Annotated in this window: 47 protein-coding genes (1 of these 47 running past the window's edge); 10 read left to right on the top strand and 37 right to left on the bottom strand. The window is 40.1% G+C overall.

The window, feature by feature from the left end:
• On the bottom strand, positions 1–307 hold the beginning of the coding sequence (gene pgm, locus CWC04_RS13495) for a phosphoglucomutase (alpha-D-glucose-1,6-bisphosphate-dependent) (RefSeq protein ID WP_138685660.1). Its footprint begins 1331 nt before the window's first position; only the first 307 of its 1638 coding nucleotides appear in the window; it begins with the start codon at positions 305–307; the stop codon falls past the left edge of the window.
• Between the two features lie 10 nt (positions 308–317).
• Positions 318–893 carry a replication initiation negative regulator SeqA gene (seqA, locus tag CWC04_RS13490; protein ID WP_138685659.1) on the bottom strand — a complete coding sequence of 192 codons (576 nt, stop codon included), beginning with the start codon at positions 891–893 and terminating at the stop codon, positions 318–320.
• Positions 894–1237: 344 nt separating this feature from the next.
• On the opposite strand from seqA, the gene CWC04_RS13485 reads away from it, so the two are divergent.
• The 5 genes from CWC04_RS13485 to fur all read left to right on the top strand — a co-directional run bounded on the left by CWC04_RS13485 (position 1238) and on the right by fur (position 3777).
• A complete protein-coding gene (locus tag CWC04_RS13485; protein WP_138685658.1) occupies positions 1238–2005 on the top strand; it encodes an alpha/beta fold hydrolase in 768 nt (255 codons plus the stop codon).
• Positions 2006–2100: 95 nt separating this feature from the next.
• Entirely contained in the window at positions 2101–2322 is a 222-nt protein-coding gene (locus tag CWC04_RS13480) for a DUF2788 domain-containing protein (RefSeq protein WP_004586672.1), read from the top strand.
• Between the two features lie 2 nt (positions 2323–2324).
• Positions 2325–2603, top strand: a complete 279-nt coding sequence (gene ybfE, locus CWC04_RS13475) for a LexA regulated protein (RefSeq protein WP_004586673.1) — start codon at positions 2325–2327, stop codon at positions 2601–2603.
• A gap of 14 nt (positions 2604–2617) precedes the next feature.
• The gene (gene fldA / locus CWC04_RS13470) at positions 2618–3145 is read left to right on the top strand and encodes a flavodoxin FldA (RefSeq protein ID WP_004586674.1); all 528 of its coding nucleotides are present in this window, start codon (positions 2618–2620) and stop codon (positions 3143–3145) included.
• Positions 3146–3333: 188 nt separating this feature from the next.
• Positions 3334–3777 (top strand): ferric iron uptake transcriptional regulator, encoded by a 444-nt coding sequence (fur, locus tag CWC04_RS13465; RefSeq protein ID WP_004586675.1) that lies wholly within the window; start codon positions 3334–3336, stop codon positions 3775–3777.
• Between the two features lie 128 nt (positions 3778–3905).
• Here the strand turns inward: fur and glnS are convergent, their stop codons facing one another.
• On the bottom strand, positions 3906–5570 hold the full coding sequence (gene glnS, locus CWC04_RS13460) for a glutamine--tRNA ligase (protein ID WP_054982561.1): 1665 nt from the start codon (positions 5568–5570) through the stop codon (positions 3906–3908).
• Positions 5571–5778: 208 nt separating this feature from the next.
• Between glnS and CWC04_RS13455 the strand changes: the two genes are divergently transcribed.
• The gene (locus CWC04_RS13455) at positions 5779–6849 is read left to right on the top strand and encodes a DUF3083 family protein (RefSeq protein ID WP_138685657.1); all 1071 of its coding nucleotides are present in this window, start codon (positions 5779–5781) and stop codon (positions 6847–6849) included.
• Between the two features lie 62 nt (positions 6850–6911).
• On the opposite strand, the gene sucD is transcribed toward CWC04_RS13455, so the two are convergent.
• The 8 genes from sucD to sdhC all read right to left on the bottom strand — a co-directional run bounded on the left by sucD (position 6912) and on the right by sdhC (position 16779).
• Entirely contained in the window at positions 6912–7784 is an 873-nt protein-coding gene (gene sucD, locus CWC04_RS13450; protein ID WP_004586678.1) for a succinate--CoA ligase subunit alpha, read from the bottom strand.
• Positions 7784–8950, bottom strand: coding sequence for an ADP-forming succinate--CoA ligase subunit beta (gene sucC / locus CWC04_RS13445; RefSeq protein ID WP_004586679.1), 1167 nt, complete (start codon positions 8948–8950; stop codon positions 7784–7786). The genes sucD and sucC overlap by 1 nt, the downstream gene beginning before the upstream one ends.
• 177 nt (positions 8951–9127) lie before the next feature.
• Positions 9128–10651, bottom strand: a complete 1524-nt coding sequence (gene odhB, locus CWC04_RS13440) for a 2-oxoglutarate dehydrogenase complex dihydrolipoyllysine-residue succinyltransferase (protein WP_024033546.1) — start codon at positions 10649–10651, stop codon at positions 9128–9130.
• Positions 10652–10654: 3 nt separating this feature from the next.
• Positions 10655–13474 (bottom strand): 2-oxoglutarate dehydrogenase E1 component, encoded by a 2820-nt coding sequence (locus CWC04_RS13435; RefSeq protein ID WP_138685656.1) that lies wholly within the window; start codon positions 13472–13474, stop codon positions 10655–10657.
• A gap of 89 nt (positions 13475–13563) precedes the next feature.
• Positions 13564–14280 (bottom strand): succinate dehydrogenase iron-sulfur subunit, encoded by a 717-nt coding sequence (locus CWC04_RS13430; RefSeq protein WP_004586682.1) that lies wholly within the window; start codon positions 14278–14280, stop codon positions 13564–13566.
• Positions 14281–14290: 10 nt separating this feature from the next.
• Positions 14291–16063 carry a succinate dehydrogenase flavoprotein subunit gene (gene sdhA / locus CWC04_RS13425; protein ID WP_004586683.1) on the bottom strand — a complete coding sequence of 591 codons (1773 nt, stop codon included), beginning with the start codon at positions 16061–16063 and terminating at the stop codon, positions 14291–14293.
• Positions 16064–16411 (bottom strand): succinate dehydrogenase, hydrophobic membrane anchor protein, encoded by a 348-nt coding sequence (gene sdhD / locus CWC04_RS13420; RefSeq protein WP_004586684.1) that lies wholly within the window; start codon positions 16409–16411, stop codon positions 16064–16066.
• Entirely contained in the window at positions 16402–16779 is a 378-nt protein-coding gene (gene sdhC / locus CWC04_RS13415; RefSeq protein WP_084554498.1) for a succinate dehydrogenase, cytochrome b556 subunit, read from the bottom strand. The genes sdhD and sdhC overlap by 10 nt, the downstream gene beginning before the upstream one ends.
• Positions 16780–17195: 416 nt before the next feature.
• Between sdhC and CWC04_RS13410 the strand changes: the two genes are divergently transcribed.
• The 3 genes from CWC04_RS13410 (at position 17196) to CWC04_RS13400 (ending at position 20249) form a co-directional block, all read left to right on the top strand.
• Positions 17196–18482, top strand: a complete 1287-nt coding sequence (locus CWC04_RS13410; RefSeq protein WP_126007169.1) for a citrate synthase — start codon at positions 17196–17198, stop codon at positions 18480–18482.
• 110 nt (positions 18483–18592) lie between these two features.
• Entirely contained in the window at positions 18593–19819 is a 1227-nt protein-coding gene (locus tag CWC04_RS13405) for an aminotransferase class V-fold PLP-dependent enzyme (RefSeq protein WP_138685655.1), read from the top strand.
• Positions 19820–19832: 13 nt separating this feature from the next.
• Positions 19833–20249 (top strand): SufE family protein, encoded by a 417-nt coding sequence (locus CWC04_RS13400; RefSeq protein WP_004586688.1) that lies wholly within the window; start codon positions 19833–19835, stop codon positions 20247–20249.
• Between the two features lies 1 nt (position 20250).
• Here CWC04_RS13400 and tcdA read toward each other — a convergent pair whose 3' ends face one another.
• Genes tcdA through CWC04_RS13365 form a run of 7 tightly spaced genes read right to left on the bottom strand, consistent with a single transcriptional unit; the run spans position 20251 to position 27711 of the window.
• Positions 20251–21054: a tRNA cyclic N6-threonylcarbamoyladenosine(37) synthase TcdA gene (tcdA, locus tag CWC04_RS13395; protein WP_138685654.1), complete on the bottom strand. Its 804-nt coding sequence runs from the start codon at positions 21052–21054 to the stop codon at positions 20251–20253.
• The gene (locus tag CWC04_RS13390; protein ID WP_138685653.1) at positions 21054–21725 is read right to left on the bottom strand and encodes a TIGR01621 family pseudouridine synthase; all 672 of its coding nucleotides are present in this window, start codon (positions 21723–21725) and stop codon (positions 21054–21056) included. The genes tcdA and CWC04_RS13390 overlap by 1 nt, the downstream gene beginning before the upstream one ends.
• A gap of 2 nt (positions 21726–21727) precedes the next feature.
• A complete protein-coding gene (gene kdsB / locus CWC04_RS13385) occupies positions 21728–22489 on the bottom strand; it encodes a 3-deoxy-manno-octulosonate cytidylyltransferase (RefSeq protein WP_138685652.1) in 762 nt (253 codons plus the stop codon).
• Positions 22477–22674 carry a Trm112 family protein gene (locus tag CWC04_RS13380; RefSeq protein ID WP_004586692.1) on the bottom strand — a complete coding sequence of 66 codons (198 nt, stop codon included), beginning with the start codon at positions 22672–22674 and terminating at the stop codon, positions 22477–22479. Before CWC04_RS13380 ends, kdsB begins: the two co-directional genes overlap by 13 nt.
• Complete coding sequence (lpxK, locus tag CWC04_RS13375; RefSeq protein ID WP_138685651.1) at positions 22664–23644, bottom strand: tetraacyldisaccharide 4'-kinase; 981 nt, start codon at positions 23642–23644, stop codon at positions 22664–22666. The genes CWC04_RS13380 and lpxK overlap by 11 nt, the downstream gene beginning before the upstream one ends.
• The gene (msbA, locus tag CWC04_RS13370) at positions 23641–25386 is read right to left on the bottom strand and encodes a lipid A export permease/ATP-binding protein MsbA (RefSeq protein WP_004586694.1); all 1746 of its coding nucleotides are present in this window, start codon (positions 25384–25386) and stop codon (positions 23641–23643) included. Before msbA ends, lpxK begins: the two co-directional genes overlap by 4 nt.
• A 60-nt stretch (positions 25387–25446) precedes the next feature.
• Entirely contained in the window at positions 25447–27711 is a 2265-nt protein-coding gene (locus CWC04_RS13365; protein WP_138685650.1) for a DNA internalization-related competence protein ComEC/Rec2, read from the bottom strand.
• Between CWC04_RS13365 and CWC04_RS13360 the strand changes: the two genes are divergently transcribed.
• Complete coding sequence (locus CWC04_RS13360) at positions 27691–28203, top strand: DUF2062 domain-containing protein (protein ID WP_024033538.1); 513 nt, start codon at positions 27691–27693, stop codon at positions 28201–28203. The genes CWC04_RS13365 and CWC04_RS13360 overlap by 21 nt on opposite strands.
• Before the next feature lie 139 nt (positions 28204–28342).
• Here the strand turns inward: CWC04_RS13360 and CWC04_RS13355 are convergent, their stop codons facing one another.
• The 19 genes from CWC04_RS13355 to CWC04_RS13265 all read right to left on the bottom strand — a co-directional run bounded on the left by CWC04_RS13355 (position 28343) and on the right by CWC04_RS13265 (position 56912).
• Positions 28343–30079: a DUF3466 family protein gene (locus CWC04_RS13355; RefSeq protein ID WP_004586697.1), complete on the bottom strand. Its 1737-nt coding sequence runs from the start codon at positions 30077–30079 to the stop codon at positions 28343–28345.
• Between the two features lie 11 nt (positions 30080–30090).
• A complete protein-coding gene (gene uup / locus CWC04_RS13350; protein ID WP_138685649.1) occupies positions 30091–32001 on the bottom strand; it encodes an ATP-binding cassette ATPase Uup in 1911 nt (636 codons plus the stop codon).
• A 13-nt stretch (positions 32002–32014) separates the two neighbouring features.
• Complete coding sequence (locus CWC04_RS13345) at positions 32015–32251, bottom strand: glutaredoxin family protein (RefSeq protein WP_138685648.1); 237 nt, start codon at positions 32249–32251, stop codon at positions 32015–32017.
• Positions 32244–34361: a bifunctional 23S rRNA (guanine(2069)-N(7))-methyltransferase RlmK/23S rRNA (guanine(2445)-N(2))-methyltransferase RlmL gene (gene rlmKL / locus CWC04_RS13340; protein WP_138685647.1), complete on the bottom strand. Its 2118-nt coding sequence runs from the start codon at positions 34359–34361 to the stop codon at positions 32244–32246. Before rlmKL ends, CWC04_RS13345 begins: the two co-directional genes overlap by 8 nt.
• Positions 34362–34450: 89 nt before the next feature.
• The gene (locus tag CWC04_RS13335) at positions 34451–34981 is read right to left on the bottom strand and encodes a cell division protein ZapC (protein ID WP_024033533.1); all 531 of its coding nucleotides are present in this window, start codon (positions 34979–34981) and stop codon (positions 34451–34453) included.
• A 130-nt stretch (positions 34982–35111) separates the two neighbouring features.
• Positions 35112–36122, bottom strand: a complete 1011-nt coding sequence (gene pyrD, locus CWC04_RS13330) for a quinone-dependent dihydroorotate dehydrogenase (protein WP_138685646.1) — start codon at positions 36120–36122, stop codon at positions 35112–35114.
• Between the two features lie 117 nt (positions 36123–36239).
• Positions 36240–41081 carry an NAD-glutamate dehydrogenase gene (locus CWC04_RS13325; protein WP_138685645.1) on the bottom strand — a complete coding sequence of 1614 codons (4842 nt, stop codon included), beginning with the start codon at positions 41079–41081 and terminating at the stop codon, positions 36240–36242.
• 213 nt (positions 41082–41294) lie between these two features.
• Entirely contained in the window at positions 41295–43616 is a 2322-nt protein-coding gene (locus CWC04_RS13320; RefSeq protein ID WP_096041646.1) for an efflux RND transporter permease subunit, read from the bottom strand.
• Positions 43616–44611 carry a WD40/YVTN/BNR-like repeat-containing protein gene (locus CWC04_RS13315; protein ID WP_138685644.1) on the bottom strand — a complete coding sequence of 332 codons (996 nt, stop codon included), beginning with the start codon at positions 44609–44611 and terminating at the stop codon, positions 43616–43618. Before CWC04_RS13315 ends, CWC04_RS13320 begins: the two co-directional genes overlap by 1 nt.
• A gap of 127 nt (positions 44612–44738) precedes the next feature.
• Complete coding sequence (locus tag CWC04_RS13310; protein ID WP_138685643.1) at positions 44739–46103, bottom strand: DUF1329 domain-containing protein; 1365 nt, start codon at positions 46101–46103, stop codon at positions 44739–44741.
• 13 nt (positions 46104–46116) lie between these two features.
• Complete coding sequence (locus tag CWC04_RS13305) at positions 46117–48210, bottom strand: DUF1302 domain-containing protein (RefSeq protein WP_138685642.1); 2094 nt, start codon at positions 48208–48210, stop codon at positions 46117–46119.
• 250 nt (positions 48211–48460) lie between these two features.
• Complete coding sequence (locus CWC04_RS13300; protein WP_004586708.1) at positions 48461–48682, bottom strand: DUF2835 domain-containing protein; 222 nt, start codon at positions 48680–48682, stop codon at positions 48461–48463.
• Entirely contained in the window at positions 48683–51277 is a 2595-nt protein-coding gene (gene pepN / locus CWC04_RS13295) for an aminopeptidase N (RefSeq protein WP_138685641.1), read from the bottom strand. It lies immediately after the preceding gene.
• A gap of 42 nt (positions 51278–51319) precedes the next feature.
• Positions 51320–52780: a Na+/H+ antiporter NhaC gene (gene nhaC / locus CWC04_RS13290; RefSeq protein ID WP_171036153.1), complete on the bottom strand. Its 1461-nt coding sequence runs from the start codon at positions 52778–52780 to the stop codon at positions 51320–51322.
• A 181-nt stretch (positions 52781–52961) separates the two neighbouring features.
• Positions 52962–54986 carry a carboxy terminal-processing peptidase gene (gene prc / locus CWC04_RS13285; RefSeq protein ID WP_126007209.1) on the bottom strand — a complete coding sequence of 675 codons (2025 nt, stop codon included), beginning with the start codon at positions 54984–54986 and terminating at the stop codon, positions 52962–52964.
• Between the two features lie 26 nt (positions 54987–55012).
• Entirely contained in the window at positions 55013–55651 is a 639-nt protein-coding gene (gene proQ / locus CWC04_RS13280; protein WP_004586712.1) for an RNA chaperone ProQ, read from the bottom strand.
• A 15-nt stretch (positions 55652–55666) separates the two neighbouring features.
• A complete protein-coding gene (locus tag CWC04_RS13275) occupies positions 55667–55945 on the bottom strand; it encodes a hypothetical protein (RefSeq protein ID WP_004586713.1) in 279 nt (92 codons plus the stop codon).
• Complete coding sequence (gene msrC / locus CWC04_RS13270; RefSeq protein WP_004586714.1) at positions 55945–56403, bottom strand: free L-methionine (R)-S-oxide reductase MsrC; 459 nt, start codon at positions 56401–56403, stop codon at positions 55945–55947. Before msrC ends, CWC04_RS13275 begins: the two co-directional genes overlap by 1 nt.
• Positions 56404–56531: 128 nt before the next feature.
• Positions 56532–56912 (bottom strand): hypothetical protein, encoded by a 381-nt coding sequence (locus CWC04_RS13265; RefSeq protein ID WP_024033524.1) that lies wholly within the window; start codon positions 56910–56912, stop codon positions 56532–56534.
• Positions 56913–57671: the final 759 nt, after the last annotated feature.

Raw genomic sequence — 57671 nt, 5'->3', positions numbered from 1 at the left:
ATACTTCTATGGCAGAGTTAAAAGCAGCTTCACTTAATGCATGGGTATCTTTACCTAAAAAAAGCGGACCAAAAATGTCGTTTTGCTTTCTGTAGTCACAAATAGCTTGTGTAATGGCTAAAATATGAGATTCGTTAAACTTAACATCGTAAGAGCAACCACGGTGACCCGACGTACCAAAAGCAACACAATGCTCTGGGTTTTGCTCTAAGTCTGGCTCATTTAAGTAATAAGCCGATACCAGTTTTGGTACGTTAACTAAAGTTGAATGTGGCGCAGTTTTCCCAGCACCTGAATGAATAGCCATGTTTATTTCCTTACAAGTAATCGCGAATTTCTTCTGCTTGCTCTGCTGAATAACCTAAGCACAGCGCAACCTCGTGTAGCATCATTTTTTTACGTGTCGTGTTTGAATTTGTCATTACCCAGTACTCACTGTCGGTAATGTTTTTAGGGTTCATACTACTGCCGCTATTAACTAAGTCTTCTTTGCTGGTTGCAAAGTAAACGCGGTCGCGCCCTTTTATATCAAGCACAGCACTAAACTCTTTTTTATGCGTTCTATAAAAAGCACTTAAAATAAATAAAAACCTGCCTACCACCCCTTTTTGCATTGCTAGTTCTTCTTTATTTAGAATATTAAATACATTAGCGTTTGTTTGCTTCACGGGTGTGACAGCCTCTTGCTCTTGGCTGTCTTTAGTAGCTGGCGTGTCGTCAAGTGAGGCTAGAGTAGCTGTTTGGTTGTTTTGATTGTTCTTAGCAACGGGAGTGTTGTCATCACCGTTTAGATTTAATAAACGACGTAAAATAGTGGATGCGCTTTCGCCAATACTTTGTGTATTGCTAGCAATATACTGATATAACTCGTCGTCTATGTCGATTTGTTTCATGTTGTTCCTGTCATTACGGGCCACATTTTTTCTTTCCCCGTGATTATACCCAAACCAAATATAAATGCGAGTTACAACAAGCACTCGCACAAACATAACCTATAAACGCGCTAATAAAGGTGTGTTGATTATTTGCTTATAAACCCAATGTAGTAATTAACAGCTTTTAAAAATACTACCCATATTTTTATCTCCATTAGGCTGGTAACACCAAATAGCCCATAACTGGCGTAAAAATAAACGGTGTTACCCCATAAAAGGCGCGTGCAGAGCAGTTAACCGTTATATCTTTTGCTTTTTAGGGGAATGCTCGGCAAACTAAGCCAAAATTTTAGGAGGCGGTCATGCTATTAAACTATAAACAATATGGTGAAGGTCCGGATGTAGTGATCATTCATGGTTTATTTGGCTCTTTAGAAAACCTAAATGTTATTGCAAAACCATTGAGCGAGCACTTTAGGGTAACTAATGTAGATTTGCGTAACCATGGCGCTTCACCGCACAGTAATGAAATGAACTACCCTGCAATGGCCGCAGATATTGTTGAGCTAATGAACGCGTTAAATATTAACAATGCGCACCTTATTGGCCATTCAATGGGCGGTAAAGTGGCGATGGAAGTGGCGCTAATGCATAGCCAAAAAGTAAATAAGCTGGTGGTACTTGATATTGCCCCAGTGAGTTACCCTGCCCGCCACACACAAATTATTAATGCACTAAAAAAAGTGGCAACTAGCCAGGTTACTGATAGAAAACAAGCCGATGCTATTATGAGCGAGTACATTAATGAGCTAGGTGTTAGGCAGTTTTTACTAAAAAGCTTAGCTAAAAATGACGATGGACAGTACAAATGGCGATTTAATTTAGATGTACTTGATGAAAAATATTCGACAATCACCGCCAATGTTAATGAAAACAATTCTTGTTTGTGCGATACTTTGTTTATCAAAGGCAACGATTCTGATTACATACTGCCAGAATACCGCGATGAAATAACAAAGCGCTTTAAAAATACACGAGCAAAAATTATACACGGTGCAGGACATTGGCTTCATGCACAAAAACCCGCTGCAGTTAATAAAGCAATAAATGACTTTTTAACAGAGCTTTAATGCAATTTTAATCATGTGTTTTTGGTTATCCGTACTAAATTAATGCATATTTATATGCTATAGTACGCGCCGTTTAATTTAAAGGTTATACGTTGATGGTCAGTCAGTTTATTAACGAATTTGATACCCTAGGGTTGTACTTTGGCTTAGCCGGTATTTTTGTATTCATCGGCCTGGCAATTAAAGACGTACTTAATAGTGGTAACGTACCTAAGTTTGGTCGCTACATTGTGTGGGGCGTCCTCTTTTTAGGGTGTTCTGGCTTTATTGCGAAAGGACTTATACAAGTTTTTTGGCAAGGTGCAGGTGTAGGTTAGGCATGGCGAAGTCAGAAACAGATAGAACAACTCCCGATTTATTTGAATACGAAAAGCGCCCAGGCAGGCCTAAAACGAACCCTTTACCAAGGGATATGCAGTTAAAGGTTAATAAACGTAATCAAATAAAACGAGATAAAGCACGCGGTTTAAAGCGTGTAGAATTTAAAGTTTCATCACAGTTATATCAGGCACTGAGTGATATGGCAGATGCACAAAATATTAGCCGTAGTGCGCTGATTGAAACAATTTTACAAGAAAGATTGGCTATTGATAGATAAAAGGTTTGAAGTCCATGGCAAGTGTAGGCATTTTTTTCGGAAGTGACACAGGTAATACAGAACACGTAGCAAAAATGATCCAAAAAGAATTGGGTAAAAAGCTTGTGGCTGTACACGACATTGCAAAAAGCTCTAAAGAAGAGATTGCAGAGTTCGATTTAATCTTATTCGGTATTCCTACTTGGTACTACGGTGAAGCACAATGTGATTGGGATGACTTTTTCCCTGAGCTTGAAGAAGTAGACTTTGAAGGTAAGTTAGTGGCTATTTTTGGTTGTGGCGACCAAGAAGACTACGCAGAATACTTTTTAGACGCTATGGGTATGATCAACGATATCGTTACCGAGCGCGGTGCTATTGTGGTTGGCCATTGGTCTAGTGAAGGCTACGACTTTGAAGCATCTAAAGGTATGGCTGATGACACGCACTTTGTAGGCTTAGGTATTGATGAAGACCGCCAACCTGAATTAACAGAACAACGTGTTAAAGCATGGTGCGCACAAGTATATGATGAAATGTGCTTAAGCGAACTAGCAGACTAATCTCCCCCCCTTTTATCGCTAACTGTTTAAATAATTATCAAACAGTTAGCGACTTTAGAATTAATAGCAAAATTGATCAATTGTTCTTTGCACTCAGTGCTTAGGCGCGTTATCCTTGTTATTGCTAATGTGTCGTGTGCATCTGTAAGAGATGTCTAGTATAACCAAACAAATTTGAGACAGATTTAATGACTGATCATAACTTGGAACTTAAAAAAGCCGGTTTAAAAGTAACTTTACCGCGTATTAAAATCTTAGAAATTCTACAATCTCCAGATAACCAACACATCAGCGCTGAAGATGTATACAAAATTCTTTTAGATTTAGGTGAAGAAATTGGTCTTGCGACTGTTTACCGTGTATTAAACCAATTTGATGACGCAGGTATTGTAAGCCGTCACCATTTTGAAGGCGGAAAGTCAGTATTTGAACTTTCTGGCAGCACTCACCACGACCACCTAGTGTGTTTAAAATGTGGTAAAGTTGTTGAATTTGAAGATGACTTAATTGAACGTCGCCAGTTAGAAATAGCCGAAGAAAACGGTATTACACTAACAAATCACTCTTTATACCTATACGGTGAGTGTCAAGACAAAGCAGCGTGTAAAGCATTTAGCGATTCAAATAGCTAATAACGCGCTATAGTAATAAAAAAAACCTGCTATTGCAGGTTTTTTTGTGCTTAAAATTAAACATTTAAACTGTGTTTAATACCAATTTGCAATAATGAGATATTATGCAAATTGGTATTATAAAAGCGTTACTGCTTCTCGATTTTAGCCCATGAATCTCTAAGACCAACCGTTTGGTTGAATACTAAATTTTCTGACTTTGTATCACGTGAGAAATAGCCAGTACGCTCAAACTGAAAGCCTTGAGCCGGTTCGGCTTTAGCAAGCGATGCTTCAAGTTTTGCATTTTCTAATACAACTAACGAATCAGGGTTAAGTGTCGATTCGAACTCTTCAGCTGCACCTGGGTTTGGTACATTAAATAAACGGTCATACAATCTAACTTCTGCATTAACCGACTCAGGCGCAGAAACCCAATGAATAACCCCTTTTACTTTACGACCGTCACTTGGGTTTTTACCTAGTGTTTCGTTGTCGTAAGTACAGTAAATAGTGGTAATTTCACCATTTTCATCTTTTTCTACACGCTGTGCTTTAATTACATAAGCACCACGTAAGCGTACTTCTTTATCAAGAACTAAGCGTTTAAATTTATTATTCGCTTCTTCGCGGAAATCTTCACGCTCAATGAAAAGCTCACGAGTAAACGGTACTTCACGACGCCCCATTTCTTCTTTATTAGGGTGGTTAGCTACCGACAATGTTTCTACTTTATCTGCATCAAAGTTTTCTATTACCACTTTAACTGGATCGAGTACTGCCATTGCACGTGGTGCGTTTTCATTTAAGTCTTCACGGATACACGCTTCAAGCATGCCCATTTCAACCATGTTTTCTTGCTTAGTCACACCGATACGTAAACAGAACTCACGTATTGAAGCCGGTGTATAACCACGACGACGTAAACCAGCAATAGTTGGCATACGTGGGTCATCCCACCCTTCTACATAGTTATTTACAACTAAGTCGTTTAGCTTACGCTTAGACATAATTGTGTATTCAAGATTTAAGCGCGAAAACTCAATTTGCTGTGGGTGGCATTCAAGGCTGATGTTATCAAGTACCCAGTCGTATAAACGACGGTTATCTTGAAACTCAAGTGTACACAATGAATGGGTTATCCCTTCAAGCGCATCAGAAATACAATGTGTGAAGTCATACATTGGGTAAATGCACCACTTGTCACCTGTTTGATGGTGATGAGCAAAACGAACGCGATAAATAATTGGATCGCGAAGCACCATAAATGAGCTTGCCATATCAATTTTAGCGCGTAGCACACACTCACCTTCTTTGAATTCACCCGCGCGCATTTTTTCGAACAATGCGAGGTTTTCTTCTACTGAGGTGTCTCTGTATGGGCTATTTTTACCCGGCTCTTTTAACGTACCGCGATACTCACGTGCTTGATCGGCCGTTAAAAAACAAACGTACGCTAAGCCTTTTTCAATAAGCTCTACTGCATAGCCGTATAGGGTATCAAAATAGTTTGACGAATATTTTATCTCACCACTCCAGTTGAAGCCTAACCACTGCACGTCTTCTTTGATTGAATTAACGTAGTTAATATCTTCTTTTTCTGGGTTTGTATCATCAAAACGTAGGTTACATAAACCATCGTAATCTTTTGCAATGCCAAAATTCAAACAAATTGATTTTGCATGGCCAATATGTAAAAAGCCATTAGGTTCAGGTGGAAAACGTGTATGCGTAGTTGCATGTTTGCCACTTGCTAAATCTTCATCAATTCGAGTTCTTATAAAGTTACTTGGGCGATTCTCAATTTCCGCCATAGGAGTGCGATCCTCTGAATATTCGTGATAACAAAACTAATGCATTATTACAAAAACAAACACTAACATACAGCACTAGATGCGGGTTTATTCTAGTTATTATGGCAATGGTGCATTAGTTTATTACTTAAATTTGTTTTAGCGCAATATTTGAGTCATGAAAGGCATTTATAGTACCTAAACTTAAGCTCCTTAAAAGGATTCAAAGATGGCCAGTTCTACACAACACAGAGTCTATATACCAACAAATGCGCGAGCTAATCACTATTTACTCGCTGAAATTACACCCACTGATAACTTTTACACTAGTTTTAGCGATATCGATAGTTGCTATACCCGCATTGCCAAGCAACTATTTGCAAGCTGTGATGAATACGAGCTACATAATGTACACCTACTCGCTAACGACAAATTACCCGTTGTCAGATTTCATGATGAGTCGTATCAATTAGAAACAGCTAAGCAAATGTTGTTTTTTTACAACCCGCGTTACCACGAGGCGCACAAACTACACTACACCCCTGCTTTTAAAAGTAAAAAAATTCGCTTGTTATTTTTAGCCACCGGTGATGATTTACGCGCAAGCTCGGCACAATTTCACAGCAGGGTGCAAAAAGTATTAGATAATTTACAAACACAATTATTTATTGAACAACCCCAGTTTAAGCTTCGCGATCATCAGCATTTAACCTATGACTTATTTACCAAGAGCAAAGGCTGTAACCAAAGTTACGGCTACAAACTTAGAAGCCTATACCCTCGTTATTTAGCTCGCCAATGTAAAATACCCGCCGAGCATGCAGAAATGACCTATGCAACGTTTTCTATACCGGTTTCGCGTGGCATTAAAACGCAATTTCAAAGCTTAATAAATAAAAATAATTACACTGAGTTTTATAACTACTTTGCCCAATCATTTAAAGGGTGCTGCGAGCGATACGAATTATCTCACGGCGCTATGGTTGCTAATGGTGCAAGGCCCATAGTGCGTAATAGCCAAATAGATAAAAATGATGGGAATTCAGAATTGCAAAAAATAAGTTTTGATGTGAATGGCACAGCCACGCAAATACATATTTTTTTCAATGCTGAAAAATTAGTTGAGTCACTACATTTTGTGATTGTTGCCACCCATAAAGATAAACATGAAATGGGCTATGGCCGCTTTATGAATCAAGTAGAAAAAACAATACACGCTATGTGCTCAGAGCTGGCAATAAATAAAGAACGACAAGATTTATCAGTACGGTTTTTTCAACACATTAGTTACCCATACTAATTTTTTAGCCAATAACAAAAAGGCTCGCAAATGCGAGCCTTTTTAAAGATTAAGCAAACTGATTACCAGCCTGTTTTCTCTTTAAGTGCTTTACCGATATCAGCAAGTGAACGTACAGTTTGTACGCCAGCAGCTTCTAGTGCAGCAAATTTCTCATCAGCAGTACCTTTACCGCCAGCGATGATTGCGCCAGCGTGACCCATACGCTTACCTTCTGGTGCAGTTACACCAGCAATGTAAGAAACAACAGGCTTAGTTACGTTAGCTTTAATGTACTCTGCAGCTTCTTCTTCTGCAGTACCACCAATTTCACCAATCATTACGATTGCTTCAGTTTGTGGATCTTTTTCGAACATTTCTAGCACGTCGATAAAGTTAGTACCTGGGATTGGGTCGCCACCAATACCAACACACGTAGACTGACCAAAACCAGCGTCTGTAGTTTGTTTAACTGCTTCGTACGTTAAAGTACCAGAGCGAGAAACAATACCTACTTTACCAGGCTTGTGGATGTGACCAGGCATGATACCAATCTTAGTCTCACCAGGAGTGATAACACCTGGACAGTTAGGACCAATCATACGAACACCAGAGTTATCAAGCTTAACTTTAACGTCAACCATGTCTAGTGTTGGGATACCTTCAGTGATACAAACAATTAGCTCGATGCCCGCATCGATAGCTTCTAAGATTGCATCTTTACAGAACGGTGCTGGTACGTAGATAACTGACGCTGTTGCGCCTGTTTCTTTAACTGCATCGCGTACTGTGTTGAATACTGGAAGACCAAGGTGCGTTTGACCGCCTTTACCTGGGCTTACACCACCAACCATTTGTGTACCGTACTCAAGCGCTTGCTCAGAGTGGAAAGTACCTTGGCCACCAGTGAAACCTTGACAGATAACTTTTGTATCTTTATTGATTAATACAGACATTATTTGCCCTCCGCAGCAGCTACAACTTTCTCAGCAGCGTCTGTTAGTGATTCAGCAGCGATGATATCTAGGCCAGAGTTCTTAAGAACGTCACGACCTAATTCAGCGTTAGTACCTTCTAAACGTACAACTACAGGCACGTTTACACCTACTTCTTTAACTGCGCCAATGATACCTTCAGCAATCATGTCACAACGTACGATACCACCAAAGATGTTAACTAAAACAGCTTTTACGTTATCGTCAGAAAGGATGATTTTGAATGCTTCAGAAACACGCTCTTTAGTCGCGCCACCACCAACATCTAGGAAGTTAGCTGGCTTGCCGCCGTGTAGGTTTACGATGTCCATAGTACCCATCGCTAGGCCTGCACCGTTAACCATACAACCTACGTTACCATCTAGTGCTACGTAGTTAAGCTCGAAGCTTGCTGCGTGAGCTTCACGTGCATCTTCTTGAGATGGATCGTGCATTTCACGGATTTTTGGTTGACGGTAAAGTGCATTACCATCGATACCGATTTTGCCGTCAAGACAGTGAAGGTTACCTTCGTCTGTGATTACTAACGGGTTGATTTCAAGAAGAGCGAAATCAAAATCGTTGAACATGTTGCCAAGACCCATAAAGATCTTAACGAACTGCTTCATTTGTGTAGGGTTAAGACCCAATTTAAAACCTAACTCACGTGCTTGGTAAGCTTGAGGACCCACTAATGGATCGATCTCTGCTTTGTGGATAAGCTCTGGAGTTTCTTCAGCAACAGTTTCAATTTCAACACCGCCTTCAGTAGACGCCATAAAAACAACTTTGCGAGAAGCACGGTCAACAACTGCACCTAAGTACAATTCGTTAGCGATATCTGTACAGCTTTCTACTAAAATTTTAGCAACAGGCTGACCATTTTCGTCTGTTTGGTAAGTAACTAAGTTTTTACCTAACCAGTTTGCAGCGAATTCTTTTACTTCTTCGATTGTTTTAACTAGCTTAACACCGCCAGCTTTACCACGGCCACCTGCGTGAACCTGAGTTTTAACAACCCACATATCACCGCCAATTTTTTCGGCAGCTGCTGCAGCTTCTTCAGGTGTATCGCAAGCGAAACCTTGAGAAACTGGTAAACCATATTCGGCAAAAAGTTGTTTTGCCTGATACTCATGCAAATTCATGATGCTTTATCCAATTTTTTATACTAAAAGAGCTGAATATTTATGCAAATAAACAGCTATCCCAAATTGCGCACCTAGTATAGATCCCAAGGCTTAACATGAAAACCCCAGTAACACCAAAGGCGCAAAAAAAAAGCTGTGAATTGTCATTCACAGCTTATATTTCATACTACTCGATTAAACATCCAGTAATAAGCGAGTTGGATCTTCAAGTAACTCTTTAATAGTCACTAAGAAACCAACAGATTCTTTACCATCAATTTGGCGATGATCGTAAGATAGTGCCAAATACATCATAGGAAGAATTTCAACTTTACCATTTACAGCCATAGGACGCTCTTGGATTTTGTGCATACCCAAGATTGATGACTGTGGTAAGTTAATAATAGGCGTAGAAAGTAACGAACCAAATACACCACCGTTAGTAATGGTAAAGTTACCACCTGTCATATCGTCAAGTGTTAGTTTACCATCACGGCCTTTAAGGGCTAATTCACGAATACCTTTCTCGATTTCAGCAACAGATAGTTTGTCGCAATCTTTAAGTACTGGTGTAACTAAACCACGTGGTGTAGATACAGCGATGCTGATATCAAAGTAATTGTGGTAAACAATATCGTCACCATCAATTGATGCATTTACGTCAGGGAAACGCTTAAGTGCTTCAGTTACTGCTTTCACGTAGAAAGACATAAAGCCTAAACGAATACCGTGACGCTTCTCGAATACTTCTTGGTATTGCTTACGAAGGTCCATGATAGGTTTCATGTTTACTTCGTTAAATGTAGTTAACATTGCTGTTGAGTTTTTCGCTTCTAATAAACGATTAGCAATGGTTTTACGTAAGCGCGTCATTGGTACACGTTTTTGTGTACGGTCACCCATAGGTGCAGCAGGCGCTGAAGCAGCTTCTTTTTTAGCAGCTGGAGCAGGTGCTTTTAAGAAAGTATCAACGTCTTCTTTAGTTACACGGCCGTTTTTACCTGTGCCTTTAATTTTAGACGCATCAAGCCCTTTTTCAGCGATTAAACGACGTACAGACGGCGTTAACACATCTGAGCTATCGTTAGACTCACTTGCAGCAGGCGCTTCTTCTGCTTTAGCTGCAGGTGCCGCTGGAGCGCCGCCCGCTTTAACGTTACCAATAACTTGTTCGCCAAGTACAGTATCGCCTTCTGCGTTTAGTTGCTCGCCCATGATACCGTCTTCTTGAGCTACTACTTCAAGAACAACTTTATCAGTTTCAATATCTACCAAGTTTTGGTCGCGAGTTACCGCTTCACCTGGTTGTACATGCCATGTAGCAATTGTTGCGTCTGCAACTGATTCTGGAAGTACAGGTACTTTAATGTCCACTTCTTTACCTTCTGATGCTGGAGCTGATTGCGCCGCAGGCGCGTCTTCTGATTTTTCAGGTGCGGCTTCTTCTTTAGCCGGAGCACTGTCACTTGCTGGTGCTGCATCAGCATCACCAAGTAAACCGATAACTTGGTCGCCAAGTACCGTTGCACCTTCTTCTTGTGATATTTCAGTAATTACACCGTCATTTTGTGCAACCACTTCTAAAACCACTTTATCTGTTTCAATGTCTACTAAGTTTTGGTCACGGCTTACTTTGTCGCCTACACTTACATGCCATGTAGCAACGGTAGCATCTGCAACCGACTCAGGAAGAACAGGAACTTTAATTTCTGTGCTCATTGCTTATCCTTTCTTTTGTATAGTAAGCGCGTCTGCAACGAGCGCTTGTTGTTCTTTAGTATGTACTGACATGTAACCACACGCTGGAGATGCCGACGCCTTACGCCCTGCGTAAGTCAATTTAGCACCCTGTGGGATTGCATCAATAAAGTGATGTTGCGAACAGTACCAAGCACCTTGGTTTTGTGGCTCTTCTTGACACCAAACAAAATCAGTAACGTGTTGGTAACGTTCCATAATCGTGTCCATTTCTGCATGTGGGAACGGGTATAACTGCTCCACACGTACAATAGCAATGTTGTCTTGCTCAAGCTTACGACGCTCTTGTAATAGTTCGTAGTAAACTTTACCACTACAAAATACTACGCGTTCTACTTTCTCAGGGTTAATATCATCGATTTCGTCGATCATATTATGGAATACACCTTGTGAAAGTTCTTCAAGTGAAGATACCGCAAGTGGGTGACGAAGTAGTGATTTTGGTGTCATTACAATCAATGGACGACGAAGTGGTCTAACTGATTGACGACGAAGCATAGCGTAAACTTGTGCAGGTGTTGAAGGAACACATACTTGCATGTTGTGATCAGCACAAAGCTGTAAAAAACGCTCTAAACGTGCAGAACTATGCTCTGGACCTTGACCTTCATAACCATGCGGAAGCAAACATGTTAAGCCACATAAACGGCCCCACTTTTGCTCACCAGAGCTTAAGAACTGGTCAAATACGACTTGTGCACCATTTGCGAAGTCACCAAACTGGGCTTCCCAAAGGACTAATGATGTAGGTTCAGCTGTTGCATAACCATATTCAAAAGCAAGTACCGCTTCTTCTGATAAAACAGAATCAAATACTTCAAAAGTACCTTGGTCTTCACTTAAATTTTGAAGAGGGAGGTAAGTTGAACCATCTGACTGGCTATGTACTACAGCATGGCGGTGGAAGAAAGTACCACGCCCTGAGTCTTGGCCAGTTAAACGTATATCTGTGCCTTCAGAGGCAATTGTTGCATAAGCAAGTGTTTCTGCCATACCCCAATCTAGTGGTTTTTCGCCACTTGCCATAAGCTTACGGTCATCGTAAATCTTTTTAACACGAGACTGTGCTTTATATTGCTCAGGGAACTGCGAAACTTGTTCGCCAAGTGCTTTTAGCTTATCTACCGGTACGCTTGCGTCGTACTCAACATTCCACTCATGGCCAACATATTTTGCCCAATCAGATGAGTGCGAAGTTTCTGGCTGAATTTCTTCAACAACACAGTTACCTTCATCTAAGCCGTTACGGTATTCATCAGCTAATGCTTTAATTTCACTCTCAGTGAATGAGCCTTCAGACATAAGTTGATCAGCGTAAATTAAACGTGGAACCGCATGCTTTTTAATTTTTTGGTACATAAGAGGCTGTGTTGCATTAGGCTCATCAGCTTCGTTATGACCATGGCGGCGATAACATACTAAATCGATTACTACGTCACGTTTAAACTGGTTTCTAAAATCAAGTGCAAGTTGTGTAACAAATGCAACGGCTTCAGGGTCATCAGAGTTAACGTGGAAGATTGGTGACTGAACCATTTTAGCAATGTCAGTACAGTAATCTGTAGAACGTACGTCGTCTTGTTTTGAGGTTGTAAAACCAACTTGGTTATTTACAACAATACGGATACTACCACCACATGAGAAGGCATTTGTTTGCGACAAGTTAAATGTTTCTTGTACAACACCTTGGCCTGTAATCGCAGAATCACCGTGGATAGTAATAGGTAATGCTTTGCTACCTGAACTGTCACCTAAACGGTCTAAACGCGCTCTTACTGAGCCCATAACCACAGGGTTAACAATTTCTAGGTGAGAAGGGTTAAACGCAAGTGCCATATGAACATTGCCACCTTTGGTCGCAAAGTCAGATGAATAACCCATATGGTATTTAACGTCACCAGAGCTTAACGTGTCTTTGTGTTTACCAGCAAACTCATCGAATAACTCAGATGGGTTTTTACCTAACACATTAACTAGTACGTTTAAGCGACCACGGTGGGCCATACCAATAACTGCTTCTTTTTGCCCGCTTTCGCCAGCACGGTGAATAAGTTCTTTAAGCATAGGAACTAACGCATCACCACCTTCAAGTGAGAAACGCTTAGCACCTGGGAACTTTGCACCTAAATATTTTTCAAGACCATCTGCTGCGGTTAATCCTTTAAGGATACGCAGTTTTTCTTCTTTAGAAAAAGTAGGTCGTGATTGAACAGATTCTAAACGCTGTTGTAACCAACGCTTTTCTTCTGTTGATGTGATGTGCATATACTCAGCACCAATAGAACCACAATAGGTGGTTTTAAGTGCCTGATATAGTTCACCTAAAGGCATAGTATCGCGGCCTACGGCAAACGATCCTACGTTAAATTCGCGGTCAAAATCAGCTTTAGATAAGTCGTGGTATTCTAGCTCTAAATCTCGAACACGCTCTCGTTGCCAAATGCCTAATGGATCTAGGTTAGCATTTTGGTGTCCTCGAAAGCGGAAAGCATTAATAAGTTGTAGTACTTTAACCTGTTTAAGGTCACCGCCACTACCCTCTGCTACCACTACCTCTCTATGCTTGTTTTTAGCAAGCGCCGCAAACTGTGAACGAACTTCTGAATGCTTTACTTCAACATCCACACCATCTACTTTTGGTAATTGTTCGAACACTTCTCGCCATTCTTCTGGCACAGAAGTCGCATCATCTAAATACGCTTCATAAAGCTCTTCTACATAAGCAACGTTGCCGCCGTTTAAATGTGAAGATTCTAGCCATGCCTTCATCACACCTTCGTGCATTTATAAGCCCTTTTCTTTAGCGCAGAAATTAATAGTTGTCATAACAAGATGGCTAATAAAAATATTAGCCATCTTACGTTACTAAGTGATTAAACCGCGCGGTTTAATAACATAGATTTAATTTGTCCAATTGCTTTGGTCGGGTTAAGACCCTTAGGACAAACGCTAACACAGTTCATGATACTGTGGCAACGGAACACACTGAACGCATCGTCTAAGTCTGCTAAACGTTCTTCAGTTGCCGTATCGCGGCTATCTGCCAAGAAACGGTAAGCATGAAGAAGGCCTGCTGGACCAATGAACTTGTCTGGATTCCACCAGAACGAAGGACACGATGTAGAACAACATGCACATAAAATACACTCGTAAAGTCCATCTAATTTATCACGTTCTTCAATAGATTGAAGACGCTCACCAGCCGCTGGCTGATCGTTAATTAGGTATGGTTTAACTTTTTCGTACTGAGTGTAGAACTGACTCATGTCAATAACAAGGTCACGTACCACAGGTAAGCCAGGTAAAGGACGAATTACAATAGTACCTTTGCCGCCTTTTTGCAGCGTAGATAATGGTGTAATACATGCTAAACCATTTTTACCATTCATGTTAACGCCATCAGAGCCACACACGCCTTCACGACATGAGCGACGGAATGATAATGTTGGATCTTGCTCTTTTAATAATAAAAGTGCATCCAATACCATCATGTCCTGACCTTCCTCTGTTTGCAAAGTATATTCTTGCATACGAGGTGCGTTATCAACATCCGGATTGTAACGATAAACTGAAAATTGTACTTGTGCCATCGTCTCGCTCCTAGTAGGTACGTGCTTTAGGTGGGAACGCTTCACGCGTCTTAGGCGCGTAGTTTACGTCACGCTTGCTCATTTCATCCGTTACCGGATTGAATACTGAGTGACATAACCAGTTTTCGTCATCACGATCTGGGTAGTCAAAGCGAGAGTGTGCACCACGGCTTTCAGTACGGAAGTTTGCAGCTACTGCAGTTGAGTAAGCTGTTTCCATTAAGTTGTCTAGTTCAAGACATTCGATACGCTGCGTGTTGAAGTCTGATGATTTATCATCAAGACGTGCATGCTGCAGACGTTCACGAATTTCTTTAAGCTCTTTTAGACCTGTCGCCATAGACTCACCTTCACGGAATACCGAGAAGTTAAGCTGCATACATTGTTGTAGGTCTTTTTTGATTTGAACTGGGTCTTCACCTTGGCCAGCCGTTGAATTTTCCCAACGGTTAAAGCGTGCAAGAGACGCGTCAATATCAGATGCTGTCGGTGCTTTAGTAATTTCAACTTCGTTTAGGTATTTACCTAGGAAGTTACCCGCAGCACGGCCAAATACAACTAAATCAAGTAATGAGTTACCACCTAGGCGGTTTGCACCATGTACAGATACACAGGCAATTTCACCTACTGCAAATAAGCCTTCTACTACTTTTTCGTTACCGTTAGCATCGATTTGTAGCGCTTGACCATTTACGTTAGTTGGAACACCACCCATCATGTAGTGACAAGTTGGTATTACTGGAATTGGCTCTTTAGCAGGGTCAACGTGTGCGAAAGTTTTAGCAAGGTCACATACGCCTGGTAGACGTAAGTTAAGCGTTTCTTCACCTAAGTGGTCAAGTTTCAGCTTAAGGTGTGGACCCCAAGGACCATCACAGCCACGGCCTTCACGGATTTCAGTCATCATTGAACGTGCTACAACGTCACGAGACGCTAAGTCTTTAGCGTTTGGTGCATATCGTTCCATGAAGCGTTCGCCATCTTTATTTAAAAGATAACCACCTTCACCACGACAACCTTCCGTTACAAGTGTACCAGCGCCTGCAATACCCGTTGGATGGAATTGCCACATTTCCATATCTTGCATAGCAACGCCTGCACGGGCTGCCATACCAACACCATCACCCGTATTAATGTGAGCATTGGTTGTTGATGCGAAAATACGACCAGCACCGCCGGTTGCAAGTACAACAGCTTTTGATTTGAAGAAAGTGATTTCACCTGTTTCAATCTCAATTGCTGTACAGCCTACTACATCGCCATTGTCGTTTTTAACTAAATCTAGTGCGTACCACTCAGAGAATACATTAGTTTGGTTTTTAACGTTTTGTTGGTATAGAAGGTGTAATAAAGCATGACCAGTACGGTCAGCTGCTGCTGCGGTACGTGCAGCTTGTTCACCACCAAAGTTTTTCGATTGACCACCGAAAGGACGTTGGTAAACACGGCCATTTTCAAAACGAGAAAATGGTAAACCCATGTTTTCTAATTCAGTAATAGCTTCTGGGCCTGTTTGACACATGTATTCGATAGCGTCTTGGTCACCGATAAAATCGGAACCTTTAACGGTATCGTACATATGCCATTCCCAGTTGTCTTCGTGTGAATTACCTAGCGCTACTGTAATACCACCCTGTGCAGATACAGTGTGTGAGCGTGTTGGGAATACTTTAGATATTAATGCACACGTTTTGCCAGATTCGGTAATGGCAAGAGCGGCGCGCATACCAGCACCACCTGCACCAATTACTACGGCGTCAAATTCACGAACAGAATATTTCACTTAAACACCCCATAAAACGATTAGACCAATAGCTACGTAAGCAACGGCCATCAGGTTTAATACAAAGCCTAAAACAGCGCGTAGTTTAGCGTTTTTAACGTAATCCGTTAAAACTTGCCAAAGGCCAATGCGGGTATGAACCATCATGCATACAAGAGTAATAAGTGTAAAACCCTTCATTGCTAGATTAGAGAATAGGCCTGTCCAGGCTTCGAAAGTGACTTCTGGCGTTGCTAAAAAATAGCCGATAATAAAAATCGCGTATGCGGTGATTACTAGTGCCGTGGTACGTAAAGATACGAAATCTTGTACACCATCACGTTTAAGAGTTGCTTGATTTAAGACCATATCCACACCCCTGCCAGTACGGCAAATACAACGCCAAGTGCCATTGCAATTTTAGCGCTAAGGTTACCTGATTCAAGTTCTTCCCAGTGGCCCATATCCATAATGATGTGACGGATACCACCAATAAGGTGATAACCCAATACAGAAAGTGTGCCCCAAGCTATGAATTTGGCAATGAATCCGCTAAACAGACCCTTGACGAATTCAAAACCTTCAGCTGAAGAAAGAGACTCAGACCAAGCCCAAATGACAAACGTTAAAGCAAAAAATAATGCAACACCGGTGACGCGGTGAAAGATTGATGCTTTAGCCGTTGCCGGCATAGATATAGTTGTTAGATCTAGATTTACAGGTCTTTGCTTTTTCACAGTTACTTGCCCATCTTGCTCACATTGGAGCTCATCTACTTGTTTTTCTAAAACCCACCAAAATTTCTGGTGGAACTATCAAAGTAAACGTGTCAATACAGCAAAAGTTCACAAATCTGCAAAAATTACGCTGTAAAAATATGTTTACCTAAATACAAAGCGGTTTAAAACCTCCGATAGTATATATACCCAAAGGTTGTTTTACAATTCTTGTTTAGTTAGAGACGTTTGCGAATTAGCCGATAGTATAATATTTAATTAATACCGAATATTTATTATACATATATGCATAATGTTTATAAAAATTGACTTTAACCCCCTCTTTCACGTTAAAATGCGAAGATGTGCTTAAAACAAGATTTCAGAACTTTAAAAATCTAAAAATCAGAATAGATATCTTAATAGGAGATACATAGATGGCAGATAAAAAAGCCACAGTCCATATTGATGGACTAGATCCAATCGAACTTCCAATTTATCAAGGCACTGCTGGCCAAGATGTGATCGACGTACGTACGTTAGGTTCACACGGTCACTTTACTTATGACCCAGGTTTCATGTCGACTGGCTCTTGTGAATCTGCAATCACCTACATTGATGGTGGTAAAGGTGTATTACTTCACCGTGGTTACCCAATTGAGCAATTAGCTGAAGACTCTAACTACATCGAGCTTTGTTACTTACTATTAAACGGTGAGTTACCAACTAAAGAGCAATACGATGTATTTGCAAAAGAAATCACGCATAACACCATGCTTGATGAGAAAATTGCTAACTTTTTCCAAGGTTTCCGCTTCGATGCTCACCCAATGGCAATGCTATGTGGTGTAGTAGGCGCATTATCTTCTTTTTACCACGAAGATCTTGATATTACTGATGCAAGCCAACGTAAAACAAGCGCTATTAAACTTGTCGCTAAATTACCGACTATTGCAGCTATGGCGTACAAAACAAACATTGGTCAACCGTTTGTTTACCCACGTAACGATTTAAGCTACGCAGAAAACTTCTTACACATGATGTTCTCTGTACCGGCTGAAGAATACAAAGTTAACCCTGTGACAGCTAAAGCAATGGATAAAATCTTCATGCTTCATGCTGATCATGAGCAAAACGCTTCAACGTCAACAGTTCGTTTAGCGGGTTCTTCAGGCGCTAACCCATATGCATGTATTGCAGCGGGTATCGCATCTCTTTGGGGCCCTGCTCACGGCGGTGCTAACGAAGCATGTTTAAACATGTTAGAAGAGATTGGTTCTGTTGATCGTATTGATGAGTACGTAGCAAAAGCAAAAGATAAGTCTGATCCGTTCCGTCTTATGGGCTTTGGTCACCGTGTTTACAAAAACTTCGACCCACGCGCTACAGTAATGCGTCAAACGTGTCACGAAGTATTAGAAGAGCTTAACATTCAAGATCCGCTTCTTGATATTGCAATGAAGCTTGAACAAATTGCCCTTGAAGACCCATACTTTGTAGAGAAGAAACTTTACCCTAACGTTGATTTCTACTCAGGTATTATCTTAAAAGCGATTGGTATTCCAACAAGCATGTTCACTGTAATTTTTGCAATGGCACGTACTGTTGGTTGGATCACTCACTGGGATGAGATGCTATCTCAACCTGGTCATAAGATCAGCCGCCCTCGTCAAATGTATACTGGTTACACTCAACGTGACTTCGTATCAACTGACAAGCGCTAAGCTTAGTTAGTTAAAAAAGGCCGCTTTTGCGGCCTTTTTTGTGCGCTTTGCTTGTTAATTTTATGAAACCGATTACAATTCCTGCCTAAATTTATAGATGTTGAATAGCCATGCCTTCTCAAGAGTTTGATATAACAAAAATCCGCAACGACTTCCCTACTTTAAACCAAACCCTTAATGGCAACCCTTTAGTATATTTAGATTCTGGCGCAACCTCGCAAAAGCCACAAAGCGTTATTGATGCAACGACTCGTTTTTATAATTTAGGCAACGCAAACGTTCACAGAGGCCGCCACACCTTAAGCGAGCGCGCCACAGAGCAATATGAAGAAGCAAGATTAAAAACAGCTGATTACTTTAACGTAAATGCTAAAGAAATCGTCTGGACAAAAGGCGCAACAGAGGCGCTAAATTTACTTGCTCATGGCCTACAAAGGCAAATTACTGGTGAAGATACGGTATTAATTACCCCCCTTGAGCACCACGCTAATATTGTTCCTTGGCAGGTATTAACGCAAAATACAGGGGCTACGCTATCTGCACTTCCCCTTGAGCAAAACGCGACGTTTAATATAGCGCGCTGTGTAGACATCATCACACATACTAAAGCAAAGGTGCTGTGTATCAGCCAAGCGTCTAATGCATTAGGTAATATTACCAATTTAGTCCCATTAATAGCTGCAGCGAAAGCAGTCGGCACGTTAGTTGTTGTTGATGGCGCACAAGGAGCCATGCATTTACACCCTAATTTAAAGCAGCTTGGATGCGATTTTTATGTATTCTCAGCGCATAAAATGCTTGGCCCTACGGGTGTAGGGGGCTTATATGGTCGCTATGAATTACTTAATGCGCTTACCCCGTATCAAACGGGTGGTGAGATGATAGATACTGTAACGCTTGAAAAAAGCACCTACAGAGACGCTCCTGCTAAATTTGAGACCGGCACCCCAAATATAGCCGGCGTCATTGGCTTTAGTGCAGCAATTGATTATTTATCAGCCCTAAACATTCAACAGTTACAGCGCCATGAGCAGGCTATTTTTAATTATGCAGCTACACAGTTGAGTAAAATTAACGGTATTACTATTTATAGCGACCTAAACAACAATATTGGCACCCTTAGTTTTAATTATAAAAGTGAACACCCTTACGATTTGGCAACTTTGCTTGACGGATTTGGTATTGCAGTACGCAGTGGACACCATTGTACGCAACCATTAATGCACCATTTAGGGGTAAAAGGCACTGTTCGAGCAAGCTTTGCATTTTATAATACCCATCAAGATGTTGATAATTTGATCAATGCCTTGAAAGAAACGATTGAATTATTAGACTAATTTAGGATAACTCATGACAAATACGTTTAAAAACGTAGTAAAACCTATACAACAGGCGCAGTCTTGGCAGCAAAAATATCGCGAAATAATGCTTCTGGGCAAAACACTTCCCGCTTTAGCCGATGTACTTAAAACCGATGACGCGCTTGTGCCAGGGTGTGAGAGCAAAGTGTGGATGTTTATGGAGTTTGACGATAGCGAGAATCGTTTAGTGGTTATTGGCGACTCAGACACCCGCATTGTAAAAGGCTTATTAGCGATAATTTTAGCGCTTTATAATGGCTTAACACCTGAAGAAGTCGTGAATATTAATGCGTATGACGAATTTGAAAAGTTAGGCTTAATTAAACACCTTAGTGCATCTCGAGGGAACGGAATAAAAGCCATGGTCGAGGCAATTCAAAGCATGGCAACTAACAAGCTCAATTAAACTATTGAGCTTGTTGTAAACGCTTTTTTTTATCTAAATATTTACGTACCGCTTTAGCCGCTACAAAAAAGCCAAAACTTCCGGTGATCATAGTTACCGAGCCAAACCCATTATTACAATCCATATTCATTGTACCATCAGCATTTTGTTTAGCATGGCATACACTGCCATCACTGCCTGGGTAAACAAGTTGCTCAGTTGAGTACACACAATCAATATTAAATTTGCGTTTAGGGTTGTTACTAAAATTATATTGTTTGCGTAAAATATAACGCACTTTAGCAAGTAGCGGATCTTGCGTGGTTTTAGCCACATCACCAAATGTTATTTGGCTAGGATCTGTTTGCCCACCCGCGCCGCCAGTAGTAATTATAGGCATTTTATTACGCTTACAATGAGCAATAAGCGCTGCTTTTTCTTTAACTGCATCAATACAGTCAATAACGTAATCAAAACCTTGAATATGCTCACGAATATTTTCAAGAGTAATAAAGTCATCTATCACAGTTACTTTACACGCTGGGTTTATCAGTTCGCAGCGGCTTTTCATTGCATCTACTTTGGCTTGGCCAATACTGCCGCTAAGTGCATGAATTTGCCTATTTACGTTCGTCGCGCAAATATCATCTAAATCAATTAAAGTGATTTTACCCACGCCTGTACGTGCTAAAGCTTCGGCGGCCCAACTTCCTACACCGCCTATCCCCACTACACAAAAATGGGCTTGTTGTAGCCAGTCAAATTGTTGGTTACCGTATAGGCGTTTGATCCCGCCAAAACGAATATCTGTTACTTTTTCGCTCATTACCAATCCAGTTCCCATGGCGATTGCCATGCTTGAAATTCTTGATGATTAATTAATTGCTGGTACTCATCACCCGTAGTAGGTAGCAAAGAGCAATTAATTTGCTCCCCATGCCATAAAAAACTTAACGCATAGGCATGAAGATACGCCCGCTCAGCTGCGCTGCCATTATAAAGTGTATCGCCTAAAATTGGCGCCCCTAAACTTTTTAATGCCACTCTAAGTTGGTGGGTTTTACCCGAATACGGCTTTAAAATATACGCTCTAAACCCCGGCTTATAACTAAAAGAATAAAAGCGGGTAATGGCCGGGTTTTGCAGGGTCGGTAAAAGCTTAAACATGCCCCTGCGAGACTTAGCCATATCACCTTTTATCCACCCTTGCTTTTTTTTAGGTTTAGCATTGCTTATTGCTAAATAAAACTTGTTTATTGCGTGCTCAGTAAAAAGAGACGTAAATTTAGCAGCGGCTTCTTTATTACGACTAAGAATAATAAGGCCAGATGTCACTTTATCAAGGCGGTGAACAGCAAATAATTTTTCGCCAGTTTGCTGCTCAGCTAATACCACAAACCCTTTTTCACCTTCTGAGTGAAAATTAAGCCCCGCTGGTTTTTCAAATATATAAAAATCAGCGTGGCTAAACACTATGGGTAATTCATTTTTAACCATTATTAGGCTTGCTTAGCTTTTAGGTAGGCAATCACTTTTTCTAAATCCTCGGGCGTATCAACCCCAGCATGTGGCGTTACTTTGGCCTGCTCAATTTTGATAGCGTAACCATGATACAACACCCTAAGTTGCTCTAGCGACTCAAGTACTTCAAGCGGCGATACACTTAACTCAATATACTGCTTAATGAAGCCCGCGCGATAAGCATATATACCCACATGGCGCTGAAAAGGCGTTATATCTAACACACTGTCGTTATTTAACATTGCGCTTCTGTCAAACGGAATACTGGCACGTGAAAAGTACAACGCATTTTTATTAATATCACTAACAACCTTCACGGCATTAGGATTAAACACTTCGTCTTGCTCTTCAATGGCTACACTTAATGTTGCCATTGGCGCGCTTGAATTATTTAGTAAAGTGGCAACTTGCGATACGTTTTCGCTGGCAAGTAATGGCTCATCGCCTTGTACATTTACCACTAGGGTTTCTGCGTCTAGCTTAAGTAGGTCAACAACCTCTGCTAAACGTTCAGTGCCCGATTGATGATCTTCTCGCGTTATCAGCACATCGTTTGTGAACAATTTAACAGCATCAAAAACTTTTTGATGATCGGTTGCAATAACCACTTTACTTGCACCTGACAAACACGCTTTTTCATACACGTGTTGAATCATAGGTTTACCGCATATGTCAGCTAATGGTTTGCCAAGCAAACGAGTAGACGCGTAACGTGCAGGTATAACAACTACGAATTCCACTTATCAACCTCATCTTGAGATAGCTCGCGCGCTTCATTTTCTAAAAGTACCGGTATATCGTCGCGTACTGGGTATGCAAGTTTAGCAGCAGTACTAATAAGTTCTGCATTTTCTTTATCAAAACGAAGCTTTCCTTTACACACAGGACAAGCAATTATTTCAAGTAATTTTGTATCAAAGGCCATTGAGGATCCCTTTTTGTTTTAATAATAAATCTAATTTATGTATTACAGCGTCAGTAGGTTTTGCATTTACGGGTAGGTAGTACCAAGTATCTTTTGCAAAGTCTCTACATTTTACTGCATCTTTTTCTGTCATTAATACGTTATCATCATTAAATTGAGTAAAATCAGCCATGCTATAAGCATAGTGATCTCGATAATGATGAGTCGAAAGCAGCTGAATATTTTGCCCCTTTAATGAATCTTCAAAACGTTGTGGGTTACCAATGGCACTTACCGCATGGCCTTTTTCAATTGTTTTATTCACAGGGGTATTGTTAGCAACGTGTTTAAGTGCACCAGTTTGCAAAACGTAGCTAAGGGATGCATCTCCCCCGTTTTCAATCACTAAATCAACGCTATTTAATCTGTTTGTGGTTTCACGTAATGGCCCTGCAGGCATAACAAAGCCATTACCAAATCGCCTTTGGCTATCAACAACGCAGCACTCTATATCGCGCGCCATTTTATAATGCTGCATACCATCATCTGAGATTATGACATCCACACAAAATTGCTGCTCTAATAATGTAATGTTGGCTTTTCTATCGGGTCCGACAACAAGTGGACATTTTAAGCGATTAAATAAAAGTATTGGCTCATCACCGGCTTGTGCACTTGTTACGCCACGATCTACCACCAACGGGTAGCTGTTGGCTTTACCGCCGTAACCTCGGCTGATAATGCCCACTTTTAGACCTTGCTCTGACAAGTATTCGTAAAGCCATAACACAAATGGCGTTTTGCCATTCCCACCTACACTTATATTGCCCACCACAATCACTTTAGATTTAGCTTTAAAAGGCGTGGCAAAGCCAACCTTAAAAAACCATTTCCTAATGCTTGAAATAAACCAAAAAAGCGCAGCTAATGGCAGTAAAAGTAGCGTTATAAAACTAAATGGTTTATACCAGCTTTGCTCTATTTTACTCACCCGTGCTCACCAAACTGCATTTTACATAGAGCTGAATAAGTACCATCTTTAGCTAATAAACTCTGATGATCGCCACTTTCAATCACCCGGCCACCATCAATAACGTATATTTTGTCGCTGTTCTCAATGGTTGAAAGACGATGGGCGATTACTATAGACGTTTTGTCTTGCATAAGGGTATCAAGAGCTTGCTGAATTAGTTTTTCAGACTCTGTGTCTAAGGCTGAAGTTGCTTCATCTAAAATTAAAATAGGTGCATCTTTTAATATAGCGCGAGCAATTGCTATACGTTGACGTTGACCACCAGAGAGCATCACCCCGTTTTCACCGACCATGGTATTGAGTTGCTCAGGTAGGTCTTTAACAAATTCCCACACGTGAGCTTGTTTAACCACCTCTTCTAGTTGCTGAGGTGTTATTTCGCGGCTTATGCCATAACAAATATTATTGGCAATTGTGTCGTTAAATAACACAACTTGCTGAGATACTAAGGCAAACTGGCGGCGTAAATCGGCCAGTTTATATTTCTCAAGCGCAACGCCATCTAATAAAATTTCACTTGGTGCTTCTAAATCATAATAACGCGGTAATAAATTAGAAATAGTCGATTTACCCGAGCCTGAGCGCCCTACAAGCGCGATGCTTTCACCGGCCTTTATACTTATTGATAGGTTATTTAAAACAGCTTCATCTTTAGTTGGGTATTTAAAGGTAACATTTTTAACCTCAATTTCGCCCTTCACTTTATCTACGGTGTAAGTACCTTTGTCTTTTTCAATTTCTTCATCTAAAACTAAAAAAATACTTTGCGCTGCAGAAATACCGCGCTGCATATCACTGTTCACGTTTGCTAATTGTTTAAGCGGGCGTAAAAGCATCATCATAGAAGAAATGAGTACCATAAAATCGCCAGAGCTGATTGTATCTATCATTGAAGGCATAGATACAACCCACAAAATAACAGCCATTGCACTTGCTGCAAGCACTTGAATTACCGATACGCTTAACGCTTTAGTGGCATCCATTTTAATACGTTGCTGACGATTATGATTATTGATTTTTGAAAACTGGTCGATTTCTTGTTTTTGCCCACCAAAGCCATGAATAACTTTGTGTCCACTTAGCATTTGCTCAGAGCTACGGGTGACCTGCCCCATTGCAGACTGTATATTTTTTGAAATATGGCGAAAGCGTTTAGACACAAACGTTACAATAATTGCCACTAATGGAATGATCACTAAAAAAATCAGCGAAAGCTGCCAGCTGGTATAAAACATAAGGGCAAGTAGAAAAACGACAAAAGCGCCTTCTCTTACAACAATTAACAGTGCTTTGGTGATTGCTTGCTGAACTTGTTCTGTATCAAAAGTAATTTTTGAAATTAAATCACCTGTTGAGTTTTTATCATGAAACGAAACAGGCAAATGTAATATGTGTTCAAATAACTGCTGGCGTAACGAACGTACTACTTGCGAGCCTACATAGCTTAGGCAATACGAAGACATAAAATTAAACAGGCCACGCCCTATTACCAGCGCAATTACAACAAAAGGGGCATAAGCTAGCACTTCGCTATTACGTTGGTTTAGGCCTTCATCAATAAAGGGTTTCATTAATTGAATAAATAAAGCATCCATACCCGAATAGCCGATCATTCCAATAATAGCGACGAAGGCAACGCTTTTATAATCACCAACGTAAGAAATCAACCGTTTATAAATTTGTGTAGTACTTTGACTCATATTACTCTCGTTATACAATTACAGCCCTTATTGTATCCTTCAAACCGTTAAAACTAAACGTCAATCTTCTATAAACCAATAACTTTCGTGTTTGCGCGCCGTTGTCACTTTAAAGCTATCTTGATAAATACTTACCGTAATTTGCCCATCAAGCGCCGTAACATATTGTTTAGCATTTATTGCTTTGTAGCGCGAAACCACTTTTTCACTGGGAAATTGCCATTGGCCATGAAAAGCTGTTGAGTGAATAACCGTATGCGGATTTACATGGTTGATAAATTCCGTGCTTGAAGACGTATCGCTGCCATGATGAGGGCTTAGAATCACATCGGCTTGTAATGAGTGAGTTCTAATAAGGCTCAGCTCACGTGCTTTAGAAATATCACCCGTTAATAACATAGTAAGTTGGGGTGATTTGATTAAAAGCACACACGAATTATCATTTTCGTTATTAAATGTGCTATCGGCAAAGCTGCTAATGCGTAATCCATTAAAGTTATAATCTAAAGAGATACACTGTGTGGTTATGCCATATGGGTGAAAGCGCTTAAAGCTTTCACCAAATCCTGCATTAATAAAATGTGCTGCGCCCCCTGCATGATCGTTGTCTTGATGGCTTATTATTGCATCACTGACGGTTAAGTTATGTGTTTTCAAATAAGGAATTAACACACTGTATGTACGGCTAAAACGGTTAAAATAACTAGGGCCAAAATCGTAAACCAGCGCTTGATTGTCTTTTTCGAGTAACGTCATTAATCCGTGCCCAACATCAAACACATGCAGTTGCCAAAGAGGTTTTGGTAAATACAGATAATCTATTAATGTAACGCATAGAGGAATGAGTACTAAACGTTTAAAGGGGCTAAACCAGGCGATTAATATGCATAGATAAGCTGCAACTAAGTACAATGTACGCGGTTTAGCTATATCTAACCATCTGTAATGCCAAGGGATTGCATCCATATACTTAAACAATGTTATAAGTACACTATCGAATAATAAAATGACGGGCGTTATATCTACCACAGCACTTATTATCGTAAATAGCAGCAAAAGAGGCATGATCGCAACGCTTAATAATGGAATTGCCAATAAATTAATAACCAGCCCAGCAATACTTACCCCACTAAAATAAATAAGGGTAATTGGCAAAAGCCCAATAAATAAAGCAAGCTGCATAATACACAGCGCTATAAACACGCCAAGCCAATTATATTTAGTTTTAGGAAGGTGCTTTATAACAAGGAAAATAATTGCAACCGCAATAAAAGAAAAATATAAACCTGGGTTTAAAACATTAAAAGGATTGATGAGTAATACAGCGACTAAAGCATATAGAATGCTTCGCCAGCGCAGTGGCTGTTTGGCAATAAAGTAAAGACCTAATACGCAACTCAACATAATAAATGCGCGAGTCGCTGAGAGTAAAAATTCACTTAAATAAACATATATAAATGCCGCTAACCAGCCGATAAAACAATAAATAATAGTTAAATTAATAGACTGTAATACATTAATTTTCAAAATGTATGCTGTGTACTTACTCAGTAAATAAAAACAGCTGAATATAAGCCCTATGTGTAACCCTGAAATAGCTAATAAATGGCTGAGCCCTAAACTTTGCATTGTTTGTTTATTTTCAAACGACATCAGTGATTTATCACCACTAAGCAATGCATAATAAAGCCAATTAAGCGTTGTATTTTGATAGGTGTGTTTTAAAAACGCCCTGTATTTATAAATTATTGAAGGTGAAGCCGCGTTAGTAATGCGCAATTGTTTATTAAGTACTTTGCCTTTAAATAATATGCGTTGTTTAAAGGCATGCACATTATTATCAAACACACCTCTATTTTTAATTGTTCTGAATTTTTTCAGCGCTATTGTTGCCTCAAACATATCGCCCTGCTTAATAAGCTGTGCAGAATCGACACTTAACATGGCTTTAGGTGCTTTAAATTTGTGTATTCCATCCCCATTTAACTTTAATAACGTTGCTTTTATATACTGTGGTTGCTTTGCAGAGATAACCTCATCAACAAGAATTGTGGCAGGGTAAGCATAGTTATTTTCATCATTTGGCAATGTATAGCTATAAAACAGGTAAAAGTGCACAACAATGCAGCAAATAGCTAAAATAAACCCTAACAAAACATTCAAAAACGGCTTAAAATAGGCGCTCGCAATAAGGACAGATATTGTGATGACTGTAAATTCATGGGTTTGATAATAAAATACGGTTGAAATACAACCTATTACAAATCCAAGACTAATCCACACTGAAGTAAATGGTTGCTTGAAATGCCTAAGAAAACGATCCAACGATTTTTACCTGATCCTAATAAAATTAGGCATCATAAAACACTTAGAATATTCGGCCGCCTATTACAAGACGCCAACCTATGGCATTTAAACAGACGCTCGGCAAGGGGCGCATTTGCGGTTGGTTTATTTTTTGCGTTCATCCCTGTTCCTTTTCAAATGGTTTTAGCCGCTGCGGCAGCTATTGTATTTAGAGTTAACTTACCTATTTCTGTGGCATTGGTGTGGCTCACCAACCCACTGACTATGCCGCCAATATTTTACGGCTCATACCTTGTAGGTACGCTTGTTTTAAATCAACCAGAGCAGCATTTTGCATTTGAAGCCAGTTGGGCATGGTTCTTAGAAAGCCTTTCTACCATCGGTCCTGCATTTTTAATTGGCTCACTGGTGTGCGCTTCTGTTGCCGCTATTATTGCTTATTTAGGTATTGATATAATTTGGCGACGCTCTGTACGCAAAGCCTGGTTAGCGCGAAATACTAATACGTAATAAAGCCAACTATTAAAGTGTTCAAATAGAATGACTTAATTTAAGCAAATTGAGATAACTAATTAACGCCAAGCACTTTATTATAGACGAAAAAAAACCAACTATTATAAGTTGGTTTTTTTTATGAAAAGCATAAAGCTTAAAATCTAAATACTCTGCGTAAACCCACTAGCGGCAATAATAACAGTGTGTACCAAGGGAAGCTTGCTGAACTTCTTTCATAAAGCTCTTCTTCTATAGGTGTACAGTCTTCTACTTCACCATCAATAGGTGTTAGTTTTACTGCAACAGCAACACTTTCGTACTCAATATTACCTTCAATATCGGTTTCTACATTACCAAAGGTATCGCGCTTTTCAACGGTTTTGGTAGCTACACCAAAAATCTCATTGTCTTCATTAATGACTTTCGCTTCAGCCATTGTGTAGGCGTAGTCTGTTTCACCATCTGTTTCATAACAAGGTAGTAAATCGTTTAAATTGGTAATTTTATCGTCACCAATTTTATATATAAACGCTTCTTTACGACGGCTGTTTTCAGATGTACCTACCTCGCCTTCACCAACAACATAACCTTGGTTATTAATATCATTACCATAAGCGCTTGAGCTATTAAAGTAACCGGTAGGGAAAACGGTATTGCCAGTACTTATATCATGATAGAAAAACTGATCACGGATCGTGGTTTCAATACGCTTTGATGCATAACCAACAATTACATCGTTGTCATTGACAGCAAGCGCTTTACCAGAAAGCCAATCATCTTCTTGGTCTATAAAATTAAACACGTCACCATTTTTAAAATAAACAGGCATTGTTAAAATAGTGTCGTCATTTTTATAGTAACGAGCATTTGAAGAGCCCACCACTGTGCCATTATTATTTAGTGCAAGAGCGGTACTTGTAAAAGCAAAGTCATCATCTTCTTCTGGCGTTAAGGCAAGGCCTAGTATTTCAGTAGAAGTGATATTAAATGCTTCATCAAGCTCCCATTTTACCGCGCGCTCATCAAATACGCCGGTGGTTACACTTGAATTTAATAATTCCACACAGGTATTGGTTGGCTCGTCTTCGTTATCACAGTTATCTTCAATATTATCAAGCCTGTCTTCAGGAATACCTGTTGAAACATAACCAACGACAGTGTACCCGTCATTTGTTTTAACAATATCGTTAGCTCGGCTAGTACCGCCGTAATCGTCAAAGTCTGGAACTAACTCAACCTTTTGCGTTCCATCTTCAGAAATAACTATTCCGCGCTCAATAAAGTCATGGGTAAACCATGTTTCTTCTTCATCTTCATCATCTGGCGTAAATAAAACTTTATCATATGGAGCTGCACTCCAACCAACGCTCACGCCATCTTCGCTTACCGCATTATAAAAGTTACTAACCGAACGCGTTAAACCATCGTAATCTACCGACTCTTCATCAAACAGTATTTGCTCAGTAACTATGCCATCGTCAAACTTAATACCAACTACCGAGCTTAACTTTTGGTACTCGTAATCCGTTGGTCTGCCAGCTAAAAAGCTAACCATAAATGAATGCGCATCGGCGTTATTAAAAACCGCATCGTTATTTTCTATATCATCAAGTGTAAAAGTAATTTCTTTATCACTTAGCTCAAAGTTGTACTCTTCACTATCGTACGCATTTTCAATAACGCTTTCAGTAAAGTCGATATAGCTAATATCGATTGGTAAATTATACAATCCGTTGGCAGTACCAATAATGTGCCCGCTTTCGCTTACGTCAGTCACGTAAGAATGTTTAGCGCCGTCAAGAGTACCTAGTTCTGTTAATTCATAGGTTGCACTTAATGCAGATGTACTCAATGTCGCTAAAATACTGGCAGCGAGTAATTTATATTTCATTTTAATCCTTACTACTGATTCTGTAATTCTTCAAGTTCTTCCCAGCGCTCAAACGCGGCTTCAAGGTCAGACTCAAGTTTTGCTAAATGGTTCAATGCATTAGTGGTTACGTCGCTATCTTGTTTGAAAAAGTCAGGATCGCTCACTACAGCTTGCTGCGCTTCTACAGCGGCTTCAAGTTGTTCCATTTTATTGGGTAGTTGCTCTAATTCAAGTTTTAATTTGTAAGAAAGCTTAGTGCTTTTGTTTTCAGGCTTTGTCGCGGCTACAGGCGCAGGTTTAACGTCTTTTTTTGGTGCTTGTTGCTGTTTTTCCTGCTCGGCTAAATAGCTTAAATAAGCTTGGTAATCGGTGTAACCCCCTACCATATCGGTTATTTTTCCATCACCTTCAAACGCCCAAACACTACTACACGTATTATCAATAAATTCACGGTCATGGCTTACTATAAGCACAGTACCCTGATACTGATTAATAATTTCTTCGAGTAACTCTAATGTTTCAATATCCAAGTCATTGGTTGGCTCATCGAGTACTAAAATATTTGAGGGTTTTAAAAATAGTTTTGCAAGTAAAAGTCTGTTTTTCTCACCACCAGAGAGTGCTTTTACAGGTGTACGCGCACGTGCCGGTGGAAACAAAAAGTCTTGCAAGTAACCAAGTACATGACGAGAACGCCCGCCCATCATTACCTCTTGTTTACCCTCTGCAACGTTATCTTGAACAGTGGCCTCTTCATCAAGCTTTTGCCTATATTGGTCAAAGTAAGCAAATTCTAAATTAACGCCTTGTTTAACATGGCCGCTATCGGCTTCTAAATCACCAAACAGCAGTTTAAGTAAGGTAGTTTTACCAATACCATTTGGGCCTACTAAGCCAATGCGGTCACCGCGCATAACAAGGGTAGAAAAATCATTAGCAATCACTTTATCTTTAAATGCATGATTAAGGTGTTTTGCCTCAAACACTAACTTGCCCGATCTGTCAGCCGTTTCAATATTAAAATCGGTTTTACCTACTTGCTCTACACGGGCTTTGCGCTCAACACGTAACTGTTTAAGTTCACGTACACGGCCTTCGTTACGAGTACGACGGGCTTTAACACCTTGGCGTATCCAGGCTTCTTCCTCTGCTAAACGCTTATCAAAAAGTGCATTTTGTGATTCTTCTACTTTTAAGTCATGCGCTTTTTGTTCAAGGTAGGTCGCGTAATCGCCAGGGTAAGAGATAAGTTTACCGCGGTCTAAATCTAAAATACGCGTTGCAACAGCACGGATAAACGCACGGTCATGCGATATAAATACAATACCGCCTTTAAATTCTTTTAAAAACTGCTCTAGCCATTTAACACTGTCTACGTCTAAATGGTTTGTTGGCTCATCAAGTAACAATAAGTCAGGCTCACTCACAAGTGCACGTGCTAAGGCAACTTTACGCAACCAACCACCTGAGAGCGACTCTAATTTAGCATCTGGGCTAAGCTCTAAACGCGTTAGTACTAATTGAATACGCGAATCAAAACGCCAACCGTCACACGCTTCTAAATCGTTAGATAAACGCTCAAGCTTATTTAGCAGTTTGTCGGTGCAGTCGGTTTGTAGCTGTGTGCTTACGTGGTGATAATCAATCAGCAAATTAGCAATATCAGGCATACCCTGCGCTACATAATCGAATACTGAGCCATTTGCTCCTTTAGGAGGATCTTGCTCTAAGCGAGATATTTTGATCCCGCCAAGCTGGTTAATTTCACCATCATCTAAAATAACTTGGCCATCTAGTACTTTTAAAAGTGTAGATTTACCCGCCCCATTTCGCCCTACAATACAGACGCGCTCACCGCTTTCTATCACAGCATCAGCATCATCAAGTAATGGGTGCGTACCATAAGCTAACTGCGCTTTTTGTATTCTAATTAAATCCATAAATACTGCTCTTTTATTCTTGCGCTAAAAATTCATGCACTGTTTGTGCATCAAACGGCCAATACAAATGGTGGCCGCTTTTGCTCTCAAATACCGGAATACTTAACTGAAAACGCGCTATTAGCTGCTCATCAGTGATTATATCAATTAATTTAAGCTCACTATTTTTATCCAAAACCGATAATAAAACCTGCTCGGCTTGCTCACATAAATGACAGCCATCGGTGTGGTATAAAACATAATTAGCCATGGGTAATTAACCAACTGTTGTGTATTTTTTTATTACGTTTGAAATCAGGTGATAACGTTTTTTCTGAAATATTTTCGGCTTTTAACCCTAAGCCCATCAAACCTACTTCATCCATTACAAAACCACGTTTGTTATTAGAAAAAATTAATGTACCCGACGGACTCAAGATTTTTTTAACCCAAGTAAGTAATTTTATATGATCGGTTTGCACATCAAACGCGTCTTTCATTCGTTTAGAATTAGAAAACGTAGGCGGGTCTAAAAAGATTAAATCGTATTGGCCTTGTGCGTATTCTAGCCATTTTAAACAATCAGCTTGCTCAAAACGGTAGCGGGTATTGCTAATATCATTTAACGCAAAGTTATCTTGGCCCCACTTAAGGTAGGTTTTTGATAAATCAACGGTGGTAATTGCTTTTGCACCCCCTAATGCCGCGTGCACAGAGGCTGTACCGGTGTAGGCAAATAAGTTTAAAAAGCGTTTGTCTTTTGCATTTTGCTGAATATAACGACGTGCTAAACGATGATCTAAAAACAGCCCTGTATCGAGGTAATCAAACAAGTTTACTTTAAACTTAGCGCCAAATTCTTCCACCACCATAGTGCGGTTTTGTTTAGCCATTGGGGTGTACTGCTCTTCCCCCTTTTGTTTTTTACGCACTTTAACAGCAATGTTTTCAGGCGCTATGTTTAGCTGCTGTGCAGTTAAGCTAATCACATCTTGAAGACGCTTTTCTGATGTTTTTTCGTCAATTTCTTTAGGTGCTGCGTATTCAAAAATAACAGCAGAGTCACCGTAAATATCAACCGCTACGTTGTACTCAGGAATATCAGCATCGTATACGCGATAAGCTTGTACTTCGTTTTGTTTAAGCCAATTTTTTAGGCCTTGTTTGTTCTTTTTCAAACGATTAGCAAACGACATTGAGCCTTCAAAATTAAGAGCCGGTTTGTCATCGCTTGTCAGGCTTACCTGTTTATCATCTAACTGATATAAATTTAGTTCTACATCTAATGGGCCGTTTTTAAATTTATAACGCTTTTGTTTAACCAGTTTTAACAGCTTAAATAGGCTTTCATCCATGCCTAGTAACGCAAGCTTCCAATGATTAAAGTGCTTTTTAAACCCCACGCCCATGCTGCGGTGTAAGTTTACCAGCTCAGCCATAGAGCCAATACGCTCGCCGTACGGTAAGTTAGAAATAACCACCCCGGGTAATTTAGCAACAGAGGTAAGCTTAGTTGCATCACTTTGCTTAAACTTAATAACATTACCCAGCTCTGCTCGCTCGGCATTGGCAATGGCTTTATCAAGAACTTGTGCATCGTAATCGTGGCCAATTAACCACAATTTAGGATCGGTAATTTGCTCAATTAATTCTTCACGCAGTTGTTTAAATTTGGCCGCTCTAAAACTAGGTAAACGCTCAAAAGCAAACCCTTCTCTAAATAAACCAGGTGCTTCGTTACGCGCTATGCCCGCCGCTTCTATTAAAATAGTGCCGGCACCACAACATGGGTCAAATAAAGGCTGATTTACATTTTCAAGCCAACCACTGCGTTTAATAATCGCGGCCGCTAGGTGCTCTTTAATTGGGGCTTTACCTTGGCCTTGGCGATAACCGCGCTCAGACAAACGAGGACCCGAGTAATCAATGTACAAAGCCACACCGTGACGGTTTAAACGCGCCACAACACGCACATTGGCATCTTGCTTATCTACATTTGGGCGCTGTTCGTATAAATCGTTAAAGTAGTCAACAATTGCATCTTTAATTACCAAGCCTGAAAACTGGGTATTTTTTAAAGAGTCGTTGGTACCATTAAAATCAACAGCAAATGTTTGGGTAGGGCCAAACCATTCTTGCCATGGCTGAAAACGAGCAAATTTATACAGGCTATCTTTATCATTAACGCCTTCTTTTTCTTCAATAAGCATCAGCACACGTGTTGCATAACGAGTTGATAGACAAACCTTTTGCGCCAATGTTGAATCTGCCTCAAAGCGAACAGAACCCACAGTTTGTTTAGACACGACGGCGCCTAATTCTGTTAGTTCATCAACAAGTAAATTTTCGATTCCGATAGAAGTAAGTGCGATAAATTGCAAAGTAATAACCCTTAATAGCTAATTGCGCAGGATTATAACATAGGTTGGCTGACAAACACTTGATAAACGCAGCTCGATTTGTAATTTTGCTAAGCTGATTTAGTGTGATATTGCTCAAGTAATAGCGGGTGAACACGATTGTTTAAAACGCGGATAACTTCAAACTGTTCAAGAGACAAATTATCATCAAGTTTGAATGTTTCGTTAAGGTTTAGGCAAATTGAAGCATCAGGGCAATGTTCAACAATTAAAAACTCACCGGTTTGTGCTTTTGAGGTAAGTTTAACGATGGCTTCTGTACTTGGCTGGGTGCCTGTGTACTCTTCAAAAAACCAACTTTTAGCCAGTACCGGTTTTAAATGAAATTTTACAGCGGTGGCATTGAGCGCAATTTGGCAAATTTGTGCAGGCTTATACAGCTCAAAACCATCTAAGTAGTTATATACCTGTTCATAAAAAGCAGCATCTTCTAAGCTAAAACGCGGGTTTTCAAATACACAGTCGGTGAGTTGTCTTAATTTATACGGTGTACATAATTGCATATCGTCATTTAAATCAAGTAGTAAGCGGTTTTTATTTGCACATGCAATCCACTGCCATTGTTTTGTTGCTTGTAACATTTGCCTCCTCCTTGTTTAAAAATTTATTTTTAATTAAGACATTAATACTAGATTATAACGGCTTTTGACCATTTTTAAAACATTTGTTTAGAACATTTATTGAACGATCAAAAGCTTACATAACTGATCCTTATAAGGAATCAACGATCGATTTTACCAATTGTGGCCCTTTGTAGATGAACCCAGTATAAACCTGCACTAAATTTGCGCCTGCATTTAGCTTTTCTTGAGCAGATTGTGCATCATCAATACCGCCTACACCAATAATTGGTAATTTACCTTGTGTTAAACGTTTAAGTTCGCTAACAACGTGTGTAGAGCGCGCTCTTACTGGGCTGCCAGATAAACCACCCGCCTCATCGGCGTATTGCTGACCCATTACTGCACTACGTTCAAGCGTAGTATTTGTTGCGATTACGCCATCAATTTGATTCGTTAATAGTGACTCGCTAACCTGCTCAATTTGGATTTGATCAAGATCTGGCGCTATTTTAACCAGCATAGGTACTTGCTTATTATGCTTGGCAATTAAATCGAGCTGTTCATTCTTTAAACTTTGCAGTAAATCATCTAACGCGGCGCCATATTGTAAATCGCGCAGCCCTGGGGTATTTGGAGATGAAATATTGACCGTAATATATGAAGCATGCTCGAACACTTTACGCATACAATGAATGTAGTCGTCTTTACCTTGCTCATTTGGGGTATCTTTATTTTTACCAATATTAATACCTAAAATACCGGTGTACTTGGCATTTTTTACGTTATTAACTAAATTATCGACCCCTTTATTATTAAAGCCCATTCGGTTAATAATGGCATTTGACTGCGGTAATCTAAAAATGCGCGGCTTATCATTACCTGCTTGCGGGCGCGGGGTAACCGTGCCAACTTCTACAAAACCAAAGCCCATTTGGCTAAAGGCATCAATACACTCAGCGTTTTTATCTAAACCTGCAGCCAAACCCACAGGGTTTTTAAACTCAAGGCCTAAAAAATTAACTGGTTTGTTTTGTAGTTGTTGTGACCAAGCTGCGTTTAAAGGGGTGTGTGCAAAACGGCGTAAATTATTAAGCGCAAACTCATGTGCCCATTCAGCATCTCGGGTGAACATAAAACGGCGGGCTAAATCGTAAAACATGAATTGTTCCTCTTTAAATTACAGACAAAAAAATACCTCAGACTAGGCTGAGGTATTGTATAACAATTTTAACAATTAACTGATTATTTACTGAATAAATAACCAATTAAAGCTAAATTATTTTCCTGATGTATCACAGTTATGGCTTAACAACATTAATTCGCGCAGTGCAACTGAGAACTTAGCAAAGTCGTGACTTTGCGAGGTTTTAAATTCAGCTAGCATTTGCTTCCAACGCTGTAGCAGCAGATCTTGGCTGGCCATCCACTGATCGATTTGATTATCAACATCGTTTTCGTCACCTTCAAAGCTGTTTAGCACAACATGAGAAAGCGTACGTTGTTGCCAATCAAGCTCTTCACGGTACGACGCACGGGCAAGTGCTTGCCAATGGTTAGAAACAGGCTGGTTAGTAATTTGATCTAAGAACCAGTGTAAGCCCATACGCGAGCCGAGTTTAAAGTAGGTATTAGATACCATCGCCACACTGCGGCCTGAATTATGCGCTATTTCAGCAATATCCATTACAGAGAACAGGCTAGAAAGGTCAATAATACGCTTAGCAATTTGCTTAGGTACACCTTTTTCAACTAGCTCATTTGCTTTACCAGTTAAACATTCGTGTTCTTTGTCTTGCATGTACGTATTTAAGTTTTCGCTTAAATCTTTAAACGTTGGTGCAAAGAACTCGATAGCTTGTTCAATTGTTTGTGCTTTATTACGATGACGCAAGAACCAGCGTGTTGCACGACGAACAGTACGACGTAATTGGTACAGCATTTCGGTTTGAACTGCTGCTGGGATTTTATTATCTAGCGCGCTGATTGATGACCAGGTTTCACGCATTTCAAAAATCTCACTCGCAATTGAGTAGCACATTGCGATTTCAGCTTCGTTAGCACCGGTCTCTTCGTTCATGCGTACCATGAAGTTTAAGCCCATGTCATTAACGATATTGTTCGCCAGTTTTGTTGCAATGATTTCTTTGCGCAGTGGGTGATTATCCATCGCGTCGTTAAATTTTTCGCGCAGTGGACGCGGGAAAGACTTAACTAGTAGCTGACGGTAGTAAGGGTTTTCAGTAATTTCATCTGTTACTAAAGACTCTTTAAGCACCATTTTAGCGTACGAAACTAATACTGAAAGCTCTGGACGTGTTAGGTCTTTACCTGCTGCAGCGCGCTCTGCCAACTCTTCATCAGTTGGTAAAAACTCGATTGCACGGTTTAGCTTGCCTTCTTTTTCAAGGGCATGAATAAAGCGGATCTTCTCTTTAAGAGTTGATGCACCTTTAGACTGTGTAATCGACAATGTATGTGTTTGACGGTAACAATCTTTAAGTACAAGTTCAGATACTTCGTCGGTCATAGAGTAAAGTAACTCATCACGTTGTTTACGTGTTAAATCCCCTTCTGAAACTAAGCCGTTAAGTAAAATTTTAATATTTACTTCGTTATCTGAACACGCAACACCGCCTACGTTATCAATAAAGTCGGTATTTACACGCCCGCCTTTGGCTGCAAACTCGATACGCCCTAATTGGGTTGCACCTAAGTTACCCCCCTCACCTAATATTTTAGCGCCTAGGTCTTTACCGTTTATGCGCAGCGCATCGTTTGCACGATCCCCTACATCAGCGTCTGTTTCGTGGCTGTTTTTAATGTAAGTACCAATACCACCGTTCCACAGTAAATCAAATTCCATCATTAATGAGGCTTTGATCAACTCGTTCGGTGTCATGCTTGCTTTTTTAGTGCCAAGCATTTTTTTCATTTCTGGGCTTAAAGAAATCGATTTAGCTGCGCGAGAGAAAATCCCACCACCCGCTGAAATCAGATCTTTATTGTAATCTTCCCATGATGAACGAGGCAGGTTAAACAAGCGCTCACGCTCTGGGTAAGAGGTCGCTGCATCTGGTGTAGGGTCTACAAATATGTGCATATGGTTAAACGCGACTTGTAAACGAATGTGCTTAGACAATAACATGCCGTTACCAAATACGTCGCCGGCCATATCACCAATAGCAACCACAGTGAAGTCGGTAGTTTGACAGTCAATATCCATTTCACGGAAATGACGTTTAACAGACTCCCATGCGCCTTTTGCTGTTATGCCCATTTTCTTATGGTCATAACCTACTGAACCACCTGATGCAAACGCATCACCTAGCCAGAAGTTGTATTCGTTAGCAATACCGTTAGCAATATCAGAGAAGGTAGCTGTACCTTTATCGGCTGCAACTACTAGGTATGGGTCGTCTTCATCGTGACGCGTTACATTAGCTGGCGGTACAATTTCACCACGCTCAATGTTATCGGTAATGTCTAATAAACCACGGATGAAAATTTTGTAACACTCTTGACCTTCTTTAATAAAGGCTTCACGTTCACTCGGTAGCTGCTTACATACAAAACCACCTTTAGAACCTACCGGAACAATTACGGTGTTTTTAACTTGTTGCGCTTTTACTAAGCCCAGTACCTCAGTACGGAAATCTTCACGACGGTCTGACCAACGAAGGCCACCACGAGCAACTTTACCACCCCGTAAATGCACACCTTCTACACGCGGAGAGTATACAAAAATCTCAAATGCTGGCAGCGGAAGCGGCATATCAGGAATTAAGCTAGGCTGTACTTTAAACGACACGTAAGATTTAAACTGACCTGTTTCATCTTTTTGGAAGTAGTTAGTACGCAGTGTTGCCACAATCATATCTACGTATAAACGTATAATACGGTCATCATCAAGGTTCGCTACGTTTTCAAGCTCTAAGTAAATTTGTGCACTTAATTTCTCAAGTGTTTTAGGGCTTGCAGGGCTTTTTACTGAGAATTTTTTAGCAAATAAGTTAACTATTTGGGCAGCAATATGCGGGTAATTTGCAAACGTGCTCTCAATGTAGGTCTGCGAGAAGGTAACCCCAATTTGGCGCATGTATTTTGCATAGGCACGTAATATAGAGGCTTCACGACCTGTTAAACCACCCATTAATACTAAGCGGTTAAAGCCGTCGTTTTCAAGGCGGTTGCCCCATACATTAGTTAATGCAGCGCGAAAACGAGCAGAAATCTTATCAAAGTCGGCCATTCCTTTGCTGTCAATCAGCATAGAGAAGTCCATGATCCAATTGATACGACCATCACTTGTTTTAACAGAATATGGCGTTTCACCTACAACGCGTAAACCAAAGTTTTCTAGCATTGGCATAACATCAGACAAGTGAATTGGCTCATCTTTATGGAACAAGCTTAGGCGTACAATATTGCTGTTAGCTTCTTCTTGCGGACGATAGAACAACATTTCTAGCTTGTTCTCGTCGTTTAACAATTCTAGTTTTTCAATATCTACAACCGCAGCACTCGGTAGTACTTCATCTTTGTAAGAGCGTGCAAACGCGTTGCAATATTTACGATTTAGCTCATTACCGCGGGCTTCCCCTGCTGACTCTAACAGTGCAGATTGTAATTTATCTTCCCATGTACGAGCAGCTTCTACTAGGTTGTTTTCGATGTCTTTCACGTTATATTCGATATTGTTATCGGTCACACGAACGGTGTAATGTGTACGCGCCAGTGTTGACTCAGAGAAATAGGTAGTAAATTCGACTTTTTCGTCAGAATTAAAGGCGTTAGCTAAAATGTCTTGTGTTTCTCGGCGCAGCGCTGTGTTATATCGCTCACGCGGAACGTACACCATACAAGAAAAGAAACGTCCGTAGGCGTCTTTACGCACAAACAAGCGACACATGTCACGCTCTTGAATTTGTAAAACACCCATTGCTACTTCAAGTAACTCGCTTTCGCGAGCTTGAACTAATTCATCACGTGGGTACGTTTCTAAAATATTAAGTACCGCTTTGTATGCATGGGTGCCTTTAGCAAAGTCACACATATCCATAATACGGTTAATTTTAGTTTTTAGAACAGGCACATCTGCTGCGCTGTTGTTGTAAAAGCTTGATGAAAATAGGCCGATAAAACGGTCTTCACCAACCACATTGCCTTCATCATCAAAGCGTTTAATACCAACGTAATCTATGTACGCTGGGCGATGAACGCGCGATACAGAGTTCGTTTTTGTTAATACTAATAAGTTACTGCTAAGGGCTTCTTGGCGAGCAAATTCAGGTAATTCAGATAATAAACGTGTGTGCTCATCGGTTGAATTTTTCATCAGGCCGAGGCTTGTGTCCATTTTACCTTTTAGCTGGTAATCACCTTGTACAGGGGTAAGCTCGTACTCGCGATAGCCCATTAAAGTAAAATTATCTTTAGCTAGCCAATCTAAAAACTCTACGGCTTCAGATAGTTCGTTTTTATTTTTATTATGCTTACGTTTTGGTACTTCTTTAGTAACAGAGACTAATTTTTCGCGAATTGGCTGCCAATCATCTACCGCAATAGAAACATCAACCAATACTGATTCGAGCTCTTTTTTGAAAGAAGCAATAACAGATGCATCGGTTTGGCGGTCAATCTCAATAAAGAACACTGTTTTAGTAGAGGTCGATTCTTGCTCTGCTTTTAAATTTGATAAACCAGAAATTTTAGCGTTATTGTCACGCTGAATTTTTAGTGGGCAGTGAAGTAATAAGTGAGAAGCTATATTTTCACGGGTCATAGCCATACGAACAGAATCGACTAAAAATGGCATATCTTTAGCAATAATTTCTACAATTGTATGTGATGACTGCCAGCCATCTTTTGCTACTTCAGGGTTGAAAACGCGAATTACTGCGTCGTCCGTGGTGTTTTTTTCTAGTGCATTCCAAAGGCTGAGTGCAGCACCGTATAGGTCACTATCATTGCGATTTGCCAAATCCTCTTTAGACATATTGCTGTACAAGGCTTTGGCGAATTTCTCAACGAGTAACACATTATCAGCGTGAACTTTTTTCTGGATAAGCTTACAGACATTATCTAGGATAACCGAGGCTTGGCCTTCATTTCGTGTCATTGTATGTTCCTTAATCTATTACTGCTTTTGGTTAAGCAGAATATTTGTACAGCCATTTATTAGCGTGGAGTCAGTTAAATTCTAACCCTTTTAGCGCTAATAAACAGCCTTTTCGATGAAAACATTTTAAGCATTTCAGCTATTTGGTCATCTATTCACAAAATATAGATATAAATGACCATTACAGGTCATATAGGAGCACAATTATTCACTTTATTTTTTCTGGTCGGTCCACAGCAGACTACCAATTGCGGGTAATAGCAGTACCGCACCTAACATATTTACTAAAAACATGAAGGTAAGCAGTATTCCCATATCTACTTGAAACTTAAGATCAGAGAATATCCACGTGCTAACACCTATCGCAAGGGTAATACCGGTAAACAATACAGCACTGCCACGCTCAACAAGGGCATTACGGTACGCCACGCTCAGCGGTACGTTTTGCTTAAGTTGGCCCATCATCGAAGAAAGTATATAAATACCGTAATCCACACCAATACCTACACCTAAGGCTATAACAGGTAATGTAGATACCGTTAAGCCAATTTCTAATTGCACCATAAGTGCTTGTGCAAGAGTTGATACAATATACAGAGGTAATACCACTGCAATTGTCGCTTTTACGCTCTTAAAGCTTAACAAACACAAAATAATAACTGCGCCGTAAACGTAAAGCATCATCGGAATTTGCGCCGCAGAAACAGACTCATTTGTTGCCGCCATCACCCCTACAGGCCCAGACGCTAATTTAAAGGCTAACTTGTCTGTGCCTTCTTCTTGTGCAAATTGCTTAACACGTTGAATAACGGTATCGATTGTATTTGCTTTGTGATCATCTAAAAATATAATCACCGGCATGACTGAGCAATCGCCATTGAGTAATCCTGTGCTTGTTTCTACACGGGCTGTTGATTGCACTAAGCTGGCCGAATTACGCGGCAAGCTTTGCCATTTTAAGTTACCTTCGTTGTAACCTGCGTTAACCGACTGCGCCACAGAGCTTAAACTAACCGCCGATTGTACGCCTGGCACGTTTTCTACCTTGTACTGAAAACGGCTAATGCGCGCCATCACATCGTGCTCTGTGCACGCCGCTGGGTAAGCCTCAACTATCACTTTTAAAATATCCGACGAAATGGTGTATTTGTCCGATATTAAAAAAGTATCTTGATTGTAGCGAGCATCTTGATGCAGCGAAGGCGCACCTGCATGTAAATCACCAATTCGCATTTTATCTGCTTGCCAGTAACCTAAGGCAAATAACACCAGCGTAAAACCAATAATCATTTTTGCGGTTTTAGGGTCTGTGGCTTTTACCAATAAATCGCGTATCGCATCTAGCATATTTGGCTTTTGCGCATCACCTGATTGAATATGCACAGTGTTGGCAAAATTCATATACGAGGCCCACACTGGCAATAAAATTAAATTAGTAAATATAATAACCGCAACACCTAAACTTGCTGTGATCGCAAGTTCACGAATAATACCTATATCAATAGTCAGCAGGGTTAAAAAGCCCACCGTGTCTGAAAGCAGCGCAATACCACCAGGTACAAGTAATGCTCTAAAGCTTGATTGACAACAAATGCGGGTACTTTTGCCCTCACCTACTTTTTTACCAATGGCGTTGATCATCTGCACGCCGTGGCTTACACCAATCGCAAATACTAAAAACGGCACCAATATAGACATAGGGTCGAGTCCAAAACCCAAACTCGACAATAAACCCATTTGCCAGATTACGGCAATAATTGAACACGCTATAGGTAAAATGGTGAGCTTTAAACTGCCACAAAATAGCCATACCATAATAAAGGTAAAACCAATGGCAATAGCAAAAAATAGCACAACGCCTTTTGCCCCTTGAGCAATATCCCCGGCCATTTTGGCAAATCCAATAATATGAATACTGACTTTATCTGTACTTAAAGGCTCTCTTACTTGCGTTTCTAATTTATCTGCAAATGCGAGTGTATCTAGCTTTTGCTGAGTTTGCGGGTCGGTTTCGAGTAGCTGCGCGGTCACCATGGCACATGAATAATCGCTGGCAATCATTCGCCCTACTACTTTTGCTTTTTCAATGTTTTCTTTAACTACCGCTAAACCTTTTTGGTCAGCTTTAAAGTTTGCAGGAATGATTGGGCCGCCAGCAAAACCATCTTCAACCACTTCAACAAAACGCGCACTGGGCGCAAAAATAGAGTTAACTAATGGGCGGTTTACACCTGGAATAAAATACAGTTGATCGTGTACTGCTTTTAACTGGGTGAAAAATTCGGGGTTAAAAATGTTGCCACTGTCATCACACACCGAAATTAAAATGCTATTTGCGCCACCAAATTGTTTTTCGTGTTTGGTGTACACTTTCATGTATTCGTGATTTAGCGGAATATTTTTGTTAAACGAGGCGTCTAATTCAATATGAGTGGCTTTATAGCCTAAAAAACATGTGATTAGCGCAAAAGCGATCAACATGATAGTACGGTGTCTAAACACCGCCTTTTCTAAAAAATCTAAAAACGTATGCATTAAGGGTTCAACTCCTTCACTTTAATGCCATCTTCTGTTGCCATGACCAATTTATTATTAATTATTACGCCATCAAGAATAGCTTTACCATCGGGGCGTTGTTCATGTGTAAGTAAGCCGTCTTTTAAATGAAAGATCACACCACTATTTGCCAGCAGTAACCAATGTTCATTATTATAATTTATAATGTTATTAACCGTGGCCGTTTTAACATTTTCAAAATGCTGCCATTGTTGTTCATTTTTATTTTTAGCAAATACATTTCCTCTGAGCCCTGCCACAATCTCTTGCTGCGCATCTGATGCTACCGCAAAAAAAGAACCTGGGTAAATTTCATCAAGGCGTTGCCATGATTGGCCATTATCACTGCTTTTGGCCATTAACCCCATTTCACCGACTAACATCAAACCACTGTCTGTTTTTTCAATACGGTTAAAATGAGGCAGTATAGATGCTGTTTCAGCCTCGTAGCCTTGAGGATCATTTTCTTTTAAATCATTCAAATACTCTCTGTCTTCACTAAACAGTAAAGAATCTAAAAAGCGTTTATGCCAGTGCTTGCCGCCATCACTGGTTTGATAAAACATGCCATAAGCGCCCACAGCAAAACCATTTGAGTCATCTTCAAAGTAAATATCTAAACACGGCTTATCAAGCTCTGGCTTTGCTTGTTGTAATTGCCAATTTAAACCACCATCGGTGGTATTAATTATGGTGGCATCGTGCCCGCATGCCCACCCATGAGTTTCATCAGAAAAATCGACAGCCGTTAGCAATACCTGTGTAGGGACGCTTTGCGCTTGCTGCCATTGCTCAGCGTTTTTGCTTGTTATTACCGTACCGTGCTTACCTACAGCCACTAAACCTGCACCTGTATTGGTAATATCAGTTAGTAGGGTTTTATTTGCGTTGATTGCGCTAATAGCATACTGAGGTGCATCTTGTGCAATACTCGCACCGCTTATGATCAGGCTGGCATATACCAAATACTTCATAAATTTTAATCGCCTTGAACTGAAGAATTGTTTGTCTGTTTGCTGAGGAAAATCCTGCGTGTCGTATAGACAAACGCGATGAGAAAGAAAAAAGCAGCTAACGGGCTGTTAGCTGCATATTACGTTGTTATTTACCTTCACGGCGTAATGCGCTTGAAGTAAATTCGTTATCGTTAAACGACTCTGAAAAGTCGTACATTTTTTCTTGGTTATCTAAACCAATAGCTAAGTAACGGCGCGAATTTAAATCATGATACACTTCTAAGGTACTCCACTGCGTAGGTACTTCGTAGTAGTTTAAGCCATATGCCATTGCTACACGATAAAGCTGGTCGCGATTATCATAAATATCGGTCACTTGTACTTGCCAACTATCTTCATCAATATAAAACACGCGTTTTTTATAAATATGGCGTGTATCATCCTTTAAGTTAGCTTCAACAACCCATACACGGTGCTTTTCATAACGCGTATGCTCTGGATTAATGTGGCCTGGTTTTAAAATATCGTCGTACTCTAGTTTATCACTGTGTAATTTGTAGCTATTGTACGGAATATATAGCTCTTGCTTACCTTTTAACGTCCAGTTGTAACGGTTAGGTGAGCCATTAAACATATCAAAATCATCGGTAGTACGTAAGCTATCTGCGGCTGTACCTGGTGCGTCATATGCAACATTTGGTGCACGACGAACACGACGCTGACCTGAGTTATATGTCCACGCTTGGCGAGGCGTTAAAATTTGATCCATGGTTTCGTGTACAAGTAGCGCTGTACCGGCAAGGCGTGCTGGCTCTGTCACCTTTTGCTTAAATTTAAACAAAATGTTTGAGTCTTGAAGCTCTGCAGGAGTCGCTTTAGGATCTGAATATTTAACCAATAGTTGTTCATCAAAGCCTACATAATTGTACGAACCCGATGCGGTGGGTGCAGCTTGTCCACCAAAACGCTCTATTGATTGTCCACGATAGCGTAATAAGTGATTCCAAATAGCTTCTAAGCCAGATTTAGGTATAGGAAATGGAATACCAATTGCGGTATTTTTTATTCCGTTGCCACCTTCAATAAGCTCAGCCGTTGCAGCAAACTCTTTTGTTGCATCGTATACAAACTGTGGGTAAGACGCAGAGCGGCGCGTTTCATAAACAGGCATTTTAAACGTATCTGGGTATGCTTCAAATAAAGCAATTTGGCCAGGGCTTAAGTTAGCTTTGTACTTATCAAGGTTTGTTTTATCAATGGTAAACAACACTTTGTCCGCAGAATACGGGTCTAAATGGTGCATGCCTGGCTCATAACCTTCTGGTGCAGATGTAATACCGCCATTCCACGCTGGAATTGACCCATCAGCATTGGCTGCTTTTTCTGCGCCAAATGGCGTTAAGTCTTGTCCTAAACGTGCAACTTCTTCAGCGCTCATTTTTGCCATTGCCGCTGAACTTAAAAACATGCTACACAAAGCCGTAGCGATGAGGGTAGGTTTTTTAATCATACTAATATTACCCCTAAATTGAATATTTTAAATTGAAAGAAACGTAGTCACGATCTGAGAAAGTATTGATATCGCCACCACCCCAAAATGAGTTGTAGCTCACATCAAGTGACCATGCATTTTGGTAATTAAAGTTCATCGTTACACCCAACGATTTACGGTCTTCAATAAACAAGAACATAGGATCAGGTGTGTTACCGTTTACATCATGAGAAAATACAAATCGTGGAGAGAAGTTAATACCATTGTAAAGGTTAAAGTAATCACCTTTAGCAATTAGGCGGTAACCCCAAGATGATGCCGTTGCAAACGACTTTTCTTCTGGGCCATTAGAAAGGCCTAGTTGTAATGTTGTGTAGTCAGTCGTGCCTGGGCCGGTGATCACACCGCTTCGACCTGTACCCGACACATTTAAACGCATTTCGTCGTAATCAGGCATATCATGAATTTTCACAGCACCTACTTCACCTACTACAGCCCAACTATCAGCACCTAATGACGGGCCAAATAAATGTGTTGCAGTAAACTGAATTTGTGATGTGTCGCGTTCAATATAACCTTGTGCAACTTCACCTGCCGCTACAGAGCTAATCGCATCACCAAAACTCATTTGCGAAATACCCGCAAAGTCTGGGCGAATACCGGCAAGCGCCAATTGTTCAGGCATGGCGGTATAAAGTAGCTCTACATCGTCTATTTGTAGTGGTTCGTCTTTACGAAATGCAAACTCACCAGCAAACGCAGTTTCGCCAATTGTGGTGTTAAAGCTTAAACCGTAAAGTTTAATATCTTCTGGGTAATCATTTTCTGCTTTTGAAAACGCAATTAAATCTGCTACGTTGTCATCTGTAATTTCTGTTGTTGCAATCATCGCTAGGTCTTGTGCGATGGCAGCTTGCGAAAAGTTAGATACACGACCAGAAATTAGCGGACGTCGACTATGGTAGTTAACGTGGTATAACGCCACTTCGGTGTCGTTCCACTCTGGTAAAAATACACCTAAACGTAAACCATATTGGCCGCCGTCATCTGGCTCTGTTTTACCGTTATCGCCTTTACCTTTAAGTGCAACTTTAGTTGGATGAGCTAAATACATGTTTGCAAGCAGGGCTTGGCCTTCAGCACTTGTTGGGTCAATACCCTGTGCTGCGGCTACCTGAGCAAAATTAGTATAAAGGTTATTAAGGCTGTCGGTTAAAAAGGCCATATCAATGTCAGGGTTTGAAGTAAAACCTAACTGTACATTTTGCTGATAGCCGTTTTCTGCTGCAAAGTCATTGGTAGAAAAATAAGTACCCGCAGCCGGTAGGCGTGTTTCGTGCCATTGGTACTGATAAAAACCTTCTAAAGTAATATTTTCAGTGATCCCTAATGACGCCCAAAGCATACCTACAGGAATAAATGCTTCTTTAAGCTCAGCTCCTGGCGCTTTTAAGCGGTCAATGTCGACCGGGTTTACGTTAATACCATGAGAGATAAGTGTACTCTCACCCCAGTTAACTACTTGTTGACCAAGGCGAATTGACAGCGGGTTGTTGCCATCGTTTAAGTCAAAATTTGCCCAAACGTAAGCATCTAATAAACGGATGTCGGCACAGCTTTGCTCTTTTGTGTCGTCATCATCACATGGATCTACGCCTTGTCCTGAGGTTGGGTTAACGTAGGCTCTATCACCATCCATTAACTCAAAATCGTAAAAGTACATAAAACGTGTGAATAAGCCGTAGTTATCTTTGCTAATTGAAAGGTCGTGTGTTCCTTTCAATAATTTTGAAAACGAATCACCGCTATCAAAATTAAGATTACCTGCATCGCCATTATTAGAGTAAGAACCTGGTTGAGCCCAAACATCTTGAGAAGAATAAATTGTATTTAATGAAGGATTATACCCAGTCCAATCAAATGCAGGATTATTGCTTTTACCAATAATGTCGAAATCTCTGTCTTCAACACGGACGCTTTGACCATAGGAAAAAGTTGAGTCGAAGGTGACATCAAAGCCCCCTACCTCAAAATTTGCTGCATTCGCTGCTGCAGATAAACCTAAGCTTGCGGCTGCTAAACCTATAGCTATTTTGTTTTTAACAAAAAGCGATCTTCTTATCATTGTGTATCCCCCCTGTCGTGGGTAATTATGTGTGATCAAGTTATTGTTTTTAGTGTAATCTTAACGATAGAAGCGATTATAAAAAATTACAAATGGTCGCGTTCAATCAATTTTTATATTTTTTGAGCTGACGTTTACGTATTGGTAAGACGTCATACCAGATAATTTATACACGTAAATTAACAATAGAACAAATTGAAATTAACAAAAAGATAATATTTTTATGTATCTATAACATAAAAACAGCAGGTTAGGCGATACGTTCGAGGCGAATAAATTTATTCTCGGGGGTAAGTAAAAGTCTAAAACGCCCTCTTATTCCAATAGATGAAATGTAAGGGCGTAAGTGCGAGGCGGCAAAACGTATTGTTTTACCGCTATCTTCAACCACTTGTACTGAGCTAAAACGACCATGGTAGTAGTCCATGCATTTGTTATAGCTCAGGTGTAAAGAAAAGTAATACTCAATCATTTAATTAAGCGCTTTTTCAACCTTTTCATATAAATCAGCACTTAATCCTTCAAGGTTTGCTAAGCGTTGCAACTGTGCTTTCATTGCTTGAGCACGGGTTGTGTCAAAGCGTTTCCACGACATGAAAGGCGTTAACATTCTAGAGGCATTTTGCGGATTAATCGCGTTTAGCTTAATAAGTAAATCACCTAATAATGCGTAACCTTCACCATCTTTTCGGTGAAATTGTGGGGTATTAAAATGACTAAAGCTGCCCACTAATGCGCGTACACGATTTGGGTTTGAAAAATCAAAGCTAGGATGCGCGTACAACGCTTTTATATTCTCAATAGCATCATCACCGGATTGCATAGCCTGCAGCGCAAACCATTTATCCATAACTAAAACATCATGACGCCACTGGCTATCAAAATGATCTAACAACGTTGTTCTTAATGGGTGTGATGCTTTTACTACCGCACTTAATGAGGCTAAAACATTGGTCATATTCGGTGAATCTGCCGATTCTTTGATAAAGCGGTCAACTTGCTCAGAAGGTATTTTAGCTAAGTAATGTAAACAAACACCTTTAAGCGCTCTTATAGCCACTGCATCTGAATTTATACTGCCATCATCTACTAACGAGCTGTAACAATGTAAAAGCTCAGCAGATAATTGCTCGGCAATCTGTTGCTCAAACAACCTTGTGATTGTAATGATTTCGTCAACAGGAATTATGTCAAACTCAGCGGCAAAGGTGTCAAAGCTTGGCAGTTTTATAAGCTCTGCTACCAGTGCTAAATCACCACTTTGTGCGCTTATTAACACACGTAGTGCATTAATAACGTTTTCACTTAATGTTGCGTGTTCAGGTGCGCTGACTGCTTGCTTAACTGCATTAATAAATAATTGCTGCTGCGCATCCCAACGCGAAAAATCGCTGCGCGCAAAACGCATAATATGCAGTAAATCAGGTTCTGAATTTTGCTGGCTTAAAATACAGGGCGCTGAAAAATCTTCAAGTAACACAGCCACTGGGCGAGCAGGTATTTGATCAAAGTAAAACGTTTGCGTTGGCGCAGTTACGTTAAGCACGTGGTCGCGTTTTTCACCTTGATAAGTAAGTGCAATACTTTGCCCTTTTTCATCTAATAATTCGATGGCAAATGGAATGTGAAGGCTCTTATTATCTGGCTGATTTAGCGGAGCTGATTGCTCAATTGTTAAAGTATAAAGTTGCTTATCGTGATCATAGTGCTGTGTTGCATTTAATCGTGGTGTACCTGATTGGCTATACCAACGTTTAAATTGCGTTAAATCTATGTCTGAAGCATCACTCATTGCAGCAACAAAATCATCACAGGTAACCGCTTGACCATCATGGCGTTCAAAGTAAAGCTGCATCCCTTTTTGAAAGTTAACCTCACCTAACAGGGTGTGCATCATTCGGATAACTTCAGCCCCTTTATCGTACACCGTTACGGTATAAAAGTTATTCATTTCGATAACTTTTTCAGGACGAATTGGGTGCGCCATTGGCCCCGCATCTTCACTAAACTGATGTGTGCGCATTACTTTAACAGCATCAATGCGGTTAAGTGCGCGAGAGCCTAAATCGCTACTAAATTCTTGGTCTCTAAATACTGTGAGCCCTTCTTTTAAGGATAGCTGAAACCAGTCTCTACAGGTAACACGGTTACCCGTCCAGTTATGAAAATACTCATGACCAACAATCGACTCTATCGTGTGATAATCTTTATCGGTGGCGGTTTCTTGGTTAGCCAATACGCATTTACTATTAAATACGTTTAGCCCTTTGTTTTCCATTGCTCCCATATTGAAAAAATCTACGGCAACAATCATGTAAATATCTAAGTCATATTCTAGGTTAAAGCGTGTTTCATCCCAATGCATAGCTTTTTTTAATGAGTTAATTGCATGTGGTGTTTTAGATAAATTGCCTTTATCAACAAATAACGCAAGCTCAATTTCGCGCCCACTTTTTGTTGTGTAAGTGTCTTTTAGTACATCAAAATCACCCGCTACTAATGCAAATAAGTAACTTGGCTTTTTAAATGGGTCTTGCCATTTAGCAAAATGGCGGCCATCAGCTGTTTCACCACTGTCAATTTGGTTACCATTTGACAGTAAATGCTTAAAGCTTTTATCAGCAATAATCGTCACATCGTACGTGCTTAACACATCAGGGCGGTCTAAAAAGTAGGTTATTTTTCTAAAACCTTGCGCTTCACATTGCGTGCAATACGCACCACCAGATAAATACAAGCCTTCTAAAGAGGTATTTGTATCAGGAGAAATTTCAGTAACAATTTTAAGTTGGCATGTGTGAGGTAAATCATTAATGATTAGGTGCTCACCTTCAATCTTATAATTAGTATAAGCAACATTATCTACTTGCAGCTCCACTAATTGTAAGTCTATGCCATCTAACACAAGCGCTGAGTTTTGATTTGTTGTTCTTTTAAGTGTTAGTAGAGCCGTCACTTTTGTATTTAGTGGTTGTAAGTCAAAAGTGAGTTCAGTGTGCTCTATAGAAAAATTAGGCGCAGTGTAGTCTTTTAAGTATTGCGCTTTTGGCTTTGCTGAAACAGTCATAGTTACTCCAACTAAAGCTCCTTAAAAAGGAGCTATTTAGATTTAAGCAGGTTGCTTAGGTTCAATGCGTAAAATTTTAATGCCTACGTACGCATAAATAATGGCTAAGAAAGGGTTAATTAAATTAAAGAAAGCATACAAGGCATAGTCAAATGGGTTTATTAATAAAACGCTTTGCATGTACGCACCACAGGTATTCCACGGAATTAGCGGGCTAGTTATTGTGCCGCCATCTTCTAAAGTACGCGATAAATTAACGGGCTTTAAGCCACGCTTTTTATATTCTTCTTTAAACATACGACCTGGCACTACAATAGCAATGTATTGATCAGCCGCTATTAAGTTTGTGCCCACACAAGTAGCAATGGTTGATGTAATAAGCGAGCCCGTGCTTTTTGCAATTTTTAAAATGCTCTTAACAAAAATATCTAATAAGCCGGTTTTTTCCATAATGGCACCAAACATAAGAGCCGTCATGATCAGCCATGTTGTAGTTAACATCCCTGCCATTCCGCCACCACTGAGTAGTGAATCCATTTTGTCATCACCCGTGTCGATGCTAAAACCATCGAAAAAAGTCGTCCAAATAATTTTAAAATAACCAACCAACTCACCCTGAGAAAGGTCGATTTGTGTCGCAATTAAGTCAGACTGAAACAACATTGCCCACACAGCACCAATCACAGCTCCAATTGAAATTGCCGGAAACGCTGGCATTTTTTTAATAGCTAAAACTAGCAGCACAATTAATGGAATTAACATTTCAAAGCCAATATTAAAGTTTTGCTCTAAAATCGCTGTTATTTCGTCAATCCTGCCGGCTTCGTTAGAAGCCGTTGCATTAAAGCCCATAAATATAAAAATGATTAATGCAATGACAAAGCTAGGAACAGTAGTCCATAACATGTGATGAATATGTTCAAATAAATCAGCTCCAACAACAGCCGGTGCTAAGTTAGTAGTTTCAGAAAGCGGACTAAGTTTGTCACCAAAGTAAGCACCCGAAATAACCGCCCCTGCCGTCACAGTTTGATCAAGCCCTAACCCGGTGGCCACCCCTAAAAGCGCCACACCTATGGTGGCAGCTGTGGTCCAAGAGCTACCTATACTCATTGCAACAATGCCACAAATTAAGCAGCTTGCGGCGTAAAACCAGCTTGGGTTAATAACCTGTAAGCCATAATAAATGAGCGTTGGCACTGTGCCCGACAACAGCCAAGTACCAATTAAGGCACCCACCATTAATAAAATTAAAATAGCCCCCAATGATAAGGTAATACCTTCAATCATGGCTTCTTCAAGCTTTTTCCACGTATAGCCATTTTTTAGCCCTATTAGTGCCGCAGCAAAGGTGGCAAATAATAACGCTATTTGGTTAGGACCTGATGACGAATTATCGCCAAATAAATATACCGCTGCGCCTAAAAGGCAAATTAAAACAGTGATAGGAACAAGTGCATCAAAAAACGAGGCGGGTTTAATCGGTTTTTCTAAAGGCTTCAAAATAGTGACTCCTGCACACCACATATCGTGGCGTGGTTATTTATTATTTTTAGCGTATCAGTGCTTTTTTTAAGCCACAGTAATGTAACTCAATTTAGTAATTCGCGATTATAGCAATTTAGCGAAATTTAGGTAACAAAAAAGGCGCAAAAAGCGCCTTTTAAACGGGGTAAATACGTGTTTATTTTTTAGCGATACGGCCAAAGTTAATGTAATCTTGAGTGATCAGTGCTGCCTCTTCTAAGAAAGGGTCAAGCTCTTCAATTACCTCAGGTACATCATCTAGGTTTTCTATTGGCTCTTTACCTAAACGCTTTAAACGCTCATTAGTGCGCGCTAGAGTACGTGCTTCATTTTCATCTTTTTCTTTAATACGGTCTGCTTCAACTAAAGAAATAGTTTTGCGGTCTTTCTCTTCATTGTAACGGGCAATATCATCAAATACGTAACCAAACTCTGGCTCTGACTTAATACGTACTTCGTGCTGTTTTTCAAGATAAGTGATTACAGGCGTTAAATTACCCTGCCTATTATACTTAGCTCGTACTATGCTATCCCACGGCAATGCATTATCTTGCTTGCTCTCGCCCCATTCTGCTGGGTCTATCGCCGAAGGGAATGAAATATCAGGAATAACCCCTTTATGCTGAGTACTGCCGCCGTTTATACGGTAAAACTTAGCAATAGTGTATTGTACGCTACCTAAGTCATTGTCATATAAATCGTACGCACGACCTAAGCCTTTGTGCTGCTGAACCGTTCCCTTACCAAAGGTTTGCTCGCCTATAATTACTGCGCGGCCATAGTCTTGCATTGCGGCGGCAAAAATTTCAGAGGCTGAAGCACTATAACGGTCAACTAAAACAGTTAATGGGCCATCGTAGTAGGTAATTCCGTCACGGTCTTTTTGCTCTTCAATACGGTTATTTAATGTATGAATTTGAACAACCGGACCTTGGTCAAAAAACAAGCCTGATAGCTGTGTAGCTTCATATAATGATCCTCCGCCATTTTGGCGCAAATCAATAATAATACCGTCTACGTTTTCTTCTTTAAGTTTAGCTAATTCAACTTTAACGTCTTTTGAAAGATTGTTGTAAAAGCCTGGGATCTCAATAACACCAATTTTTGAAGTTAAATTTGAATAACTCGCTTCAAATACTTCAGATTTAGCCGCCCTATCTTCTAAGCGAATTTTATCACGGGTGATTTCAACTACTTTAGGCGTGCCATGTGCATCAGAGCCTTTAAGATACTGTAAACGTACCTTAGTGCCTTTAGGGCCTTTGATTAAATCAACTACATCATCTAAACGCCAGCCAATAACATCAACAAACTCTTTTTGATCTTGGGCAACACCAATAATTTTGTCGTCAGCTTTTAGCTGCTCTGTTTTATCGGCAGGACCACCTGGTACTAAGCTACGAATAACGGTGTAATCTTCATCTGGGCTTAAAACGGCGCCAATGCCTTCAAGCTCTAAGTCCATATCCATTTTAAATTGTTCTGCGCGGCGCGGCGATAAGTACGACGTATGCGCCTCAATGCTTCGCGCTAGCGAGTTCATTACAATTTGAAATGCATCTTCTGAATTTGTTTGCACTAAACGTTTTTGTGCATTTTTATAACGCTTAGTAAGGACCTCTTTGATCCCTTCCCAATCTTTGCCTGTCATTTTTAAACGTAAGGCATCGTATTTAACGCGTTCACGCCAAATTTCATCAAGCTCAGCTTGCGATGCTGGCCATGCCGAATCTTCACGGTCAAAAAAGTATTCATCGTCTTTATCAAACGTCATTTCTTTATCGAGTAGTGATAAAGAGTAATCATAACGTTCAAAACGGCGCTTTAAGCTTAAGTTAAAAATATCAAACGTAAAGTCAAGCTTACCGGTGGTAATAGCATTATCAAAATCGTTGCGGTATTTTTCAAACGCTGCAATGTCGCTTGCTAAAAACACACTTTTGTTAAAATCAAGGGATTCGATATAACGATCGTACACTTTGCTAGAAAGCCCATCGTTAAATCGAACCGGTGTATAGTGTGAACGAGCAAATAAGTTAGCCACTCGTTTGCTGGCAGTGCCATGTTGACTTTCTTGTTTAAGTACAGGCAAGTCTTCAAGTTTTGCCGCTTCTACAGAAGCGAATAAAGAACCTGAAAACAGGGCAGCAACTAACGGAATGAGCGTAAACTTTTTACTCATACACAACTCCTTAATTTATTTACAACTTAAATAATGTATAAGCTGTCAGCTTTGGTTTTAACTTGCATGCCTGTTACTAATTCAACATGAACTTCGTCTTTGTTTACTTCAGTAATTACCGCATTTACAAGTGCTTGGCCAAGTTTAACCTTAACCTTGTTATTAACCTTGACCTCACTTGCAGGTAAAGGTTCAACTTTTCCTGAACGTTTAGCTGGGGCTGCTTTAGCTGGTTTGTTAGCTTGTGCATTGTTTTTGCTAGCGTGGGCTGGTTTTTTCTTGAAAGATTTAGAATCTGAATCTTGGCGTGGACGCTGTTGTTTTTTGCGTTTTGCCATTTTAGCACGGCTTTCTTCTAGTGCTTTTTGAGCGTGGTCAATGTGCTCTTGCTCAACTTTTTCACCTTGATTGCCATCAAGATCAATACGAAACTCTGACTTAGTCACAGCTTCTAAATAACGCCAGTTAGACGTGTATTTTCTAAGCGCTTGACGTACTTGAGTCTTACTTACTTTTTCAGACCCTTCGATACGCTCGGCAATATCTTTAAAAATACCGACTTTAAGCGGTTTAATACCGTCTTTTTGTTTAAAACATTGTGGAAATTCTTGATAAAGAAATTCCAGCACTTCATTAATATCTTTTAGCTTGTTTGTGGTTTCCATTTTAGAACCTATTTTTCACATCTTTTCATCAAGGGACGAGTCAACGTAGTGTATTACCCAGTCGATTAACTCTTCGAAGTCGGCTTCAAGTACAGCCAAATCACCTCGAAGGTGTTCCCAAATACCATTTATTATTTCATCGATTGATTCACAATCTAAATCATCTGGAAGTTTATCCCAGGCTATGTGAATCAAATCATTGAGCGTTTCCGCTACATGTTCTTCTTCCCCTTCCCAATCGCCTACATCTTGTACTGCGAATAGGTAGTCTTGAACATTTAGCAAGTCTTTCATTATAAGCTTGCCTCTAAGCATTTAACTAATGCTTCAAGACCTGCTTGGTCATCAGTATCAAATCGACCAATAGTTGGGCTATCGATATCAAGAACAGCAACTATTTTATCATTTTTCATGATAGGTACAACAATCTCAGAGTTAGACGCTGCATCGCAGGCTATATGGCCATCAAACGCATGCACATCTTCAATTAGTTGAGTTTCTAACGTTGCTGCAGCCGTACCACACACCCCTTTACCAACAGGGATACGAATACACGCTGGATTACCTTGAAAAGGCCCAAGCACTAATTCACTTGGCGAATCCATAAAGTAAAAGCCCGCCCAATTTACATCTTCTAATGAGGTAAATAATAGCGCACTTACGTTAGCCATATTAGCAATGACATTAGATTCACCAGCAATTAGTGATTCAGTTTGCTTAACTAATGACTGGTAAAAATCGTGCTTTTGCATACCAAACTACTTATTATTAAAAAGACAGTAGCTAAAGGTACTCTTTGTCGTGAAAAATTGAAACCTTTTACAGGCAAAAAAACAGAAATAGCGCCGTTTTTCAGCACGCTTGATTAATATTTCTGCAATTATTTTTTTGATGTTTTACGCAGGCCAAATAAAAATAGTCCTGCGGCAAAAGCGGCCATTACACTATTAATTAAAAATATCTCACCTGTTGTAGCACTGAGTAAATAACTAAATATTGCGCCACCGAGCAGCCCAAGAGTCAGTACACCTGAATAATTCACTTTTGCATACTTAAACATAAGCAAATAACCCGGTACGACAAAAGCGGCCATAGTAAGCCCAACAATATGTGCGTTCGCAATTGCACTCATCAGTAGTTGTAAAAAAATGGTAACTGCATCGCCATTCATAGTGAGCCCATAATAAAGGCCAAGTAAACTACCAACAATCACAGGGGATAATAAAGAAAGCGCGACACTTTTGGCTAGTTGATGTTTCATATAAGTTCCTAATTACACACTACAAACATTATCTTAAGCATGCACCAAGTTCTTAAGGTTAGAAACAGAGACTATGGTCGTAATTTATGATGGGAAAACAAGCACTCTTTAAACTGCTGTAACTAGGCATTTTAATTTTATAAAAATATACCTTAGCGTTTCTAGTAAGGGTATTTAACCCCCTTTGCAAGGTGTGATAATTTGAAGATTTAGTTTCTGCTGCGCTGTTTAATGAATGGTTTAATAAATGGTTTTGCTAACTAAAAACAAACGCGCATTGTTTTACCAGCCCACGCTTACTTTGAGCTGCTTAGTCGCCTATAAGACAAAGTTCACTACCTTATAAGCGCTATCGTCAATAAACCTAACCTTTAGATTGCAATATTAAGTACGTTCTTCAATTAATGACTGATTTACGCATAGCCAGCGTCGTAGGTATACAGCACAGCAAAGCTGCAAAAGTGATGATGTATAGTTAATTGTGTCAAAAGGTTGGAATACAAATAAAACAAACAACGTTATCCATGAGCATCATTGCACGATAAACAATAAGTTTTCTTGAAGGTAAATCATCCTTGAGCCACAACATACTATTTTAATTACCAATTTTAAAATCTAAAAAATAAAAGTAGTACATCAATACGTTAATAGCGGCTAATAGCAAACCGAAATGGGCAAATAAGCGAGGAAGCCTAAGGTGGCCTGATAATAAAGCTGTCCCGTCCTGAAATAGGTTGACGGTTTTAATGAAAGACTTGG

It is taken from the genome of Pseudoalteromonas sp. S2893 (assembly GCF_005887105.1).
GTDB classification, from domain to species: Bacteria; Pseudomonadota; Gammaproteobacteria; order Enterobacterales; family Alteromonadaceae; genus Pseudoalteromonas; species Pseudoalteromonas atlantica.
This window is presented reverse-complemented; position numbering and strand designations above follow the sequence as displayed.

Coding starts and splice junctions, on each gene's coding strand:
- CWC04_RS13310 (WP_138685643.1), bottom strand. CDS start 46,103: ATGATTAAAAAACCTACCCTCATCGCTACGGCTTTGTGTAGCATGTTT.
- sdhD (WP_004586684.1), bottom strand. CDS start 16,411: ATGGTCTTAAATCAAGCAACTCTTAAACGTGATGGTGTACAAGATTTC.
- CWC04_RS13265 (WP_024033524.1), bottom strand. CDS start 56,912: ATGAAACATCAACTAGCCAAAAGTGTCGCGCTTTCTTTATTATCCCCT.
- fldA (WP_004586674.1), top strand. CDS start 2,618: ATGGCAAGTGTAGGCATTTTTTTCGGAAGTGACACAGGTAATACAGAA.
- CWC04_RS13320 (WP_096041646.1), bottom strand. CDS start 43,616: ATGCATACGTTTTTAGATTTTTTAGAAAAGGCGGTGTTTAGACACCGT.
- CWC04_RS13455 (WP_138685657.1), top strand. CDS start 5,779: ATGGCCAGTTCTACACAACACAGAGTCTATATACCAACAAATGCGCGA.
- msrC (WP_004586714.1), bottom strand. CDS start 56,403: ATGCAAAAGCACGATTTTTACCAGTCATTAGTTAAGCAAACTGAATCA.
- CWC04_RS13480 (WP_004586672.1), top strand. CDS start 2,101: ATGGTCAGTCAGTTTATTAACGAATTTGATACCCTAGGGTTGTACTTT.
- CWC04_RS13335 (WP_024033533.1), bottom strand. CDS start 34,981: ATGTTACAAGCAACAAAACAATGGCAGTGGATTGCATGTGCAAATAAA.
- CWC04_RS13345 (WP_138685648.1), bottom strand. CDS start 32,251: ATGGCTAATTATGTTTTATACCACACCGATGGCTGTCATTTATGTGAG.
- CWC04_RS13305 (WP_138685642.1), bottom strand. CDS start 48,210: ATGATAAGAAGATCGCTTTTTGTTAAAAACAAAATAGCTATAGGTTTA.
- uup (WP_138685649.1), bottom strand. CDS start 32,001: ATGGATTTAATTAGAATACAAAAAGCGCAGTTAGCTTATGGTACGCAC.
- msbA (WP_004586694.1), bottom strand. CDS start 25,386: ATGAGTCAAAGTACTACACAAATTTATAAACGGTTGATTTCTTACGTT.
- CWC04_RS13390 (WP_138685653.1), bottom strand. CDS start 21,725: ATGGTTAAAAATGAATTACCCATAGTGTTTAGCCACGCTGATTTTTAT.
- CWC04_RS13400 (WP_004586688.1), top strand. CDS start 19,833: ATGACAAATACGTTTAAAAACGTAGTAAAACCTATACAACAGGCGCAG.
- CWC04_RS13485 (WP_138685658.1), top strand. CDS start 1,238: ATGCTATTAAACTATAAACAATATGGTGAAGGTCCGGATGTAGTGATC.
- CWC04_RS13380 (WP_004586692.1), bottom strand. CDS start 22,674: ATGGCCTTTGATACAAAATTACTTGAAATAATTGCTTGTCCTGTGTGT.
- CWC04_RS13405 (WP_138685655.1), top strand. CDS start 18,593: ATGCCTTCTCAAGAGTTTGATATAACAAAAATCCGCAACGACTTCCCT.
- CWC04_RS13300 (WP_004586708.1), bottom strand. CDS start 48,682: ATGATTGAGTATTACTTTTCTTTACACCTGAGCTATAACAAATGCATG.
- proQ (WP_004586712.1), bottom strand. CDS start 55,651: ATGGAAACCACAAACAAGCTAAAAGATATTAATGAAGTGCTGGAATTT.
- odhB (WP_024033546.1), bottom strand. CDS start 10,651: ATGAGCACAGAAATTAAAGTTCCTGTTCTTCCTGAGTCGGTTGCAGAT.
- ybfE (WP_004586673.1), top strand. CDS start 2,325: ATGGCGAAGTCAGAAACAGATAGAACAACTCCCGATTTATTTGAATAC.
- CWC04_RS13275 (WP_004586713.1), bottom strand. CDS start 55,945: ATGAAAGACTTGCTAAATGTTCAAGACTACCTATTCGCAGTACAAGAT.
- seqA (WP_138685659.1), bottom strand. CDS start 893: ATGAAACAAATCGACATAGACGACGAGTTATATCAGTATATTGCTAGC.
- tcdA (WP_138685654.1), bottom strand. CDS start 21,054: ATGAGCGAAAAAGTAACAGATATTCGTTTTGGCGGGATCAAACGCCTA.
- CWC04_RS13355 (WP_004586697.1), bottom strand. CDS start 30,079: ATGAAATATAAATTACTCGCTGCCAGTATTTTAGCGACATTGAGTACA.
- glnS (WP_054982561.1), bottom strand. CDS start 5,570: ATGGCGGAAATTGAGAATCGCCCAAGTAACTTTATAAGAACTCGAATT.
- pepN (WP_138685641.1), bottom strand. CDS start 51,277: ATGACTGTTTCAGCAAAGCCAAAAGCGCAATACTTAAAAGACTACACT.
- CWC04_RS13360 (WP_024033538.1), top strand. CDS start 27,691: ATGCCTAAGAAAACGATCCAACGATTTTTACCTGATCCTAATAAAATT.
- sucD (WP_004586678.1), bottom strand. CDS start 7,784: ATGTCTGTATTAATCAATAAAGATACAAAAGTTATCTGTCAAGGTTTC.
- pyrD (WP_138685646.1), bottom strand. CDS start 36,122: ATGTTTTACGATTTAGCCCGCCGTTTTATGTTCACCCGAGATGCTGAA.
- CWC04_RS13325 (WP_138685645.1), bottom strand. CDS start 41,081: ATGACACGAAATGAAGGCCAAGCCTCGGTTATCCTAGATAATGTCTGT.
- CWC04_RS13435 (WP_138685656.1), bottom strand. CDS start 13,474: ATGCACGAAGGTGTGATGAAGGCATGGCTAGAATCTTCACATTTAAAC.
- CWC04_RS13430 (WP_004586682.1), bottom strand. CDS start 14,280: ATGGCACAAGTACAATTTTCAGTTTATCGTTACAATCCGGATGTTGAT.
- fur (WP_004586675.1), top strand. CDS start 3,334: ATGACTGATCATAACTTGGAACTTAAAAAAGCCGGTTTAAAAGTAACT.
- sucC (WP_004586679.1), bottom strand. CDS start 8,950: ATGAATTTGCATGAGTATCAGGCAAAACAACTTTTTGCCGAATATGGT.
- prc (WP_126007209.1), bottom strand. CDS start 54,986: ATGAGTAAAAAGTTTACGCTCATTCCGTTAGTTGCTGCCCTGTTTTCA.
- CWC04_RS13315 (WP_138685644.1), bottom strand. CDS start 44,611: ATGAAGTATTTGGTATATGCCAGCCTGATCATAAGCGGTGCGAGTATT.
- CWC04_RS13410 (WP_126007169.1), top strand. CDS start 17,196: ATGGCAGATAAAAAAGCCACAGTCCATATTGATGGACTAGATCCAATC.